Annotated in this window: 38 protein-coding genes; 16 read left to right on the top strand and 22 right to left on the bottom strand. The window is 65.5% G+C overall.

What is annotated here, in order from left to right; translation table 11 throughout:
• Nucleotides 1-190 (top strand): hypothetical protein (locus B2R83_RS06570; RefSeq protein WP_292039387.1); only part of this gene is annotated, 190 nt, incomplete at its 5' end.
• Between the two features lie 20 nt (nucleotides 191-210).
• The gene (locus B2R83_RS06575; protein WP_292039388.1) at nucleotides 211-1,203 is read left to right on the top strand and encodes a response regulator; all 993 of its coding nucleotides are present in this window, start codon (nucleotides 211-213) and stop codon (nucleotides 1,201-1,203) included.
• Between the two features lie 128 nt (nucleotides 1,204-1,331).
• Here B2R83_RS06575 and B2R83_RS06580 read toward each other — a convergent pair whose 3' ends face one another.
• The 5 genes from B2R83_RS06580 to B2R83_RS06600 all read right to left on the bottom strand — a co-directional run bounded on the left by B2R83_RS06580 (nucleotide 1,332) and on the right by B2R83_RS06600 (nucleotide 8,233).
• Nucleotides 1,332-2,501 carry a glycosyltransferase family 4 protein gene (locus B2R83_RS06580; RefSeq protein ID WP_292039390.1) on the bottom strand — a complete coding sequence of 390 codons (1,170 nt, stop codon included), beginning with the start codon at nucleotides 2,499-2,501 and terminating at the stop codon, nucleotides 1,332-1,334.
• Nucleotides 2,502-2,510: 9 nt separating this feature from the next.
• Nucleotides 2,511-3,611 carry a glycosyltransferase family 4 protein gene (locus B2R83_RS06585; RefSeq protein ID WP_292039392.1) on the bottom strand — a complete coding sequence of 367 codons (1,101 nt, stop codon included), beginning with the start codon at nucleotides 3,609-3,611 and terminating at the stop codon, nucleotides 2,511-2,513.
• Nucleotides 3,612-3,646: 35 nt separating this feature from the next.
• A complete protein-coding gene (locus B2R83_RS06590; protein WP_292039461.1) occupies nucleotides 3,647-4,579 on the bottom strand; it encodes a GDP-mannose 4,6-dehydratase in 933 nt (310 codons plus the stop codon).
• Between the two features lie 13 nt (nucleotides 4,580-4,592).
• Entirely contained in the window at nucleotides 4,593-5,636 is a 1,044-nt protein-coding gene (gene gmd / locus B2R83_RS06595; protein ID WP_292039394.1) for a GDP-mannose 4,6-dehydratase, read from the bottom strand.
• A gap of 284 nt (nucleotides 5,637-5,920) precedes the next feature.
• Nucleotides 5,921-8,233 carry an NADP-dependent malic enzyme gene (locus tag B2R83_RS06600; protein WP_292039397.1) on the bottom strand — a complete coding sequence of 771 codons (2,313 nt, stop codon included), beginning with the start codon at nucleotides 8,231-8,233 and terminating at the stop codon, nucleotides 5,921-5,923.
• Nucleotides 8,234-8,402: 169 nt separating this feature from the next.
• Between B2R83_RS06600 and thiL the strand changes: the two genes are divergently transcribed.
• A complete protein-coding gene (gene thiL, locus B2R83_RS06605; RefSeq protein ID WP_292039400.1) occupies nucleotides 8,403-9,365 on the top strand; it encodes a thiamine-phosphate kinase in 963 nt (320 codons plus the stop codon).
• On the opposite strand, the gene B2R83_RS06610 is transcribed toward thiL, so the two are convergent.
• Both B2R83_RS06610 and B2R83_RS06615 read right to left on the bottom strand, forming a co-directional pair.
• The gene (locus tag B2R83_RS06610) at nucleotides 9,358-12,009 is read right to left on the bottom strand and encodes an EAL domain-containing protein (protein WP_292039402.1); all 2,652 of its coding nucleotides are present in this window, start codon (nucleotides 12,007-12,009) and stop codon (nucleotides 9,358-9,360) included. The genes thiL and B2R83_RS06610 overlap by 8 nt on opposite strands.
• Nucleotides 12,006-14,021, bottom strand: coding sequence for an ATP-binding protein (locus B2R83_RS06615; protein WP_292039405.1), 2,016 nt, complete (start codon nucleotides 14,019-14,021; stop codon nucleotides 12,006-12,008). Before B2R83_RS06615 ends, B2R83_RS06610 begins: the two co-directional genes overlap by 4 nt.
• A gap of 291 nt (nucleotides 14,022-14,312) precedes the next feature.
• On the opposite strand from B2R83_RS06615, the gene B2R83_RS06620 reads away from it, so the two are divergent.
• From B2R83_RS06620 to B2R83_RS06630, 3 genes are read left to right on the top strand one after another with little or no spacing between them, the layout of a single operon-like run.
• Complete coding sequence (locus B2R83_RS06620) at nucleotides 14,313-14,795, top strand: CinA family protein (RefSeq protein WP_036213072.1); 483 nt, start codon at nucleotides 14,313-14,315, stop codon at nucleotides 14,793-14,795.
• A 14-nt stretch (nucleotides 14,796-14,809) separates the two neighbouring features.
• Entirely contained in the window at nucleotides 14,810-15,736 is a 927-nt protein-coding gene (locus B2R83_RS06625; protein ID WP_292039409.1) for a metallophosphoesterase family protein, read from the top strand.
• A gap of 43 nt (nucleotides 15,737-15,779) precedes the next feature.
• The gene (locus B2R83_RS06630; protein WP_292039412.1) at nucleotides 15,780-18,599 is read left to right on the top strand and encodes a M16 family metallopeptidase; all 2,820 of its coding nucleotides are present in this window, start codon (nucleotides 15,780-15,782) and stop codon (nucleotides 18,597-18,599) included.
• An 18-nt stretch (nucleotides 18,600-18,617) separates the two neighbouring features.
• Here the strand turns inward: B2R83_RS06630 and B2R83_RS06635 are convergent, their stop codons facing one another.
• The 5 genes from B2R83_RS06635 to B2R83_RS06655 all read right to left on the bottom strand — a co-directional run bounded on the left by B2R83_RS06635 (nucleotide 18,618) and on the right by B2R83_RS06655 (nucleotide 21,871).
• Complete coding sequence (locus tag B2R83_RS06635; protein ID WP_349681043.1) at nucleotides 18,618-20,258, bottom strand: phospholipase effector Tle1 domain-containing protein; 1,641 nt, start codon at nucleotides 20,256-20,258, stop codon at nucleotides 18,618-18,620.
• 214 nt (nucleotides 20,259-20,472) lie between these two features.
• A complete protein-coding gene (locus B2R83_RS06640; protein WP_292039469.1) occupies nucleotides 20,473-20,655 on the bottom strand; it encodes a hypothetical protein in 183 nt (60 codons plus the stop codon).
• Complete coding sequence (locus tag B2R83_RS06645; protein WP_292039416.1) at nucleotides 20,652-21,410, bottom strand: DUF3304 domain-containing protein; 759 nt, start codon at nucleotides 21,408-21,410, stop codon at nucleotides 20,652-20,654. Before B2R83_RS06645 ends, B2R83_RS06640 begins: the two co-directional genes overlap by 4 nt.
• A gap of 8 nt (nucleotides 21,411-21,418) precedes the next feature.
• Nucleotides 21,419-21,697 (bottom strand): phage late control D family protein, encoded by a 279-nt coding sequence (locus tag B2R83_RS06650; RefSeq protein WP_349681044.1) that lies wholly within the window; start codon nucleotides 21,695-21,697, stop codon nucleotides 21,419-21,421.
• A 6-nt stretch (nucleotides 21,698-21,703) separates the two neighbouring features.
• A complete protein-coding gene (locus B2R83_RS06655; protein WP_292039418.1) occupies nucleotides 21,704-21,871 on the bottom strand; it encodes a hypothetical protein in 168 nt (55 codons plus the stop codon).
• Nucleotides 21,872-22,057: 186 nt separating this feature from the next.
• On the opposite strand from B2R83_RS06655, the gene B2R83_RS06660 reads away from it, so the two are divergent.
• Both B2R83_RS06660 and B2R83_RS06665 read left to right on the top strand, forming a co-directional pair.
• The gene (locus tag B2R83_RS06660) at nucleotides 22,058-22,384 is read left to right on the top strand and encodes an ArsR/SmtB family transcription factor (protein WP_036213087.1); all 327 of its coding nucleotides are present in this window, start codon (nucleotides 22,058-22,060) and stop codon (nucleotides 22,382-22,384) included.
• Nucleotides 22,381-23,388 carry a cation diffusion facilitator family transporter gene (locus B2R83_RS06665; protein WP_292039421.1) on the top strand — a complete coding sequence of 336 codons (1,008 nt, stop codon included), beginning with the start codon at nucleotides 22,381-22,383 and terminating at the stop codon, nucleotides 23,386-23,388. Before B2R83_RS06660 ends, B2R83_RS06665 begins: the two co-directional genes overlap by 4 nt.
• Before the next feature lie 21 nt (nucleotides 23,389-23,409).
• On the opposite strand, the gene cysK is transcribed toward B2R83_RS06665, so the two are convergent.
• From cysK to tcdA, 3 genes are read right to left on the bottom strand one after another with little or no spacing between them, the layout of a single operon-like run.
• A complete protein-coding gene (cysK, locus tag B2R83_RS06670; RefSeq protein WP_036213091.1) occupies nucleotides 23,410-24,342 on the bottom strand; it encodes a cysteine synthase A in 933 nt (310 codons plus the stop codon).
• Nucleotides 24,343-24,373: 31 nt separating this feature from the next.
• Nucleotides 24,374-24,916, bottom strand: a complete 543-nt coding sequence (locus tag B2R83_RS06675) for an FKBP-type peptidyl-prolyl cis-trans isomerase (protein WP_027865485.1) — start codon at nucleotides 24,914-24,916, stop codon at nucleotides 24,374-24,376.
• Between the two features lie 35 nt (nucleotides 24,917-24,951).
• Nucleotides 24,952-25,842, bottom strand: coding sequence for a tRNA cyclic N6-threonylcarbamoyladenosine(37) synthase TcdA (gene tcdA / locus B2R83_RS06680; protein WP_292039428.1), 891 nt, complete (start codon nucleotides 25,840-25,842; stop codon nucleotides 24,952-24,954).
• A gap of 89 nt (nucleotides 25,843-25,931) precedes the next feature.
• On the opposite strand from tcdA, the gene pdxH reads away from it, so the two are divergent.
• Complete coding sequence (gene pdxH / locus B2R83_RS06685; RefSeq protein WP_292039432.1) at nucleotides 25,932-27,125, top strand: pyridoxamine 5'-phosphate oxidase; 1,194 nt, start codon at nucleotides 25,932-25,934, stop codon at nucleotides 27,123-27,125.
• Nucleotides 27,126-27,186: 61 nt separating this feature from the next.
• Nucleotides 27,187-28,395 (top strand): class I SAM-dependent methyltransferase, encoded by a 1,209-nt coding sequence (locus B2R83_RS06690; RefSeq protein ID WP_292039434.1) that lies wholly within the window; start codon nucleotides 27,187-27,189, stop codon nucleotides 28,393-28,395.
• Here the strand turns inward: B2R83_RS06690 and msrA are convergent.
• A complete protein-coding gene (gene msrA, locus B2R83_RS06695; RefSeq protein ID WP_036213099.1) occupies nucleotides 28,388-28,927 on the bottom strand; it encodes a peptide-methionine (S)-S-oxide reductase MsrA in 540 nt (179 codons plus the stop codon). The two genes, B2R83_RS06690 and msrA, sit on opposite strands and share 8 nt — an antisense overlap.
• Before the next feature lie 124 nt (nucleotides 28,928-29,051).
• Here msrA and B2R83_RS06700 point away from each other — a divergent pair, with 124 nt between their 5' ends.
• From B2R83_RS06700 to B2R83_RS06720, 5 genes are all read left to right on the top strand, one after another.
• Nucleotides 29,052-29,558, top strand: coding sequence for a flavin reductase family protein (locus B2R83_RS06700; RefSeq protein WP_036213102.1), 507 nt, complete (start codon nucleotides 29,052-29,054; stop codon nucleotides 29,556-29,558).
• Nucleotides 29,559-29,703: 145 nt separating this feature from the next.
• Nucleotides 29,704-30,540 carry an SDR family NAD(P)-dependent oxidoreductase gene (locus tag B2R83_RS06705; protein WP_292039442.1) on the top strand — a complete coding sequence of 279 codons (837 nt, stop codon included), beginning with the start codon at nucleotides 29,704-29,706 and terminating at the stop codon, nucleotides 30,538-30,540.
• A gap of 46 nt (nucleotides 30,541-30,586) precedes the next feature.
• Nucleotides 30,587-31,564 carry an AraC family transcriptional regulator gene (locus tag B2R83_RS06710; protein WP_292039444.1) on the top strand — a complete coding sequence of 326 codons (978 nt, stop codon included), beginning with the start codon at nucleotides 30,587-30,589 and terminating at the stop codon, nucleotides 31,562-31,564.
• A gap of 163 nt (nucleotides 31,565-31,727) precedes the next feature.
• Nucleotides 31,728-32,921, top strand: a complete 1,194-nt coding sequence (locus B2R83_RS06715) for an acyl-CoA dehydrogenase (RefSeq protein WP_209587236.1) — start codon at nucleotides 31,728-31,730, stop codon at nucleotides 32,919-32,921.
• Between the two features lie 300 nt (nucleotides 32,922-33,221).
• Nucleotides 33,222-35,198, top strand: a complete 1,977-nt coding sequence (locus B2R83_RS06720; RefSeq protein ID WP_209587235.1) for a putative bifunctional diguanylate cyclase/phosphodiesterase — start codon at nucleotides 33,222-33,224, stop codon at nucleotides 35,196-35,198.
• Here B2R83_RS06720 and B2R83_RS06725 read toward each other — a convergent pair.
• The 6 genes from B2R83_RS06725 to B2R83_RS06750 form a co-directional block, all read right to left on the bottom strand.
• On the bottom strand, nucleotides 35,170-36,090 hold the full coding sequence (locus tag B2R83_RS06725) for a cupin-like domain-containing protein (protein ID WP_292039449.1): 921 nt from the start codon (nucleotides 36,088-36,090) through the stop codon (nucleotides 35,170-35,172). The genes B2R83_RS06720 and B2R83_RS06725 overlap by 29 nt on opposite strands.
• A gap of 73 nt (nucleotides 36,091-36,163) precedes the next feature.
• Nucleotides 36,164-37,051, bottom strand: a complete 888-nt coding sequence (locus tag B2R83_RS06730) for an SMP-30/gluconolactonase/LRE family protein (RefSeq protein ID WP_292039466.1) — start codon at nucleotides 37,049-37,051, stop codon at nucleotides 36,164-36,166.
• 8 nt (nucleotides 37,052-37,059) lie between these two features.
• Complete coding sequence (locus B2R83_RS06735) at nucleotides 37,060-38,484, bottom strand: MFS transporter (RefSeq protein ID WP_209587233.1); 1,425 nt, start codon at nucleotides 38,482-38,484, stop codon at nucleotides 37,060-37,062.
• A 99-nt stretch (nucleotides 38,485-38,583) separates the two neighbouring features.
• Entirely contained in the window at nucleotides 38,584-40,164 is a 1,581-nt protein-coding gene (locus tag B2R83_RS06740; RefSeq protein ID WP_292039452.1) for an aldehyde dehydrogenase (NADP(+)), read from the bottom strand.
• Between the two features lie 3 nt (nucleotides 40,165-40,167).
• Nucleotides 40,168-41,085 carry a 5-dehydro-4-deoxyglucarate dehydratase gene (kdgD, locus tag B2R83_RS06745; protein WP_292039454.1) on the bottom strand — a complete coding sequence of 306 codons (918 nt, stop codon included), beginning with the start codon at nucleotides 41,083-41,085 and terminating at the stop codon, nucleotides 40,168-40,170.
• A 116-nt stretch (nucleotides 41,086-41,201) separates the two neighbouring features.
• A complete protein-coding gene (locus B2R83_RS06750; RefSeq protein ID WP_209587230.1) occupies nucleotides 41,202-41,930 on the bottom strand; it encodes a FadR/GntR family transcriptional regulator in 729 nt (242 codons plus the stop codon).
• A gap of 193 nt (nucleotides 41,931-42,123) precedes the next feature.
• Between B2R83_RS06750 and B2R83_RS06755 the strand changes: the two genes are divergently transcribed.
• Nucleotides 42,124-42,840 carry a rhamnogalacturonan acetylesterase gene (locus tag B2R83_RS06755; protein ID WP_292039458.1) on the top strand — a complete coding sequence of 239 codons (717 nt, stop codon included), beginning with the start codon at nucleotides 42,124-42,126 and terminating at the stop codon, nucleotides 42,838-42,840.
• Nucleotides 42,841-42,940 lie beyond the last annotated feature (100 nt).

The following is a 42,940-nucleotide window of genomic DNA, read 5'->3' on the forward strand; positions in this document are numbered from 1 at the left end:
CTCTTCCGATCTGCTGCAGGTGCTGCGCCGCGGCGCCCTCGACGATGCCGCCCTGTCCGGCCTGGCCGCGGCGCTGGCCGGCCATCCGGTGGCGCCGCGCGTGGCCCAGATCCAGGGCGCGATCGGCGACTTCGAATTCGACTCCGCCCTGGAACAGCTGGAGACCGTGATGGCCACGCTGGAAGAATAAGTTTTACAGGATTGACGAGCATGACCCAACCGAACAACCGGCCGCTGATCCTCGCGGTCGACGACGAAGCCAGCAACCTGCAGCTGCTGCGCCAGATCCTGCAGGACCACTACCGCCTGCTGTTCGCCAAGGACGGCGCGCGCGCTCTCGAGCTGGCGCGCCAGGAACGTCCCGACCTGGTGCTGCTGGATGTGATGATGCCGGGGATGTCCGGCTACGAAGTGTGCGCCTCGCTCAAGTCGAACCCGGATACCGCAGCGATTCCCGTGATCTTCGTGACCGCGCTCACCGACACCGCCGACGAGCTGGAAGGCTTCGAGGCCGGCGCGGTCGACTACATCACCAAGCCGGTGAGCCCGCCGATCGTGCGTGCGCGCGTGCGCACCCACCTGTCGCTGGTGCGCATGGAAGAGTTGCGCGCGACGCGCCTGGAAATCGTCCAGCGCCTCGGCCTGGCCGCCGAATACAAGGACAACGAGACCGGCCTGCACGTGATCCGCATGAGCCACTTCTCGCGCATCCTCGGCATCGCTGCGGGCATGAGCGAGGTGGAAGCGGACGACCTGCTGCACGCCGCGCCGATGCACGACGTGGGCAAGATCGGCATCCCGGACCGCATCCTGCAGAAACCCGGGCCGCTCGATCCGGACGAATGGAAGGTGATGCAGAGCCACGTGACGATCGGCGCCGAGATCATCGGCGAGCACGAAGGCGGCATGCTGGCGCTGGCCTCGCAGATCGCGCTGACTCACCACGAGAAATACGACGGTAGTGGCTACCCGAACGGCCTGCGCGGCGAGGACATCCCGCTGGTCGGGCGCATCGTGGCGATCGCCGACGTGTTCGACGCGCTGACCTCGAAGCGGCCATACAAGAAGGCCTGGACAGAGGATGAAGCGCTGACCTTCCTGCGCGAGCAGAAGGGGCGCCATTTCGATCCGGCGCTGGTCGACCTGTTCCTCGAACAGATGCCGGCGGTACGGGCGGTGCAGCAGCGCTGGGCTGAGGCTTAAGAACTGCCAAACACCGTAGGGTGGGCAGGGTCCCTGCCCACGCGGTGATAGTTGGCCGATGCATATCGCGCCGATATGCTGAAGTGATTTGAACGCGTGCGCGGCAAAGCCGCCCACCCTACAAAACCTTATCGCGTCGGCGGCACGCCCGCCAGTCCCACGCTCTCGCGCGCATTCGCGGTGGCCTTGCGCGCCACCAGCTCCTTGTACAGGTCGGTGTAGTTGGCCGCCATCTGCTCCGAGGTGAACAGCTCGTGGTAGCGCTGTTCCGCGCGCACGCCCATGCGGCGCGCCATCTCGGTGTCGTTCCACAGCGCCTGCAGCGCGCCGCGCAGCGCCGCGGCGTCGGAGGGCGGCACCACCAGCCCGGTCTCGCCATGCTGGTTGATGTAGGTGGTGCCGCTGCCGATCTCGCAGGAGATCATCGGCTTGCCGTACATCGCCGCTTCCAGCAGCGAGATACCGAAGGATTCCGCCCGCAGGTGCGAGGGGAAAGCCATCGCATAGCACAGGCTCAGGAGCGCCGCCTTGTCGGCGTCGTCGACGCCGCCGGTGAAGATCACGTGCTTCAGGCCGAGACGCGCCGCCTGCTCGCGCAAGGCCTGCTCTTCCGGTCCGGTGCCGACGATGACGATCGGGTAGTCCAGGCCGCGCGCCGCTTCCAGCAGGACGTGCAGGCCCTTGTAGTAGCGCAGCACGCCGACGAACAGGAAGAACTTCGGACCGAGCTTGGCGCGCCAGTGCGCCAGGCGGCACGGCTCGACGTGCGGATAAGTCGACTTGTCCAGGCCGTAGGTGATGATGCGGGTCTTGTCGTGGTAGCGCTGCAGCACGTTCGAGGAAGCCAGGTAGTTGGGCGAGGCCGCGACCACGGCATCGACACTGTCGAAGAAGCGGTACTTGAGCGGCTGGTACAGGCGCAGCAGGTGCTTCTGGCGCACGATATCGGCGTGGTAGCTCACCACGGTGGGCTTGTCCACGCGCGCCATGAAATGCGCCAGGTCCATGAACGGCCACGGGAAGTGGTAGTGGACCACGTCGGCCTCGCGCGCCATGCGCGACAGCGCGCCGATCGCCTGCAGCGAGCAGGCATTCGAGGCGATCTCGAAGTTCTGCGGCACGCGGTGCACGGTGTGCCCATCGAGCGTATAGGGCGCCAGGTCTTTCTGGCGCGACAGCGACAGCACGGTATTGTTAACGCCCAGGCGCGTCGTGCCGACGCACAGCTGGCGGATCACCTGTTCGATGCCGCCAAGGGAGTCCGGATAGTACGTCTTGTAGAAATGAAGGACACGCATGTTGGAAGCTTACTGCGAAAGTAGCGCACGGTACACCTCGGCAGTCTGCCGTGCGGTAGCGTGCCAGGTCAGTTGTTCGGCCCGCGTGCGGCCGGCGGCGATGCAGCGCGCGCGCTCGCGGGCGTCGTTGGCCAGCGTCTGCAGCGCGCTGGCCAGCAGGCCCGTGTCGAGCGGATCGACCTCGAGTGCGGCGCCTTGCGTCACTTCGGGCAGCGAGCTGGCGTTCGACGCCACCACCGGGACGCGCGAGGCGAAGGCCTCGACCACCGGGATACCGAAGCCCTCGTACAGCGAAGGAAAGGCGAACACGCCGGCGCCCGCATACAGGTGGCGCAGCTGCTGGGCGTCGGTGAGCTTGTCGAGCCAGACCACGTTCTCGCCATTGGCCTGCGCCGCCTGGAGCTGGGCGACCAGCGCTTCGCAGCGCCAGCCGCGCGCGCCGACCACCACCAGCGCGCGCTCGTCGCGCAGGGCCTTCGGCAGCGTCAGCCAGGCATCGAGCAGGCGGCCGACGTTCTTGCGCGGTTGCAGTGTGCCGACAGTGAGGAAATAGCCAGGGCGCAGTTTGTAGTGTGCAAGCGTAGCTGCCATCGCCTCCGCGTCGGGCGCCTCGAGCCATTCCTCGTCCACGCCGCAGTAGACAACCGAGACCCGGTTCGGGTTCACGCCGAAGCATTCGACCAGTTCGTCGATCGCGAAGTGCGACAGCGCGATGACGTGGTCGGCCTTGGCGGCGGCCTTGCGCTGCAGCCAGTTCTTGAGGCTGCGCAGGCGCGGGTTGCACCATTCGGGGTACTTGATCGGCAATGCGTCGTGCAGGGTCGCCACCACCGGGCAGTCCATGCGCACGATGCGGTAATCGGTGACATGGAACAGGTCGGCCGGCATGTGGACGCGGTGCGCGGCAGGCGTGGCGAGGTCGACCAGGGAAGCGGTTTCGAAGGATTGCGGCATGGGCTGGCCGATGCTGATGCCCTGCCCCTTCGAACGGATGCGCGGCCAGGAATACGGGACGACGCTGCAGCCGGTGCGCGGCAGGTGCCGCATCAGTGCGCTGGTATAGACGCCGATGCCGTCGAGGCGGCCGCCGGTCAGGCCCGGCTCGATCATGGTCGTTCCGAGCCCGACGGTGAGACCGCCGCCCCTCACGCCAGGTACATCCAGCGCAGCGTCTCGGACAGCGGCGTCGGGTCGAGTTGGCCGATGACGGCGGTGAGCTTGCTGTTGCTGCCCGACAGCGTGAGCACGTCGTTGGCGCGCACGAATGCCGGGTTAACGTGCACGTCGATGTGGTAGCCGGCGATCTCGCTCATCATGTCGATCAGGTTGGCCAGCGAGTGCGAACTGCCGGAGCAGACGTTGAAGGCTTCGCCGGCAGGCGCCACGGCCAGCAGGCGGCGGTAGGCGCGCGCCACCATGCGCACGTCGGAGAAGTCGCGCGCGATCGCCAGGTTGCCCAGCTCGATGCGCTTCTCGTTGCGGCGGAAGTGGGACACGATCTTCGGCAGCAGGAAGTTGTCGGTCTGGCCCACGCCGGTATAGTTGAACGGGCGCGCGATGGTGATCGGCAGCTTGTCCATCCACAGGCGCGCCATGTATTCCATGGCCAGCTTGCTGACGGCGTAGTCGTTGGCCGGGCTTGGGCTCACGTTCTCGTCGATGACGGGCACGCTGGCATTGCCGTAGATGTTGGCCGAGGAGGCCAGCAGCACACTGGTGGGGCGGTGCTTGCCGGCGGCCAGCGCTTCGAGCAGGTTGCGCGTGCCGACCACGTTGACGCGGTAGATCAGTTCGGCATCCGAATGGGCCACGAAGGCGATGCCGGCCAGGTGCGCGACCACGTCGGGCTGCACCTCGTCGACCATCCGCGCCACGGCGTCGCGATCGCACAGGTCGACCGCATGGATGTCCGGGCCGAGCTCCTCGCCCGGCATGACGGTGCCGTAGACACGGTAGCCGGCCGCGGTGAGCTCCTGCGCCATGTAATAGCCGGTGAAGCCGCGCAGGCCCGTGATGAGCGCGCGGCGTCCCTCGCCTTCCCTCCCGCCGATGAAGGCCGGGATGTCGTCGGTGGCCATGCGTTCCATGATCTTAGAACGAGAATCCGATTTCGTTGCGACGCAGGTCGGCGTCGACCATCATCTGGCACAGTTCTTCGAGCGTGGTCTTGGGCTCCCAGCCCAGCACGCGCCTGGCCTTGGACGGATCGCCGATGAGCAGGTCGACTTCGGCCGGGCGGTAGAACTTCGGCGACACGCGCACCAGGGCCTTGCCGGTACGGGCGCAATGACCCACTTCGTTCTCGCCTTCGCCGGCAAACTCGATGTCGATGTTGGCGCCCTTGAAGGCCATGCTGACGAAGTCGCGCACGGTCTCGGTACGGTTAGTGGCCAGCACGAAGGTATCGGGTTCGTCGGCCTGCAGGATGCGCCACATGCCTTCGACGTATTCCTTGGCGTAGCCCCAGTCGCGCTTGGCGTCGAGGTTGCCCAGTTCGAGCACGTCGAGCTTGTTCAGGACGATCTTGGCGACCGAGTCGGTGATCTTGCGGGTGACGAATTCGCGGCCGCGCAGCGGCGACTCGTGGTTGAACAGGATGCCCGAGGAACCGTAGATGCCATAGGACTCGCGGTAGTTGACGGTCATCCAGTGGGCGTACAGCTTGGCCACGCCATAGGGGCTGCGTGGATAGAAAGGCGTCTCTTCGACCTGGGGAATGGACTGCACCTTGCCGAACATCTCGGAGGTGGAGGCCTGGTAGAAGCGGATCTTCGGATTGACGATGCGGATGGCTTCGAGCAGGTTGACCGCGCCCAGGCCCGTGATCGAGGCGGTGGTGACCGGCTGCTCGAAGGACACGCCAACGAAACTCTGCGCCGCCAGGTTGTAGACCTCGTCGGGCTGGCTGCTTTCCATCAGGCGGATGCTCGAGGACAGGTCGGTCAGGTCGTATTCGACCAGCGCCAGGTTCGGATGCTTGTCGATGCCGAGCTCTTCGATGCGCCAGAAGTTGACCGAACTGGAGCGGCGGAAGGTGCCGGTCACGTGGTAACCCTTCTCCAGGAGAATCTGCGCCAAGTAGGCGCCATCCTGGCCGGTAATACCAGTGATCAGGGCTCTTTTCGTTGTTTGCATATTCTTGGGTTCTTGAAGATGGTCTTGCAGGCAGCCAGACTCAGGAAAGCCGGGATTGTATCAGAGAGGAGGAGTTGTCTACCTTGACACGGTAGAGAGTGCTGCAATAAATGCAACACTTTATCTCGACATTATGCCTTGAAAAGTATGCCACCCGGCGCCCGCTTACGGATTGTTACCGTTGTATTTGAGCGAAGACAAATAGTGAAGTCTTGAGACAAAAACGCCTGACGCAGCTCAAGGTGCTGCGCCAGGCGTGCGTTTCACGGTTTGTTGGTACTTACTTACCTCTGCGACACTGCATCCACGACACACAAGGCCGTCATATTGACAATGCGGCGCACCGTCGACGACGGCGTCAGGATGTGCACGGGACGTGCGCAGCCCAGCAGGACCGGGCCGATCGCGATGCCGTTGCCGGCAGCGCTCTTGACCAGGTTGTAGGAAATGTTGGCGGCGTCGATATTCGGCATCACCAGCAGGTTGGCGTCGCCGCTCAAGCTGGAGTTCGGCATGATCTTCATCCGCACCTTGGCTTCGATCGCGGTGTCGCCGTGCATCTCGCCGTCGATTTCCAGGCCCGGCTTGGCCTGCTGCACCAGCGGCAGCACCGCGCGCATCTTGCGGGCCGATTCGCTGTTGTAGGTGCCGAAGTTCGAATGCGACAGCAGGGCCGCGCGCGGCTGCATGCCGAAGCGTTCCATCTCCTCGGCCGCCATCACGGTGATCTCGGCCAGCTCCTCGGCGTTCGGGTTCTCGTTGACGTGGGTGTCGACGATGGCCAGCTGGCGGTCCGGGGTGATCAGGAAGTTCATCGCCGCGTACACCTTCGACGCCGGCCGCTTGCCCAGCACCTGGTCGACGTAGTGCAGGTGCATCTGGGTGGTGCCGTAGGTGCCGCAGATCAGGCCGTCCGCGTCGCCCTTGTGGACCATCATGGCGCCGATCAGGGTGTGGCGGCGGCGCATCTCGATCTTGGCCAGGTCGACGGTCACGCCCTTGCGCTTGGCCATCTCGTAGTAGGTCTGCCAGTAGTCGCGGTAGCGCTCGTCGTAGTCGGGGTTGATCACGTCCACGTTCTGGCCGAGCTTGAGGCGCAGGCCGAACTTCTCGATGCGCTTTTCCAGCACCGCCGGGCGGCCGACCAGGATCGGGCGCGCCAGCTTCTCGTCGACCACCACCTGCACCGCGCGCAGCACGCGCTCGTCCTCGCCCTCGGCGTAGACGATGCGCTTGGCTTCCATCGGCGCGGCCTTGGCCACCGAGAACAGCGGCTTCATGAAGGTGCCGCTGCGGTACACGAACTGCTGCAGGCTCTCGGCGTAGGCGGCCAGGTCCGCGATCGGCCGGGTGGCGACGCCGCCGTCCTGCGCCGCCTTGGCCACCGCCGGGGCGATGTGGGTCAGCAGGCGCGGATCGAAGGGCATCGGGATCAGGTACTCCGGGCCGAAGGACAGGTTGGCGATGCCGTAGGCCGAGGCCACGATGTCCGACTGCTCGGCGTGGGCCAGGTCGGCGATCGCGTGCACCACCGCGATTTCCATTTCGCGGGTGATGGTGGTCGCGCCGCAGTCCAGCGCGCCGCGGAACATGTAGGGGAAGCACAGGACGTTGTTGACCTGGTTCGGGTAGTCCGAACGGCCGGTGGCGATGATGGCATCGCTGCGCACCGCCTTGACGTCTTCCGGCAGGATCTCCGGGTTCGGGTTGGCCAGCGCCAGGATCAGCGGGTTCGGCGCCATCTGCGCGACCATGTCCTGCTTCAGCACGCCGCCTGCCGACAGGCCCAGGAAGATGTCGGCGCCGGGGATCACATCAAGCAGCGAGCGGTGCGGGGTATCCTGGGCGAAGCGCGCCTTGTCCTCGTCCATCAGCTCGGTGCGGCCCTTGTAGACCACGCCGGCCAGGTCGGTGACGAAGATGTTCTCGAGCGGGAAGCCGAGGTCGACGATCAGGTCGAGGCAGGCCAGCGCGGCCGCGCCGGCGCCCGAGACCACCAGCTTGCAGTTCTTGATATCCTTGCCGACCACCTTCAGGCCGTTCAGGATGGCGGCGCCGACGATGATGGCGGTGCCGTGCTGGTCATCGTGGAAGACCGGGATCTTCATGCGCTCGCGCAGCTTGCGCTCGATGTAGAAGCACTCCGGCGCCTTGATGTCTTCCAGGTTGATGCCGCCGAAGGTCGGTTCGAGCGAAGCGATGATGTCGACCAGCTTGTCCGGGTCGTTCTCGTTGATCTCGATGTCGAACACGTCGATCGCGGCGAACTTCTTGAACAGCACGCCCTTGCCTTCCATGACCGGCTTGGAGGCCAGCGGGCCGATGTTGCCCAGGCCGAGCACGGCGGTGCCGTTCGAGATCACGGCGACCAGGTTGCCGCGCGCCGTGTACTTGTACGAGTTGGCCGGGTCCTTGACGATCTCCTCGCAAGGGGCGGCGACGCCCGGCGAGTAGGCCAGCGCCAGGTCGCGCTGGTTCAGCAGGCCCTTGGTCGGGGTGACACTGATCTTGCCGGGGCGGGGAATCTGGTGATATTCGAGTGCTGCTGCGCGCAGCTGTTGACGCAATTCTTCTTTCTTGTCCGATGACGAGTCCATGCCGGGCAGCCTTCCTGAAACTAGAGGGGAACCTCCAATTTTATCAGACGAACAGTTGACAAAGGCTACGTATTTTCAACAGGCAGTCATGGATATATAAGTTTTGCTAATAATTCAAGCTCTGCCATTAGCCCAGCTTCTAGTTAAAGGGGGCGATTACAATGCGCAGATGCTTTCCGAATTCGACCTCATCAAACAATTCTTCAAGCGCGAGCGCCCCGGCCGGGCCGACCTGGGCATCGGCGACGATTGCGCCCTGCTCACGCCCTCCCCCGGCATGCAGCTGGCGATCTCGAGCGACATGCTGGTCGAGGACCGGCATTTCTTCGCCGGCGCCGATCCCGTCAATCTGGGCCATAAGAGCCTGGCGGTGAACCTGTCGGACCTGGCGGCGATGGGCGCGCGCCCGGTCGGCTTCACGCTGGCGCTCGCGCTGCCCGCCGCCGACCCGAGCTGGCTGGAGGGTTTCTCGCGCGGGCTGTTCGCGCTGGCCGACGCGCAGGGCTGCGAGCTTATCGGCGGCGATACGACCAAGGGCCCGCTGAACATCTGCATCACGGTGTTCGGCGAGCTGCCCCCCGGGCATGCGCTGCGGCGCGATGCGGCGTGCGTGGGAGACGACATCTGGATCTCGGGCACGCTGGGCGACGCGCGGCTGGCCCTGGCCGGCTACCTGGCGGAAGTGGCGCTGCCCGACGAGGATCACGCGCAGGCGGCCGAACGCATGCACACGCCGGCGCCGCGCGTGGCCCTGGGCCTGGCGCTGGCGGCGCAGCCGGTCGCGCATGCGGCCCTCGATGTGTCGGACGGGCTGGTGGGGGACCTCGGGCACATCCTGGCGGCTTCGAAGGTCGGCGCCACGCTGGAGGTGGACGCGCTGCCGGCCGGGCCGGTGCTGGCGCGGCAATCGCTCGAACTGCGGCGCCGCTTCACGCTGGCGGGCGGCGACGATTACGAGCTGTGCTTCACGGCGCCGGCAGCAAACCGGGAAGCGGTGCTGGAAGCCGGACGGGTCAGCGGCACGCCTGTCACCCGCGTTGGCCGAATCGAGGCGGCGCCAGGGCTGCGCTTCGTGGATGCTCAGGGAATGCCGCTCGATCTCAAGCTGAGCGGGTGGGATCACTTCAGCTGACCGCGCCCGTTTTCTCCACATCCTCGCGCGGCACCTTGCGGTCGTCATACGGCCCGTAGGTCAGCCAGTAGTGCCGGAACGCCAGCCGGATATTCTCCCGCAGTTGCAGGTCGTGCCAGGGCTTGGTGTAGAAGCGGTAGATCGCCCCGCGGTTGATCGAATCGAGCACCGTCTCCACGCCGGTATAGCCCGACAGGATGATGCGGATGGTCTCCGGATACATCTCCTTGACCTTGCTGAGGAACTCGGTGCCGCTCATGACCGGCATGCGCTGGTCGCACAGGATCACCTGCACCCGGTACAGCGCCAGCAATTCGAAACCCTCGGCCGGCGAGGAGGCCGTCAGCACCCGGTAGTTGTCGCGCCTGAACAGGCGGTGCAGCGCGGTCAGCACGTTGACGTCGTCGTCCACGATGAGCAGGGTCTGCACCTTGTCGTCCTGGGCCGGCGGCTGGTCGGGCTGGGCGCGGTTGTCCTGTACCAGGCGCGCCAGCTCGTCGGCGGGCAGGCCGCGCGAGAAGTGGAAGCCCTGGATCTCGTCGCAGCGGTTGCGCCGCAAATACGCCATCTGCGCGCGCGTCTCCACGCCTTCGGCGATCACCTGCATGTGCAGGCTGTGCGCCATGCTGATGATGGCCAGCGCGATCGCCGCATCGTCCGGGTTGGTCACGATGTCGCGCACGAAGGCGATGTCGATCTTCAGCTTGTCGATCGGGAAGCGCTTGAGGTAGGCCAGACTCGAGTAGCCCGTGCCGAAGTCGTCGATCGCAATGCGGATGCCGAGTTCCTTCAGCCGGCCCAGCACGGCGATGGTGTGCTCGGCATTCGACATCAGCGCGCTTTCCGTCAGTTCCAGCTCCAGCATGCCGGGCTCGACCCCGTGCTTGTCGAGCGCGGCGCGGATCACGCTTTCCAGGTCGCCTTCGACGAACTGGCGGCTCGAGACGTTCACCGCCACCCGCACGTCGCGCACCCCGCTTGCGTTCCAGGCCGCGATCTGGCGGCAAGCTTCGTCGACGATCCATTCGCCGACCCGCACCACCAGCCCGGTTTCCTCCATCAGCGGCACGAACTCGGCCGGGTAGACCAGCCCGAAGCCCGCCCGGTTCCAGCGCAGCAGCGCTTCCACGCCCGAGATGCGGCCGGTGTTCAGTTCCAGCTTGGGCTGGTAGTACAGCACGAACTGGTTACCCTCGAGCGCGCTGCGCAGCGCCAGTTCGAGGTCCAGGCGCGCCAGCACCTGCACGTTCATCCCGGCGGTGAAGAAGCGGTAGCCGTCGCGCCCCGCTTCCTTGGCGCGCACCATCGCGGTGTCGGCATACTTGATCAGGGTGCCCGGCTCGGTCGAGTCTTCCGGGTACATGGCGATGCCGATGCTGGCCGTCAGCGCGGCCTGCTGGCCGTGCAGGTCGAAGGGGGCGCGCAGCGACTCGCGGATCTCGTTGGCGACGTTCACCGCCTCCTGCTGGTCGCGCGTCATGGTCAGGATCAGGGCGAACTCGTCGCCGCCCAGGCGCCCAGCCGTGTCGCGCAGGCGCACCACGCGCACCAGGCGCGTGCTGAACTGGCGCAACAGCTCGTCGCCGAGCGAGGTGCCGAGCGAATCGTTGATGATCTTGAAGCGGTCGAGCGTGATGCACAGCACCGCCACGCGCCAGTTCTTGTCGCGCGCCAGCTCGATGGCGTCGCGCAGGTTCTGGAAGAACAGGGTGCGGTTCGGCAGGCCGGTGAGCGCATCGTAGCTGGCCATGTGGCGCAGGCGTTCCTGGGCGTGCAGGCGCTCGCTGATGTCGCGCGCCACCGCGATCAGCATGCGGCTCTTGCCCAGGTCTTGCAGCTTCCAGCTGATCTCCACCGGCACCGCGCCCTGCCCGCCGGCGCGCAGCAACTCGGTCTCGACGATGTCGCCGGGCAGCGCGCCGAATTCCGGCTTGTCTTCCTCGCCATCGACGCCGGGCGCGGCGGTGGGGGCGCCGCCATGGGCCAGCGCATCGGCCGCCAGGTGGCGCTCGAGCAGCTGGCGCGTGCCCAGGCCCAGCGCCACCGGGTCGATGCGCAGCAGCGCCTCGCGCGAGAAACCGAGCATGCGGCAGGCGCCGTCCGAGACGTCCACCATCGCCATCGAGGCGGTGTCGATCAGGAAGATCGCATCCGGCGTCGCATCCATCGCGCCGCGGAAGCGCGCCAGCTCGGCGGTGCGCTCGCGCACCTCGCGCTCCAGCTGCACCCCGTAGTCCTGCGACTCGCGGTGCAGCAGGCGCACTTCCAGCAGGTTGCGGATGCGCGTCATCACCTCCACGGTGTCGAAGGGCTTGCCGATGAAGTCGCGCGCGCCGGCTTCCAGCGCCGCCAGCTTCTTGTCCGGCTCGGCCGTCACCACCAGCACCGGCAGCCAGGAATCGCTCTCGAGCGGCTTGAGCGCCTCCATCACGTCGAAGCCGTCCATGGCCGGCATGTGCAGGTCGAGGATGATCAGGTCGAAGCGATGCTTCAGGTGCATCGACACCACCTGGCGCGGATCGCAGGTAGCCGAGACGTTCTCGTACCCGGTCGTCGTCAAGAGGTATTCCAGCAGCTGGACGTTGACAGGTTCGTCGTCCACGACGAGGATGCGCGCGCGGCGGATGTCGGACAGTGAAATCATTCGGCCTTCCTTTCGGCTGGTTTTGCTTTGGCCAGCGTACTGTTGATCGCGTCGGTGAACTTGTCGATGTCGATCGGTTTGGTCAGGTAGCGGGTGAAGCCTTCGGCCATGCCGCGCTCGATGTCGCGCTGCATGGCGTTGGCGGTCAGGGCGATGACCGGGATGCCGGCGGTGAGCGGATCGGCGCGCAGCTGCCTGAGCACCTCGATGCCGCTCATGCCCGGCAGGTTCAGGTCCATCAGGATGATCGCCGGCTGGTACGCGCGCGCCAGCGACAGGCCGACATGGCCGTCGTGCGCCGACAGCAGGCGCAGGTCGGAACGGAAGCGCACGATCTCTTCCACCAGGCGCAGGTTGGCGGGGTTGTCCTCGACGTACAGGATCAGCTGCGGTTCTCCCTCGTCCGGCACGGTATGGACTTCCTGCGCCTCGGCGGCCACGCCCTCCGCCTGCGCCGCCAGCGGCGCGGTGGTGGCCAGCTCGATCCAGAACACGCTGCCCATGCCTGGGCTGCTGGACACGCCGATCTCGCCGCCCATCAGCTCGACCAGGCGCTTGGTGACCACCAGCCCGATGCCGGTACCCTCCTGGCTGCCGCCCTCCTGGCCGAGCCGGTTGAAGGGCTGGAACAGGCTCGCCACCTGTTCGGCATCGAGGCCGGCGCCGGTGTCCCGCACCGACAGGCGCAGCCGGGTCGGGGCCACCTGTTCGCAGGTAACCACCACGGCGCCGGCCTCGCGGTTGTACTTCACCGCGTTGGAGAGCAGGTTGAGCAGGACCTGCTTCAGGCGGGTGCGGTCGGCCAGCACCACCGCCCCCGGCGTGTCCGGGAACAGCACGTGCACGCCGCGGCTTGCCGCGATCGGCTCGACCATGGCGCGGGTTTCCAGCAGCGTGTCGGAGAGCGCCACCGGCTCCATCGACAGCGTCACCGTGCCCGACTCGACCTTGGCCAGGTCGAGGATCTCGTTGATCAGGGTGAGCAGGTGGCGGCCGCTCTTGAGGATATGGCCGGCGAATTCCTTCTTCTGCTCGATCGTCGAGGGCAGCGTATCGGAAGTGAGAATCTGGGCGAAGCCCAGGATCGCGTTGAGCGGCGTGCGCAGCTCATGGCTCATCGAAGAAAGAAACGCCGACTTGGCCTGGTTGGCGCTGCGCGCCTCTTCGATCGCATTGGCCAGCTCGGCGTTGGCCAGCGCCAGCTGCAGGGTGCGCTCGTCCACGCGCTGCTCGAGCTGCTCGTTCAGGCGCATGACTTCCTGCTGCGCGCGCGAACGTTCCGCCGCTTCGCGCGCGATCTCGCTGCTCGAGGTCTCCAGTTCGCGCGTGCGCCCTTCGATCTCGGTCAGCATGGCATTGAAGGAATCGACCAGCTCCCCGGCCTCGTCGTTGCTGATGCGCGGCGCGCGGCGCGAGTAGTCGCGGGTGGCGACGACGTCGCGCGCGATCTCGGTGATGGCCACGATCGGCGCCGTCACCACCCGGCCCATGCGGCGCATCAGGAGGTAGGCCACCAACATCGCCAGCAGCGTCACCCCCGCGGCGATGCTGAGGTAGTCGACCGTGCGCGCCAGCAGCTGGTTCTCGGCGCGCAGGTAGACCGTGCCGAGCGCGTCGCCGTCCTCGACGATGCGGTGGTGGATGACCAGCTTGTCGCGATCGCTGGCGGGGGCGGCGGGCAGACGCTCGGGCAGCCCGCTCGCCTCGCCGGCCGCCTGGTAGGAAGCGAACAGCTCGCCGTTGGCGTCGTAGATGGCGGCGGCGCGCACCTGGGGGCGGGTGCGCAGCAGCGCCAGGTTCTCCTTGGCCAGGCGCGGATCGTCGAAGCTCAGCGCGGCCGAGCTCATGTGCCCGACCAGTTCCGCCTGGGTGGCGAGGTCGTTCAGCAGGCTGCGGTGGTAGCTGCGCAGGTCGTAGAAGATGATGATCGCCACCGACACCAGCAAGGCGACGAACGTGGTGGTCATCACCGCCCGCACCAGCTTGCTGCGGATCGAACGGCGATGGGTCATGCGGCCTCCAAGGTCCTACGTCAAACGAATTTGTCAATACAGATGCCACCGGCCGGACGCGGCGGCGCAAACAGCATAGCCGACGACTTCGTGTCATGTCGCACGGAACTTTTCACTATTCAACCATATGCACACCGGGTAAAACATGCATGCGGCTTGAAGTGCACGCTTTCTGTGTCAGTGCAGCACGGACCGCGCTAGAATAAACTGCGCGCCGCTCGCGTGCGCCACATCGGCCTCGGCCTGCTCATCGGTTCACCGCAGGGTCAACCGCATTCAAAGGAGCTTCACGTGACGAACGATATCCTAGATCTTGCTACGAAAGTTGGCCGGGCGCTCGAGGCCAAGCGCCTGGTGCTGGCCACCGCCGAATCCTGCACCGGGGGCGGCGTATCCCAGGCAATCACCGAAATCCCGGGTTCCACCGGCTGGTTCGATTGCGGCTTCGTCACCTATTCCAACAATTCCAAGACCGAGCTGCTGGACGTGCCGGCCGCGCTCATCGCGCAATTCGGCTCGGTGAGCGAGGAAGTGGCCGGCAAGATGGCCGAGGGGGCGCTGTCCAACAGCACGGCCGACGTCGCGGTGTCGACCACCGGCATCGCCGGGCCGACCGGCGCGGTGCCGGGCAAGCCGGTGGGCACGGTCTGTTTCGGCTGGTCGCGCGGCGACACGACCTATACCGAGCGCCTGGTGTTCCAGGGCGACCGCAAGGCGGTGCGCGAGCAGACCGTGGCGCATGCGCTGCAGGGCCTGCTGCGCTTCATCGAGTAGGCAGGCAAGCCTCGATGACTGGCATGGCGCCGCGCCTGCTGGGCGGCCTGGCGCTGCTTGCAGCCGCCGGGCCGGGATGTGCCCAGGCCGCTGCCGATACCGATACCGCCGCGTACACCGTGTATGCGGCGGGCGACATCGCGCGCTGCAAGCACCCCGACACGCGCTGGTCGGGCGCCGCCGCCACCGCCAGGCTGGTGGAACCGCTGCTGCGCGCCAATCCCAGGTCCGCCGTGCTGTCGCTGGGCGACCACACTTATCCCTACGGCAGGGCAGCCGAGTTCAAGAACTGCTACCACCCGACCTGGGGACGCTTCCGCGAGCGCACCTGGCCCACGCCCGGCAACCACGAATATGCGACGCCCGGCGCCGCGCCCTACTTCGCGTATTTCGGCGCACGGGCCAAACCGCAAGGAAAGAGCTGGTACAGCCTGCGGCTCGGCAGCTGGCTGGTGGTGTCGCTCGACAGCAACCTGGAAGGGGCGGCGCACGCCGAGCAGATCGGCTGGCTGCGCGACACGCTGGCGCGCGAGAAGGCCACCTGCACCCTCGCCTTCTGGCACCATCCGCTGTACACCTCGGGCGGCCACTTCCGCGAACAGGGACGCTTGCGCGACGCCTTCGCGCTGCTGCATGCGGCCGGCGCCGAGCTGGTCCTGTCGGGCCACGATCACGACTACGAACGCTTCGCGCCGCAGGATGCCGACGGCCGGCTCGACCGCGCCAGGGGCGTTCGCCAGTTCGTGGTCGGCACCGGCGGCGCCTATGCCACGCCCTTCCTGCAGTTCACGCCGAACAGCGAGGTGCGCGAAGCCAGCTACGACGGCGTGCTGGAGCTGCGCCTGCTGGACGGCGCCTACGCATGGCGCTTCCTGCCGGCCGATCCCAGCCGGGTGCCGGCGGGCGCCACGCCCGACCACGGACGCGGCAACTGTCACTGAGTTGCCACCGAGTCGCCACTGAGCGCCACAGAAGGAGCACCACATGAGATACTGCCGGCTGCTCGCCCTGATATTGATGATGACCACATTCGCTCCACCCACTGGCGCCCAGTCCGCGCCGCCGCCTCTGCCCACCGTCGCTTTCGAAAAAACCACCCTGCCCAACGGCCTGCAAGTGATCCTGGTCGAAGACCGGCGCCTGCCGATCGTGGCAGTGAACATCTGGTACCACGTCGGCCCGGCCAACGAAGCGCCCGGCCTGACCGGCTTCGCCCACCTGTTCGAGCACATGATGTTCGCGCAGACGCGCCACATCCCGCGCGGCATGGCCGACCGCCTGCTGGAAGGCGCCGGCGCCACCGACAGCAACGGCGGCACCGGCTATGATCAGACCAGCTACTACGACACCGTGCCCTCCAACCAGCTGGAGCTGGCCTTGTGGGTGCACGCCGACCGCATGGGCTACCTGCTCGACGTGCTCGACCAGAAGGCGCTCACCAACCAGCAGGACGTGGTGCGCAACGAACGCCGCGAAACCGTCGAGGACGAACCCTACGGCCTGGTGCAGGAAGCCCTGGCGCATGCGCTGTTCCCGAAGGGCCATCCGTATTACGCCTCGATCATCGGCTCGCACGCCGACATCCAGAACGCGAAACTCGACGACGTGCGCCAGTTCTTCCAGCGCTACTACGGGCCGAACAACGCCAGCATCGTGATCGCCGGCGACATCGACAAGGCCATGACGCGCGCCCTGGTCGAGCGCTACTTCGGCAGTTTCAAGCGCAGCCCTCCGGTGGCGCGCCCCAGCGTGACGACGCCGCCGATCACCAGCGAGCGCCGCGTGGTCGTGCGCGACCGCGTGGAGCTGCCGCGCGTCTATATGGGCTGGCTGACGCCGCCGGCCTACCAGCCGGGCGACACCGAGCTGGCGGTGGCGGCCGAGATCCTCGGCGGCGGCAAGTCGAGCCGGCTGTACAAGAAGCTGGTGTACGAGCGCCAGATCGCCCAGGACGTGGACGCCAGCCAGAACTCCCAGGGCCTGGTCTCGACCTTCGTCATCGACGTCACCGCACGTCCCGGCGTCGAAGCGCGCGCACTGGAAGCGGCGATCGACGCCGAGCTGGCCCAGCTGCGCGATCACGGCCCCTCGCAGCGCGAAGTCGAGCGCGCCCGCAACAGCCTCGAGACCGCGCTCCTGAGCACCGTCGAGAAGCTGGGCGGCGACGGACTGGCGGACCAGCTCAACCACTACAACCAGTACACCGGGGACCCGGGCTACCTGGCAAAAGACGTGGCGCAGCTGCGCAGCATCACGCCCGCCGACGTGCAGCGCGCCGTGCGTGCCTACCTGCGCCAGCAGGCGCGCGCGGTGGTCACCGGCCTGCCCGGCAAGCCGGTCATCGACGACCCGCGGGTTCCGCCTGCGCCGAAAGCCGGCAAGGCCGCCAAGCCGGCCACCGTGGCCGCGCACGATGCGATCAACGTGCCGGAACCCTGGCGCGCGCAGCAGCCGAAGGCGGGGCCGGCCCCGCGCTTCACGCTGCCGCAGGGCGAGTCCTTCAAGCTCGCCAACGGCCTCACCGTGATCCACCACTACAAGCCGGGCCTGCCGCTGGTGGCGGCCCAGCTGGTGGTGCGTAGCGGCAGCGCCGAGAATCCCGCCGACGTGCCGGGCCTGGCCGGGTTCACGGCGCAGATGCTGGAAGAAGGCACGGCCACGCGCAGCGCTCCTGGAATAGCCGACGAGATCGCGCAGCTCGGCGCCTTCCTGGACACCGGCACCGGTCTTGATGCCTCCATGGTGTCGCTGCTGTCGCTGCGCGCGAACTTCGCGCCGGCGCTCGACATCATGGCCGACATCGTGCTGCGCCCGGCCTTCCCCAACGCGGAAGTCGAGCGCCAGCGCGCCGACCGGATCGGGGAACTGATCCAGCAGCGCGACGATCCGGAATCCGTGGCGGCGGTGGCCGCGGCCGGCACCTTGTACGGCAGCGGGCACCCGAAGGGCTATGGCCAGCTCGGCGCCGAACCGGCGATCCGCGCCGTCACGCGCGACGACCTGGTGGACTTCTGGCGCCGCCACTACGTGCCCGGGAATGCCGCGCTGGTGGTGTCGGGCGACATCGCGCGCGGCGAACTGAAGGCGCTGGTGGAATCGCGCTTCGCGGCCTGGGCGCGTGCCGACGTCCCCGACGGCGGTGCGGAAGAGCCCGCCGGCACGCCCGCGCGCCTGGTGCTGGTCGACCAGCCGGGCGCGGTGCAGACCGCGCTGCGCGTCACTAGCATCGGGGTGGCGCGCACGACGCCGGACTTCCCGGCGCTGCAGGTCCTGAACGGCGCGCTGGGGGGAATGTTCTCCAGCCGCCTCAACGACAACCTGCGCGAGACCAAGGGCTACACCTACGGCATCTCCTCCTGGTTCCGCTACGACCGCACGCCCGGCCCCTTCGTCATCGCCAGCAGCGTGCGGCGCGACGCCACCGGCGCCTCGGTGCGCGAGATCTTCAGCGAGCTGAACGCGATGCGCGATGCGCCGTTGCCGGCCGCCGAACTCGACACCGCCCGCGACGCCCAGGTGCTGTCGCTGCCCGGGGCTTTCGAGACCAATGCCGACATCGGCGCCAGCATGGCCGACATCTTCATCTACGGCCTGCCGCTCGACTACTACGCGCGCCTGCCCGGCCAGCTCTCGGCCGTCACGGCGGCGCAAGTGCAGGCCGCGGCGCGCAAGTACCTGGCGCCGGAACGGATGAAGGTGGTCGCCGTGGGCGACCGCAAGCGCATCCTGCCGCAGCTGCAGACGCTCGGGCTGGGAACGGTGGAGGTGCGGGATAGCGATGGGCAGTTGCCGCGCGTCCGATGAATTTGCTCCGGTTGCAAATCAGGAGACAAGATCGGAATCCGAGCCTGCGTAGATTTTCCGAAATCTCAGATAGCCTGCGCAGGCGATCAAATCGGAAGCAGACCCCCAGGGCTCCCGTCCTTCAGTAACAAGGCGGGGAATCTTGCCGTGCTTCTGGTATTCCTCCACGGCACCTCGCTGCTCTTCAGTCAGTCCATCGTCTGCGCGCATCCGATAAACAGAGTTTCCCCGGCCACGCATCCTGGATCGAACTTCATTATGGCTTGCCACCGCCTTGCGTCGCTTCACCCATTTATCGAGCATGGCAAGCATGTCTTTTTCGTTGTCCGGGTTACCGGGTATGAGCTTGAACCAGGCCCTGGAGTCATGGACATAGTTGTCGAAGAACTCCAGTACAGCTGGATTCAGGCTTTTTTCCTTTTCCCACCAGGTCGCAATTTCTTCCCACTCGGCCGCATGGCTGTTGCCGAATCCGGCTTTCTGAACTGAGGGAATGAACTGCCTGCCCTTCTCCTTGAGCCAGGTAGTAAATGCCTTGATTTCTTCTTCGAATTCATGGGCCGCGCTGTGGAGATCGTTTTGGTCGAACACGGATGAACGGAGGAAGCTCGGGCTCTTATGCAATGGGGTCGTTCCGGTGACCCGTCGGGCCAGCCGCCACTCGATCTGCTTGCGCGCCTGCTCGCGCATGATCCGATGGATTGGGCCTTTCGTTTCCTTGCACGTCGCGATGTAGGCGTTGAAGGCGGCGATCGCCTCGGGCTTCAAGGCGAACCTTTGCTTCGCAACCGGGCTCGCCAGCTCAAGCTTCAAGGGAACACCGTTCAGGCGAGCGGCCTTGTACATCATCAAGAGCGGAATTCTCGTCAGCATGTCCGCTCCCGCCGGATCGGTTCCGCGCCCCTGTTCGCCGGGACAGTAGCCGCAGCCGACGTCCGAATGTACCCCGGGCACGACGATTTCCGTGCAGCCTTCGGCGAGGACGCCGTTGACCGAGATCGAATCGACCGGAAAGCTGCGGCGCAGCTCGTGCGCCGCAACGAGATGCAGGCAGCTCATGCCTGCTGGGACACGCATGCTGTCTTCGGCATCTGCCCAAAGTCCATGCCCATCGAAGAACCCGAACGAGTTTGCGGATCCAACGGAGGCGACGGTATCGAACAGGCCCAGGAAGTCGAAGTGCACCGGAAAGCCACCCAGCGACATCGCTCCCGTTTTCCCTCTAAGCCTGGCGTCCAGCTTGCAAAGGGATTGCAGCCAGTTTACGAACACACGGGCTTCGGTGGCGCCGCGCGAAAAACCGAACACCGACATATAGATCGTCTTGACGATACCCGGGTCAATCTTGGCCGGCTTGCCTGTTTTCTCGTTCGGCCAATGCCTGGAGATTGCCTCATGCAATCTGAGCAGCATTTCCTTGAATTTTTGTGGCACCTGCTTTTCGCGACTGTTCAAGCCGAGTTCGCCTCCCCTGCCATCAAGGAGTGCGCGTGTGCTTTTATTCAGGATGAGGGTCCGGCACAGCTCTTTTTCTTCCGTTGCCGATATCAGCGGCGTCTTCAGAAAAAACCGGTGAAGGTTGTTCACGGCCTGGATCAATGCCCACACTATCCTGAAGTCGCCGAATCCGCCTGCTGCGGCGCCAGAGGTAGCTTGCATGCCGGTTCCATTATCGCCTACTTGCGGGAAAGGAGATGCGACGCCCGGGACATAGACTCGGAAGAAATGCTTATATCTGGGCAGTTCGTGTACCCAGTCAGTCGAAGTGGGAAGGACTCCAGGGACGCTCAGGCCGGGGTAACAATCGTAGAGGCGGGCGACGTTCGAATGGTTCTTCGTGGTCTCAGCTTGTTCGTAGTTATTCTTGGTACCGTCAAAAAAAAAAGCCAAAGAACAAGTTTGTATTGCACGATTTCTCCGGAACTCCAATTGGCGGACGCTCCCGTATATCATAGCGTTCCGACATGTCCCTTATTTCCTTCTTTGAAAAAAATATGCTCGGATCGACCACAGAGGAAAAGTTTTCGCCTACTAATGGAGCAAGCATCATTGTCATGGCTTCTCCTCCATAACTTGATTTACTCTGTTCTTGCTGTTCTCAAAGAATTTTTCGTAGTCTTTTTTAAGTTGCACAAGATATCGTGGGTCTTCCGGACCAGTAAACGCTTTAATACTGTCACGATCATATTGTTTTGCATGTTCCCACGCTTCTATACACCCCTTCTTCGGATCCTCTTCCAAATCATGAAGTAGGGATAGCGCAGCATCCACGCTGGCAAGGTGATAATTTAGAAAAATTTTCCACCGTTCTAGGCGATACTCATGAGAGGGAACCGGCCAGCCTTTTATTTTCCCTGGCCAATTCGGATGGTCGGGCTGAAAGTCACTTGATACGATAGCGACCGTACCGTCCGGGGTACGCAGCACCCACAGCTCACCAGGCTTGCCGTCGGGGTATTGCGGGACCTCGACGAGGTGTGTCTCCTTAACTTCAAGCAGCCCATTCTCCAGCCCCCTGTCTACCCAGTGGGTTGCGTTCACCTGCAGTTTGATACCGGGACGCCAGGTCTTGGGCAGCGTCGCACAGCAGGTTGTCCCCCCAACCCCATACGGATCGATCAGTTCTCCGCCGGCACCGGGCTGGTCCTTGAGGGCCGGATTCTTGACGGAATAACTGAAGGTATCCACGGTGTGGTTGACGCCATGAAGATTGACGTCCACGTTTGTTGACTCACTACACGCGGTGAGAGCGGGTTGAATCAACAGGCAGACCAGCACCGGTACAGCATATTTCCAGATCGGCTTGAGCATGTTCGTCCTCATGATGATGTCCTTCGCCAGTCAAACACCGAGTCGACCATCCCGATCACGGTCTTGTCCTGCCACACGCGGCTGTTGCGTACCTGGCCAAGACGCCATAGCCATGGCGAGATGCGCACCCGATAGCGGGCAAGGCCACCGTCGCTCCCAAGCATTGCTACTTCGCTGATCTCTCCAGTAAAGCTGGTGCGGCTACCGTTGGCCAAGGCGATCTGCAGTTTTGCCGACTGTCCCAGCAGTTTTTCCAGCTCTATATGGGCATTGGTCGACAGGACAATGAGGTCTCAGACATCGAGCTCGTTCAAGGCCTCATCGGCCAGGAAAGCCTCGACCAACAGCTCTTTCGTACTGAGGCCAGCGCTGCTGTCGTCGACGCTCAGCTCATAGAGCCTTGTCGTGCTTGAAAAACGGGCAAGCTCGACGGCAATTTGTTCCGCCAGTATCGTGGTCATGAGGGAAAGCTATTCTTCGGTAAGTCCGCGATCCTCGGCGGACGGTCTGAAAATAAAAGTACATCGGCCAACATACCGGACTGATCCGACAAGTCATTGCGCAATCGCATCAATTTTCAGCGGCCGTACTGCTTGCCGGTCACGAGCATTTCGCCTAACATATGAACAAATCTTCACATGTTAAACATGACTACACCTACCGAATTCGAACACGCGGCCGGCGCCGTCGAAGAACTGGCCGACCTGTTCCACCTGCTCGGCGACGCCACCCGCCTGCGCATCGTGCTGGCCTGCCTGGCGCAGCCGACCGCGGTGGGCGACATCGCCGCCTCGCTCGATTTGTCCAGTTCGCTGGTCAGCCACCACCTGCGCCTGCTGCGCGCGGCCCGCATCGTCAAGGCCGAGCGCCAGGGCAAGCAGGTCTTCTACTCGGCTGCCGATGCCCACATCAGCAGCCTGCTCGCCAACATGTTCGAACACATCGCTGAACCAATCAACGGAATGGACGCATGAGCACCACCCACACGCACGACCACCATGATCACGACCACGATCATGGCCACCACCATGGTTTTGGCCACCACCATCACCACATGCCCGATCCGGCCGGGCACGAGCGCGCCTTTGCGCTGGCCATCGGCCTCAACGCGCTGTTCGTGGCCATCGAGTTCACCTACGGCTTCATCGCCCACTCCACCGCGCTGATGGCGGACGCCGGCCACAACCTGTCCGACGTGCTCGGCCTGGTGCTGGCCTGGGGCGCGGCGGCGCTGGCAAAGCGCGCGCCGACGCACCGCTACACCTACGGCCTGCGCGGCTCCTCGATCCTGGCGGCGCTGGGCAATGGCCTGCTCCTGATGGCGGCCTGCGGCGCCATCGCCCTGGAAGCGGTGCAGCGCTTCACCGAACCGGCGCCGGTACAGGGCATGACGGTGTCGATCGTCGCGGGGATCGGCGTTCTGATCAACGGCTTCTCGGCCTGGCTGTTCATGGCCGGCAGCAAGAGCGACCTGAACCTGCGCGGCGCCTACCTGCACATGGCGGCCGACGCCGCGCTGTCGCTGGGCGTGGTGATTTCGGGCCTGCTCATCATGGGCACCGGCTGGACCTGGGTCGACCCGGCGGTGAGCCTGGCGATCGTGGTCGTGATCGTGATCGGCACCTGGTCGCTGCTGCGCGAATCGGTGCTGCTGTCGATGGCGGCGGTGCCGCCCGGCGTGGATGCGAACGCGGTGCGCGACTTCCTCTGCAACCAGCCGGGCGTGAAGGAAGTGCACGACCTGCACATCTGGGCGATCAGCACGACCGAGAACGCGCTGACGGCGCACGTGGTAATGCCGGGCGGATATCCGGGGGACCGTGTGCTGGACGAGATGGTGGACAAGCTGCGCAGCGACTTCGGGATCCACCACTGCACGCTGCAGGTGGAGGAAGGAACGACGCATCATGGGTGTGCGCTGGGCGACCATCATGGTCATGACCACGAACATGATCATGACCATGCCCATGCGCACTGAGTGCAGCCGGGCCGGTGAGTCCTAGCCGGCCAGGTTGGCGTACAGCGCCGTACTCAGGTAGCGCTCGCCGAACGAGGGAATGATGGTCACGATCAGCTTCCCGGCATTCTCCGGCCGCTGCGCCACCTGCACCGCCGCCCACAAGGCGGCGCCCGACGAAATCCCCACCAGCAGTCCCTCTTCGCGCGCCGCGGCGCGCGCCGTCTCGAAGGCATCCTCGTTCTTCACGGTGATCACTTCGTCGTAGACGCCGGTGTTGAGCACCGCCGGCACGAAGCCGGCGCCGATGCCCTGGATCGGGTGCGGTCCCTTGGTCCCTTTCGACAGCATGGGCGAGGCTTCCGGCTCCACGGCGATGGCCTGGAAGCCGGGTTTACGCGCCTTGATGACTTCGCTCACGCCGGTGATGGTGCCGCCGGTGCCGACGCCGGCCACCAGGATGTCGACCCGGCCGTCGGTGTCGCGCCAGATTTCCTCGGCGGTGGTATTGCGGTGGATTTCCGGATTGGCCGGATTGTTGAACTGCTGCGGCATGAAGCAGTTCGGATCGGCGGCCACCAGTTCCTCGGCGCGGCGGATCGCGCCCAGCATGCCTTCGCTGCCCGGCGTGAGCACCAGCTCGGCACCATAGGCGCGCAGCAGCATGCGCCGCTCGTTGCTCATGGTCTCGGGCATCACCAGCTTGCAGCGGTAGCCGCGCGCGGCGCACACCATCGCGAGCGCGATGCCGGTGTTGCCGCTGGTGGGTTCGACGATGACGGTGTCGGGCTTGATCATGCCGGCCCGCTCGGCGGCCTCGATCATGGCCAGGCCGATGCGGTCCTTCACGCTGTGCGCCGGGTTGTGGTATTCCAGCTTGCCGAGGATCTCGGCGCCGCCATTCGGGGCCAGCCTGCGGATTCGTACGAGGGGGGTGTTGCCGATCAGTTCAGTAACGTCGTTCGCAATGCGCATGCCGGTCTCCCGTTTATCGTTGGATTTGACTTTACTTGACGTTCACCAGTTCCACATCAAAGATCAGATCGGCATCGGGCGGAATCATGCCGCCGGCGCCGCGCTTGCCGTAGGCCAGTGCGCTCGGGATGACCAGGGTGCGCTTGCCGCCCACCTTCATGCCCTGCACGCCCTGCTCCCAACCCTTGATGACCATGCCGGCGCCGAGCTGGAACTCGAGCGGGTCGCCACGGTCGAGCGAGGAGTCGAACTTCTTGCCGCGCTGCTTGGGCGCGAGCGGCTTGTGCAGCCAGCCGGTGTAGTGGACCAGGACCTTGCTGCCGACACTGGCTTCCTTGCCCTTGCCGACCACGCGGTCGATGATCTCGACCTGCGGGGTGGGCGCGGCCGGCACGACCGGCTCGGCCTGCGGCTGGACCGTCTGCGGCTGGGTCGCCTGCGGGACGTTCTGCTGCTCCGGCGCAGGCTGGGTGGTGGGCTTGGACGCGTCCTGTTGCTGGGTGGCGCTGTCCTGGGCGGTGGCGCCGGCAGCGGCGGCCAGCAGCAGTGCTGCGAATGCGGTACGACGGATCATGTGGGTTCTTCCATCAAAGTGATCAATAACTGATCCTATGATAGCAAGGCCGCTTCGGCTTGCACAGTTTGCGCTTGAGCAACAACATCGAGCGCGTCCACCGGCTCGGCGTTCGCCGCATCGGCCAGCTTGCGCAGCAGGTGGCCCGCCGCGACCATGCCGAAGGTGGCCGTGACCACCATGCTGGAGCCGAAGCCGGCGCAGTTCAGGCCGGTGACGCTGTTTGCATCGATCGCGCAGGCATCGCCGGCATCCGGGTAGCGCAGCGGCTCCATCGAGAACACGGCATCGATGTGGTACTTGTTCTTTTCACCCTTGGCGAAGCCGTACTGCGCGCGCAGGATCTTGCGCACTTTCTTCAGCAGCGGTTCCTGCTCCGTGCGGGCCAGGTCGCGCACTTCGATCTTGGTCGGATCTAGCTGGCCGCCGGCGCCGCCAATGACGATGAGGGGCAGCTTCCTGGCGCTGCAGTAAGCGATCAGGGCCGCCTTCGACTTGACGCCGTCGATGGCATCGACCACGTAGTCGAAACCTTTGCCGGCGATCATCGTCTCGATGTTCTCCGGATCGATGAAGTCCTCGACCAGGGTGACGCGGCAAGACGGGTTGATCTGCGCGATGCGTTCCTTGAGCGCCTCGATCTTCGGCATCCCGATGGTCGAGCTGAGCGCCTGGAGCTGGCGGTTGATGTTCGATTCGGCCACGTTATCGAGGTCGATCAGGGTCAGGTGGCCGACGGCGCTGCGTGCCAGCGCCTCGACGATCCAGGAACCGACGCCGCCGACACCGATCACGCAAACGTGCGCCGCACGGAAGCGTTCGAGGGCACGCTCGCCATAGAGGCGCGCGATCCCGCCGAAGCGGCGCGCAAAGTCGACTTCGTCGTCCAGGGTAGCTGCAAGAGTAGGGGTATCGGTCAGGTTCATCCCGCCATTTTAACGGACCTCGATTGCGCATCTGCACTAAAATAGCTTCTAGTCAACCAAATTCTTCTCGTGTGTCAACAAAACGCCCCATGACTCTCAACCTCCACGACACCGCCCCCGATTTCGACCAGCCGATCGCCGTCCTCAAGCACTGCCATGACCGCATCCGCAAGCAGCTGGCGACCCTCGACAAGCTGCTCGCCCACCTGCCGGAATTCGGCGCCGACGAACAGGCGCGCCAGGCCGCGGCAGCGGTGCTGAAATACTTCGAGAAGGCGGCCCACCTGCACCACGACGACGAGGAACAGGACCTGATCCCGATGCTGCGCGCCGTGGCGCAAGGCGAGGACGCCGCCACCCTGCAGGCGCTGGCGCCGGTGATCCTGCAGGACCACAAGGACATGGACGCGCTCTGGCAGGATTTGCACGAGCAACTGACCGCGATCGCCGAAGGCCAGTCCGCGGTGCTGTCGGCCAGCGCGGTGCAGCGTTTCAGCCAGCGCTATCTTTCCCACATGGAACGCGAAGAAGGCACGATGGCGCCGATGGCCCTGCGTCTGTTCAGCCCGGAACAGATGGCCCAGCTGGGCAAGGCGATGCAGGCGCGCCGCGGCATCGGAGAAACCTCCCCTGCCCCGGCCATCGGCCAGGCCGTCGCCGACCTGCGCAAGGATTACGGCCAGGCCAGCCTGAACGAGAACGAGGTGATGGACGACCCGATGCTCCAGTTCACGCAATGGTTCGAGCAGGCGCTGAAGGCCGAGGTGAACGAGCCGAACGCCATGTCGGTGGCCACGGTGGCCGCCAACGGCCGTCCGAGTTCGCGCATCGTGCTGGTGAAGCAGTTCGACGAACGCGGTTTCACCTGGTACACCAACTACGACAGCCGCAAAGGCCAGGAGTTGGAGGATAATCAATACGCCGCTTTGTTGTTCTTTTGGAGCGAACTCGAACGCCAGGTGCGCATCGAAGGACGTGTGGAGCGCACCTCAAACGAAGAAAGCGACCGGTATTTCCGCAGCCGGCCGCTGAAAAGCCGTTTGTCGGCCATCGCCTCTCGTCAAAGCGCTCCAATCGGCAGCCGCGCTGAGCTGGAACAGAACTACGAAGCCGTAGCACGGCAAGCTGGAGATGATCCGGCGCGTCCGGGCAACTGGGGCGGTTTCCGCCTCGTGCCCGAGCGCCTGGAATTCTGGCAGGGGCGCCGCTCCCGCTTCCACGACCGCATCGTCTACGAGCGTCAGGAAGACGGCAGCTGGACCCGCCTGCGTTTGCAACCCTAGGCCGGCCGCAGCGCGAGCTCGCATCTGCGCGGCACGCCGGCCACCTATGCCGGAGGTGAGCGTGTTCGAGCAAATGGTATTGTCGGCCTGGAGTGCAGGCCTGCGTGACAAGCTGTCCCTGCCCTTGCGGGTGGAACTGTGGGATGGCCGCCAACTCGAGTTTTCCTCCGAGCCGGCACGGGTCACCATCCGCGTGCCCGACCGCTCCGCCCTGCGCTACCTGCGCTCGCCCTCGCTGTACAACCTGGGGCGGGCCTACGTCGAGGGAGCGATCGACATCAAGGGACGGGCGGCCGACATCATCAACGTCGGCAACGCGCTGGCGGCCAGCCTGGACAAGGGACGCGGCCGCCTCGGCGACATGCTGCGCCGCGCGGTCCCGCACACGCGCGAGAGCGATGCCGAAGCGATCCGCTACCACTACGACGTTTCCAACGATTTCTACGCGGCCTGGCTCGACCCGGCCATGGTGTATTCCTGCGCCTACTTCGAGAACGGCGACGAAGACCTGGCCACGGCCCAGCAAAAGAAGATCGACCACATCCTGCGCAAGATCGACCTGCGGCCCGGACAGACCTTGCTCGACATCGGCTGCGGCTGGGGTGCGCTGGTGCTGCGCGCGGCCCAGGCCTTCGGCGCGCGCTGCGTCGGCGTGACGCTGTCCGAGAACCAGGCCCGGCTTGCGCGCGAGCGCGTCGAACGGGCCGGATTGCAGGGACAGGTCGAGATTCGCCTGCAGGACTACCGCGACGTCGACGGCAGCTTCGAGCGCATCACCAGCGTCGGCATGTTCGAACACGTCGGCGTGCAGCACCTGCCGGAATATTTTTCACGCGTGAACCGGCTGCTGGCCCCGGGGGGCATAGTGATGAACCACGGCATCACGACCACCAATGTCGACAACAGCGCCACGCCCTACGGCGGCGGCGAATTCATCGACCAGTACGTGTTCCCGCACGGCGAGCTGGCCCACCTGGCCACGGTGGTGCGGGCGATGCAGGAAGGCGGACTGGAGGTGCGCGACGTGGAAAACCTGCGGCGCCACTACGCGAAGACCTGCGCGATCTGGACCGACAATTTCGAAGGCAATGCCGAGCATATCCGGACGCTGACGGACGAGAAGCGCTTCCGCATCTGGCACGTCTACCTGGCGGGCTGCGCCTACGCCTTCGCGCACGGGAGGATCAGCCTGTACCAGATCGTGTGCGGCAAGGCGGATGGAGAGGTCGAGCAATTGCCGTGGTCGCGCAAGTACATGTACGCTACTTGAGCCGCTCGCTGAAGGTCTTGCGGAACTTCGCCACCTTCGGCGCCACCACGAAGGCGCAGTAGCCCTGCAGCGGATGCTGCGCAAAATAATTCTGGTGATAGTCCTCGGCCTTGTACCAGGTCTCCTGGGGCAACAGCTGGGTCACGATCGGCGCATCCCATACCGCCGCCATCTCGGCCATCACTTTGCGCGCCGTCGCCTCCTGCTCCGGCGAGGTGGTGAAGATCACCGAACGGTATTGCGGGCCGACATCGTTGCCCTGGCGGTCAGGCGTGGTCGGATCATGGATCGTGAAGAAGATCTCGAGGATGTCGCGGTAGCTGATCACCGTTGGGTCGAACTCGAGCCGCACCACCTCGGCGTGGCCGGTCGTGCCCGCGCACACTTGTTCGTAGCTCGGATTGGCGACGTGGCCGCCCATGTAGCCCGATTCCACGCGCGTCACGCCGCGCGCTTCCAGGTAGACCGCTTCCAGGCACCAGAAGCATCCGCCACCCAGGATGGCTACCTCCCTCCCGCTTTGTTCGCTCATTGCACGCACCTTTGCTATTTCGTCAGATTCGATAGTTCTTAATGTAACGCAAAGCGCACTTTCATGCAGTGCGCTCGGGATCAATACCCGGCCGGCCGCCCGACAGTGGCATAATGGCGATCCAATGAATACACGCTCTCCCCGTGCCACGACGCGCGGTTTCGACTCGGCGCATTTTCGCCACGCCCTGTCGCAATTCGCCACCGGTGTCACCATCATCACCACGCGCCTTGCCGACGGCTCTTTCCGCGGCCTGACCGCCAGTTCCTTCAACTCGGTCTCGCTCGAGCCCCCGCTCGTCCTGTGGAGCCTGGGCGCCGGCGCCAACAGCCTGCCCATCTTCAGCGGCAACTCGCATTACGTCATCAACGTGCTGGGCGCGGGCCAGCAGGACCTGGCGCTGCGCTTTTCGCGCCGCAGCATCGACGATCCCTTCACCGGCGTCGAATACGAACTGTCGCGCACCGGCCTGCCGATCCTGAAGGGCGTCTCGGCCTGGTTCGAATGCCACAACCGCAGCCGCTATCCGGAAGGCGACCACGTCATCTTCGTGGGCGAAGTCGAGGAATGCGCCGTGCATCCGCAATCGGCGCTGCTGTTCCATGGCGGGCGATTCGGTGCAACCGGATAGAGCGGCCGTTTAAGAACGTTTCCCGTGCAGCTGGCGAGGATCACGCCAGCTCTCCGGATTTCTAGGCAAATCCCGTCGGGTCCCGCGCCCTACCATTCTCTTCACCTTAACGCCGCGTCAAGCGGCATATCATGGAGAAGAGATCATGTCCAAAGTCTGGTTCATTACGGGCGCCGGCCGCGGCATCGGCGCGGAAATTGCTCATGCAGCTATCGCAAATGGCGACCGCGTTGTTGCGGCGGCTCGCAGCCTTGCACAGCTGACATCCACCTTCGCCTCGGTCGATTCGGAGCAGGTCGAACTGGTCGAACTCGACGTCGCCAAGGAAACGCAAGCCATGGCCGCCATCGAGGCCGCCGTCGCTCGCTTCGGCCGCATCGACGTGCTCGTCAACAACGCCGCCTATGGGCTGCTGGGCAACTTCGAGGAGCTGTCCCCGGCCGACATCGAACAGCAGTTCACGGTCAATGTATTCGGCGTGATGCACGTGCTGCGTGCCGCCCTGCCGGTGTTGCGCCGCCAGCGCGCGGGCCACGTCGTCAACATCAGCTCGATCGCCGGCGTCACCGGCTTCGACGGCGCCTCGGTCTACTGCGCCACCAAGTATGCGATCGAAGGCCTGTCTTCTTCGCTCGGGCTGGAGTTGGCCAAGTTCGGCATCAAGGTGAGCACAGTCGAGCCGGGCTTCTTCCGTACCGACTTCCTCGACCAGAGCTCGGTGCGCTACGGCCAGAAGGTGATCGACGATTATGCGGGCCACGGCTCGGTCGCGAACGCGTATGGTGCCTACCACGGCAAGCAGCTGGGCGATCCGGCCAAGCTCGCCAAGCTGGTGGTGCACCTGGCCGGGATGGACAATCCGCCGAAACATTTTCTTGCCGGAAGCGATGCACTCGCCATGGCACAATCCGAGATCGACGCCCGCTTGACCGAGCTGAACGCCCTGGCTGGACTGTCGCGCTCGACCGACCACGATGCCTGAGCACCGGGAACTGATGGTATCCTGCGACCGATAGCGCCATGAAGCCATGAACTCGCCCGACCAGCTCCCCATCCTTGCCGGTGTCCGGACAAGCGAGCCGCCCCAGCAGCCGGCCATGCCCGCGCTTGCGCGCTTGGCGCGGAGCCTGCTTGCCAATGCGCCGCAGGACGGTTCTTTCGAGACCTGCATTCCGGGCGTACATGCCATCCGCGCTTCGACCACCAGCGCGGAACTGGTGCATGGCCTGCACCGCCCTGCCCTGTGCATCGTTGCGCAGGGCGCCAAGACGGTCATGCTGGGCGAAGAGTCCTACGAATACGATCCCTCGCGCATGATGATCTTTTCGCTGGACCTGCCGATCGCCGCCATGATCAGGCAAGCCAGCGTGGCCGCGCCCTACCTGTCCTTCCGGCTCGATTTCGACCAGCAACGGCTGGCGGAACTGATCCTGAAGGCCTATCCGGAAGGTGTACCGGCCGTTCGCGACAGGCGTGCCGTGTACGTGGCGCAGGCGGGCGAGGCCATCGTCGACGCCGCGGCGCGTTTGATGGCGCTGGCCGGCCAGCCCGAGGATGCCGCCCTGCTGGCGCCGCTGGCCATCGACGAGATCATGCTGCGCCTCTTGCGCGGCCCCTTTGGCGCACGCCTGGCCCAGCTCGGCCGCGTCGAGTCGCACCGTATCGGCAAGGTAGTGGACTGGATCCGCCGGCATTACGACCGGCCTGTCCGCATCGACGACATGGCCGAGCTGGCGCACATGAGTCCCTCCTCCCTGCATGAGCACTTCAAGTCGCTGACCTCGATGAGCCCGCTGCAGTTCCAGAAGACCCTGCGCCTGCAGGAAGCACGCCGCCTGATGTTGTCGACCGGCATGGATGCCGGACTTGCTTGCCAGCGTGTCGGCTATGCCAGCCCCTCGCAGTTCAGCCGTGAATATGCGCGCCATTTCGGCTCGGCGCCGACACGCGACATGCTGCGCCTGCGCAATGCCGGCCTGGTGCAAGCAGTATCGTTTACGCAATAATCCGCCATCGTCGGCGCGCGAATTTCCGACCGAGCAAAAATGAAAATGCTTGTCGCAGATTCAAAAGATACGGCGGCGCACCATTCTTATAATGGTCAAGCTATGGCGCGGCCTCCAGACTGGCGTGCGCCTCGTACAAGAACCTATCGAGACAGGAAGATCCATGAGCCATTCCGATTCGCCCCGCAAAGCCGCCTTCCACTGGGACGACCCCCTGCTGCTGAACAGCCAGCTCACCGATGAAGAACGCATGGTGCGCGAGGCTGCGGCGAGCTACTGCCAGGACAAGCTCAAGCCGCGCATCCTCGAGGCTTTCCGCCACGAGCGCATGGACAACGCGATCTTCCGCGAAATGGGCGAACTCGGCCTGCTCGGCCCGACCATCCCGGAACAATACGGCGGCCCGGGCCTGAACTACGTCTCGTACGGCCTGATCGCACGCGAGGTCGAGCGCGTCGACTCCGGCTACCGCTCGATGATGAGCGTGCAGTCCTCGCTGGTGATGGTGCCGATCTTTGAATTCGGCAATGAGGAAACCAAGCAGAAATACCTGCCGAAACTGGCCACCGGCGAATGGATCGGCTGCTTCGGCCTGACCGAGCCGAACCACGGCTCCGACCCGGCCTCGATGGTCACCCGCGCCCGCAAGGTCGAGGGCGGCTATTCGCTGAGCGGTTCCAAGATGTGGATCACCAACTCGCCGGTCGCCGATGTGTTCGTGGTCTGGGCCAAGGACGACGAAGGCGCGATCCGCGGCTTCGTGCTGGAAAAGGGCTGGAAGGGCCTGAGCGCTCCCGCCATTCACGGCAAGTTCGGCCTGCGCGCCTCGGTCACCGGCGAGATCGTCATGGACGAGGTGTTCTGCCCGGAAGAAAACGCCTTCCCGGACGTGCGCGGCCTGAAGGGCCCGTTCACCTGCCTGAACTCGGCGCGCTACGGCATCGCCTGGGGCGCGCTCGGCGCTGCCGAAGACTGCTGGCACACGGCGCGCCAGTATGTGCTGGACCGCAAGCAGTTCGGCAAGCCGCTCGCCGCCAACCAGCTGGTGCAGAAGAAGCTGGCCGACATGCAGACCGAAATCACCCTCGGCCTGCAGGGCTGCCTGCGCCTGGGCCGCATGAAGGACGAAGGCACCGCCGCCGTCGAGATCACCTCGATCATGAAGCGCAACTCCTGCGGCAAGTCACTGGATATTGCCCGCACGGCACGTGACATGCTCGGCGGTAACGGCATCTCGGACGAGTTCGGCATCGTGCGCCACATGGTCAACCTCGAAGTGGTCAATACCTACGAAGGCACCCACGACATCCACGCGCTGATCCTCGGCCGCGCACAGACCGGCATCGCCGCGTTCTGATCCTCCAGGCGCGCCGCCGGCCGGTGGCGCGCTTTCCCATGCAACACTGATTTCGTTACAACAGACTTTTCTAATTTCAATCGTGCCGCGTCAATACAACGTGATTTTGCGCTAGGATAGTTACTCAACTCTTATAACTAAAAATAGCGGTTATCTCAGACCATTTCGCGAGGTTGGATGAGCGCCCTTGACGGACCGCAATTGCCTGCTCTTGGCGACGCACACGCGTTGTCGCTCGAGCTGTTGCTCCAGAACTTGCCTGGAGTCGCTTATCGCTGTCGCTACGATGCCGACTGGACGATGGAATTCATCAGCGCCGGTGTGGAGAAGTTGACTGGTTATCCGGCAGCCGCATTCCTGGCGCGTCCAGGCATGAATTTCGCCAGCCTGATCCATCCGGACGACCGCGCCGGCGCCGAACGCAGCGTCGCCCTGGCACTGCAGCAGGGACGCGCCTTCAAGCTGACCTACCGCATCCGCTGCGCCACCGGCGAAACACGATGGGTCTATGAACAGGGAGCAGCACCGCCTCAGGGACGGGGCAAGATCCTTGAAGGCTTCATGTTCGACTACACGGAACTGCGCAATGCCAACCTGCTGGTGCAGGAACAGGCTTCCTACCTGCAGCAGGCGCGCGATGCGATCATCGCGATGGACCTGAATTCGCGCATCACTTACTGGAATCACGGCGCAGAGCGGCTCTACGGCTGGAGCGCTTCCGAAGCACGTGGCAAGAAATTCTCCGATTTACTTTGCGAGAACCTGCCAGCCTACCACGCAGCCTACGAGAACACACTCGCCAACGGCGGGTGGATGGGCGAGTTGTCGCACCTGCGCCGCGACGGCGTTTGCATCGAGACCGATACCCGCTGGACGCTGATGGCCAACGACCGCGAGTCGGGCGCGCCGCAGAAGATTCTGGTGATCAGCACCGACATCAGCGAACGCAAGCACAATGAAGCGAAGATCTACCGACTTGCCTTCTTCGACCCATTGACCGACCTGCCGAACCGCGCCAGTCTGCTCGACCATCTGCGCCGCGCCCTGCTGGGCAGTGCGCGCACGCGCAAGTGCGGCGCCCTGATGTTCTGCGACCTCGACAATTTCAAATACCTGAACGACTCGCAGGGGCACGCCGCCGGCGACCTGCTGCTGCAGGCGGTGGCACGCCGCCTCGAGCACTGCGTGCGCGAGGCCGACATGGTAGCGCGCCTGGGCGGTGACGAGTTCGTGATCCTGATCCAGCCTGTGGAAGACACGCGCGAGGGCGCGGCGGCCCAGGCCGAGACGGTGGCCAGCAAGGTGGTGGCCGCAATGGCGGCGCCCTTCCAATTGGCCGACATGATGTATTCGGTCTCGGTCAGCGTCGGCGTGACCACCTTGTGCGGTACCGTGGACACGGTCGAGTCGACGCTGCGCCAGGCCGACGCCGCGATGTACCAGTCCAAGGCCTGCGGGCGCAACACCTACCGCTTCCACGACCCCGCGGTGCAGGCGGCGTGGTCGGCTCGGGCCGAGCTGGAAGGCGCGATGCGGCGTGCGCTGCGCGACAACGAGTTCGTACTGCATTACCAGCCGCAGCTCGACCGCAGCAGCCGTGTGATCGGCGCCGAAGCGCTGTTACGCTGGCGCCTGCCGGACGGTCGGCTGCTGTACCCGGCCGAGTTCATCCAGGCTGCTGAAGAGAGCGGCCTGATCATCGACATCGGACGCTGGGTGCTGCGCACCGCCTGCGCCGAGCTGGCGCGCTGGCAGCACTATCCGGACACCGCCGGGCTGACGATGTCGGTCAATGTCAGCGCCGGCCAGTTCATCGAGCCCGACTTCGTGCCGATGCTGCAACAGGTGTTCGAAGAAACCGGGGTGCAGCCGTCCAGCCTCAAGCTCGAGCTGACCGAAAGCCTGGTGGTGCGCGATTTCAGCCACACCGCGCATACCATGGCCACCCTGAAGCAGCGCGGCATCAGCTTTTCGCTGGACGACTTCGGCACCGGCTACTCGTCGCTGGCCTACCTGCGCAAGCTGCCGCTCGACCAGCTCAAGATCGACCAGTCCTTCATGCGCGACGTGCTGACCGACCAGAACGACGCGTCCATCGTGCGCTCGATCATCGCGCTGGGCGAGAGCCTGGGCCTGCAGGTGATCGCGGAAGGCGTCGAGACGCCGGGCCAGCGCCAGTTCCTGTCGGACGCCGGCTGCTACATCTACCAGGGCTTTCTGTACCAGCACGCGCTCAGCGCCGAGCATTTCACGCAGTACGCGCGCACGGTGCATTAGCCCCGAGCGCCAGCGGTATGCCTCGCGCCCAGCGGTTCGAGGAGAGCGAGAATTCGAGCGCCCGCACCTGGTGGAACCAGCCGGCCGGCACGTACAGCAGGTCGCCCGGCGCGACGATGCACTCGACCGTGGCCGCCTGGAGCGCCAGCGGATACGCGTCGAAGTCCGGCGCCTCCGGGTCGACGGGTGAACCGAACAGGACCGGATTGGCTTCGTTCGCATACAGGAAGGCGTCGTGGTGAGGCGGCGCCAGAAAGATGCGTTTGGTGCCCCAGATTTGCGCGAAGATGTTGTCGTCGAAGTCGCAATGCAGGGGCGTCATCGTGCCCACCGGGCCGAGCCAGAAACGGGGCGGCCCCATCTTGCGAAAATAGGCCGGCCAGTGGCACAGGCGGTTCAGCTCGCGCAGTTCCAGGTTGCCGACATAGGGCGGCGGCTCGCCGGCGCCGTGGATGCGTTCGGGCTCGAGGTCGAGGTAGGCGCGCAAGGACATGTCGCGCATCGGGCGGTCAGCCCGGAAGGGTTGCCGGATGTAGTCGCCGACGCGGGCGCGCACCGGCAGATCGCCGTAGCGTTCGCGCAGCTCGAGCGGGGTAAGGCTGCACAGGGGCCAGCGATCGACCAGGCCGGTCATGATGAAGGGGAGTCCTTGCGCGGCGCGCGCCGCGAAGGCTGCCGCGTCCAGCCGCTTGAGGCGCGGCACCTCGGAGGGGATCGGCAGGCCGCGCGCATGGTCCTTGACGGCCTGGCGCATCGCGGCGATCGAGACGACGCCGCGCACCGCGGCGTCGCGCTCTTCCTGCGCCAGCTTCCTGGCTGCCGCGTCTTCCGGCGTCGTCGCCGGCGTCGGCAGCGGTGGCAGGATGCCTTTCGCTTCCCTCTTGTCCTGCATATGTTTTCAGCACTCCACACGAAACCGTACAGGTTAGCGCGTGGAGGCCAGGATGTCGACAAATGCGGTCGAATCAGGCGCGGCTTGCGCCGAAGGGCGTTTCCGCCACGCCCTGCACACCCGGGCGCAGCAGCACCACCGAACCCGCCTCGCCGCCCGAGCCCGAGTCGATCGAGGTCACCAGCAGGGTATCGAGCTGCGGCCCGCCGAAGGCGCACATCGAAGGCTTGGCCATCGGCAGCGCGATCTCGCGGTCCAGCTTCCCGCCCGGCGTGAAGCGCTGTACCAGGCCGCCGTCGTTGGCGCAGGTCCAGTAGCAGCCGTCGACATCGACCGCGGCGCCGTCCGGGCGGCCCTTCTGCCCGCTCAGGTCGAGGAAGACGCGCTTGTTGTGCGGGATGCCCTGCTCGACGTCGTAGTCGAAGGCCCACACGGTGCGGCGCTGCGGATGCGAATCCGACAGGTACATGGTGCGCCCGTCGGGCGACCAGGCCAGGCCGTTCTGCGTCAGCAGGCCGCTCACGACCGGACCGTGCAGCCCTTCGCCCGCGCTGTAGCGGTACAGGCCGCCGACCGCGCGCGCCGCGCCCATGTCCATGAACATGGTGCCGCTCCAGAAACGGCCCTGGCGGTCGCAGCGCCCGTCGTTGAAGCGCATGCCTTCGCCCAGCTCAAGCGCGGACGGCGCGGCCAGGCGCGTGGCCTCGGCCTTGCCGTCCTCGCCCAGGACCAGGCGATGGATGCCGGTTTCCATGCCGGCCACCAGGCTGCCGTCGACGGCGCCTGCGATGCAGGCCACCATCTCGGGCGCTTCCCAGTGGCGCAGCGCGCTGGTGGCGTGGTCCATGCGCCAGACGCGGCGCGCCGGGATGTCCACCCAGTACCACGCAGCTTCTGCCGCGTTCCAGGTGGGACTTTCGCCGGTGGCGCAATGCACGCCTTCGATACGGTCGATCTCCATGCCTGCCATTACAGGTCGGTGATCTCGCGGTGTGCCGGCACCAGGGCCTTCATCACCAGCCAGGCCGTCAGGTAGGCCAGCGCGCAGATCGAGAACATGATCAGGTAGCCGGTTTCCAGGTGACCCAGGGCGCCGTAGTAGTCAAACAGCCAGCCGCCCAGCTTGGTGAGCAGCACGCCGCCCAGGCCGCCGGCCATGCCGCCAATGCCGACCACCGAACCGACGCTGTGCTTGGGGAACATGTCCGACACGGTGGTGAACAGGTTGGCCGACCAGGCCTGGTGCGCCGAGGCGCCGATGCCGATCAGGATCACCGGGATCCAGAAGCCCAGGTAGCCGAGCGGCTGGGCCAGCAGCACCACCAGCGGGAACAGGGCGATGGTGAACATGGCGCGCATGCGGCCCTGGTAGATGCTGTGGCCGCGGTCGATGAACCAGGTCGGCAGCCAGCCGCCACCGATACTGCCCACCATCGTCATGCTGTACAGGACAGCCAGCGGCAGGACCATCTCCGGGCCGGTGAGGCCGTACTGCGCCGACATGTACTTCGGCAGCCAGAACAGGAAGAACCACCACACGCCGTCGGTCATGAACTTGCCGAAGGCGAACGCCCAGGTCTGGCGGTAGCCCAGCAGCTTGAACCACGATGCCTTCGGCTTGGCCGCTGCGGCGGTCGGGTTCGCGTCCGCAGGCGCGCTGTCGCTGTTGATGTAGGCCAGTTCGCCTGCGCTGAGGCGCTTCTGGCGATCCGGGGTGTCGTACAGCCAGATCCAGATGCCCATCCAGATGAAGCCGATGGCGCCGACCGCGATGAAGGCGGCCTGCCAGCCCCAGTACTCGGCGATCAGGGGCACGGTCAGCGGCGCCAGGATCGCGCCGACGTTGGCGCCGGAGTTGAAGATGCCGGTGGCGAAGGAACGCTCGCGCTTGGGGAAGTACTCGGCGGTGGCCTTGATCGCGGCCGGGAAGTTGCCCGCCTCGCCGATCGCCAGCACCGCGCGGCCCACCATGAAGCCGACGATCGAGACCGGCACCGCGGCCAGGCCGAGCGTGGTGAACACGCTGTTGACCGCATTGCCGATGCCGATGGCGTAGGCGTGCGCAACGGCGCCGATCGACCAGACCACGATGGCGAGGACGAAGGCGCGCTTGGTGCCGAGGCGGTCGATCACGCGGCCGGCGAACAGCATCGAGATGGCGTAGACGAACTGGAAGACTGCCGTGATGTTGGCGTAGTCGGTGTTCGACCAGCCGAATTCCTTGGTAAGCAGCGGCGCCAGCAGGCTCAGGACCTGGCGGTCGAGGTAGTTGATGGTGGTGGCGAAGAACAGGAGGGCGCAGATGGTCCAGCGATACTTGCCCACCGTCGAGGTGAGACCCGGGGCCTGCTCCGCGCGTTGCTTCGCATTTGCGCTCATGACTTGCTGATTCATGGGATCAGTTCTTTTCAAACGAAACAGCCGGCGTCTCCTCCGGCTGGTGCTTCAATCGGTGAAAAGGGGGCGCAAAGTCGAACCTTGCGCCCCCTCACATTACTCTGCGACTTTCAGGTCTCCATCCAGCACGCGCGCAAGGCGCAGTGGATTGTCGTCGCGAAGCGCCTCCGGCAGCAAGCCTTCCGGCACGTTCTGGTAGCACACCGGCCGCAGGAAGCGGTCGATCGCGCTCGCGCCCACCGAGGTGGTGCGGCTGTCGCTGGTGGCCGGGAACGGACCGCCGTGGACCATCGCGTGCGACACTTCGACGCCGGTCGGGAAGCCGTTGAACAGCACCCGGCCCGCCTTGCGTTCCAGGACCGGCAGCAGCTTTGCGGCCAGCGCATGGTCGGCCGGCTTGGCGTGCACGGTCGCGGTCAGCTGGCCATGCAGCTGTTCAGCCGCCTGCAGCATCTGCTCTTCGCTATCGAAACGCACCACCAGCGCGGCCGGGCCGAAGATCTCGTCCTGCAGCTCCGGGTTGCCGATGAAGTCCGCAGCATCGACCTCGTACAGCGCAGCCTGCGCAGCGCAGCCGATGCCTTCGGTACCGCCCTGGGCGACCAGGCGCAGGCCCTTGGCGGCGCCGAAGCGTGCGATACCGCTGTTGTAGGCGTCATGGATGCCGGCGGTCAGCATGGTGCCCGCGCCCTTGGCTGCCAGCGCCGTGGTGGCCGCCGCAGTGAAGGCGCCAAGGGCCGCGCCCTTGACCGCGAACACCAGGCCAGGGTTGGTGCAGAACTGGCCCACGCCCAGGGTCAGCGAGTCGACGAAGCCGTTCGCAAGAAGCGAGCCGCCCTCTTCCAGCGCTGCTGGCAGGAGGAACACCGGGTTCACGCTGCTCATCTCGGCGTAGACCGGGATCGGTTCCGGACGTGCGGCCGCGGTGCGCATCAGCGCGGTGCCGCCGCCACGCGAGCCGGTGAAGCCGACCGCCTTGATGGCCGGGTGGCTGACCAGCTGCTGGCCGACGGTGCGGCCGTCGCCGAAGATCATCGAGAACACGCCTTCCGGCAGGCCGCACTCCTGCACCGCGCGCTGGACGGCGCGGCCGACCAGTTCCGAGGTGCCGAGGTGGGCGCCGTGGGCTTTCACGATGACCGGGCAGCCTGCTGCCAGTGCCGATGCGGTATCGCCGCCCGCGACCGAGAAGGCCAGCGGGAAGTTACTGGCGCCGAAGACCACGACCGGGCCGAGGCCGATCTTGGCCAGGCGCAGGTCGGGACGCGGCGGGGTGCGTTCCGGCAGCGCGCTGTCGATCGTCGCGCCCAGGAAGCGGCCGTCGCGCACCACTTTCGCGAACAGGCGCAGCTGGGTCACGGTGCGCATGCGCTCGCCTTCCAGGCGGGCTTGCGGCAGGCCGGTTTCCTGCTGGGCGCGTTCGATCAGGCTTGATCCGATGGCCAGGATCTGTTCCGCCACCGCTTCCAGGAAGCGGGCGCGCTGGGCCAAAGGCAGCGAACGGTACGGATCGAACGCTTGGGCTGCGAGTTCGCAGGCACGTTCCACGTCGGCGCCGGTCGCCTGGCCGAAGGCGGGCTCGAACTCGCCGCGGGTGGACGGGTTGTAGGCTTTCACCTCGCCCGCGCTACCGCGGACGAGCTGGCTGCCGATGATCATTTCACCAGTGATCTGCATGGCTTACACCGGGTTCTTTTGTTTCTTGATCAGTTCCAGCAGCATTTCGTCTTCTGCCGGGGTCAGGTCGGTCAGCGGCGGACGCACCGGACCTGCGCCGTGGCCGACCAGGCGGGCGCCGGCCTTGACGATGCTGACAGCGTAGCCGCCCTTGCGGTTGCGGATCTCCAGGTACGGCAGGAAGAACTCGTCCAGCAGGCGGTTGGTGGTGGCGGTGTCGCCGCTGGCGGTGGCGTGGTAGAAGTCCATTGCCAGCTGCGGCACGAAGTTGAACACGGCCGACGAGTACACCGGGGTGCCCAGGGCCTTGTAGGCGCCGGCATACACTTCCGCGGTCGGCAGGCCGCCCAGGTAGCTGAAACGGTCGCCCAGCTTGCGGTAGATCGAGACCATCAGTTCGATGTCGCCGATGCCGTCCTTGAAGCCGATCAGGTTCGGGCAACGGTCGGCCAGCTTGGCCAGCGAGTCCGCGCTCAGGCGGCAGGCGGCGCGGTTGTACACCACGACACCGATCTTCACGGAGCGGCACACCGCTTCGACGTGGGCGATCAGGCCATCCTGGTTGGATTCGGTCAGGTAGTGCGGCAGCAGCAGCAGGCCCTGGGCGCCCTGGCGCTCGGCTTCCTGTGCGTGGGCGATGGCGGCGCGGGTCGGGCCGCCGCAGCCTGCCAGGATCGCGACGCCGGTACCGGCGCAGGTGTCGACCGCGGTCTTGACGATCTGGCTGTACTCTTCGCCATGCAGCGAGAAGTATTCGCCGGTGCCGCCGGCGGCGAACAGCGCGGTCGCGCCGTACGGCGCCAGCCATTCCAGGCGCTTCTGGTAGCCGGCTCGGTCGAATTCGAGTTCGGCGGTGAAGTCGGTGATCGGGAAGGACAGCAGGCCGTGCGACAGGACTTTTTGTAGTTCGAGTGCTTGCATTACAGAGTCTCCAGGACAGATGTGTGAAATACGGGTGAAGAAAGGATTACCGCGCTAAGTTGTATGTCATCGTACAACCTAAGCGATGAGCTCGCAAGCAGAATGTGCGACTTTTTTTAATTGATCATGGATTCGATCCGGCGCTGCGCCTGCACCAGCCGTTCGCGGCTGTTGGACAGGTGGGTGCGCATGGCCGCGCGTGCGGCCTCCGGATCGCGGCGCTCGATGGCGCGGAAGATGTCGTCGTGTTCGCGGCCGACGCGCTCGTTGAAGTTGGCCGGCTTGTCCTGCTCCAGCTCCACCGTGTTCAGGCGCGCGCGCGGGATGATCGCGTTGCCGAGCTGGGTGAGGATGTCTTCGAAATAGCGGTTGCCGGTGGCCTGCGCGATGAGCAGGTGGAAGCGCTTGTCGGCATCCACCGCCGACCTGCCGACCGCCATCGCTTCATGCATCTCGGCCAGGGCCACGCCCAGGTCCCGCACCTGCTCGTCGGTGCGGCGCACCGCGGCCAGGCCGGCCGTTTCGGTCTCGACGCCGATGCGCAGCTCCAGGATCGACAGCACGTCGCGCAGGGTCAGGATGCTTTCGGCATCGATGCCCAGGCCGGACTGCGGGCGTTCCAGCACGAAGGTCCCGATGCCGTGGCGCGTCTGCACCAGCCCGGAGGCCTGCAGGTGCGAAATCGCCTCGCGCACCACGGTGCGGCTCACGCCGTGCTGCGCCATCATCGAGGATTCGGTCGGCAGTTTTTCGCCCGGCTTGAGGATGCCCTGGCGGATGCTGCTGCTGATCTGTTCGACGACGCCCTGTGCGAGGTTACGGGGCTTGCGCTGGGTGGGGAGCATGTGGTGAATAAAGCTTGGAATGAGAGATAAGACAATTATATATCAAGACAAGTTGTATGACGTCTTATGACAAGACATCTCAAATGCGCTGTGTCGGCGGCGCCACAACGGGTATCCTCCACAACCCGGCCTGACCGCTTGATAAATTGGTCAGGCCAAAATAGAATCTGGCGAACCTTTAGGAGTCCGCCCCATGTTACGTCCTGCCCGTTCCCTCGCCTGCCTGCTTCCCCTGCTGTTCGCCGGCTGCGCCAATGCCGCCGCCCTGCCCGACCGTGTGATCCTGGTCGGCGACTCCACCATGGCCAGCACCACCGGCTACGGCGACGCCCTGTGCGCGCGCCTGACGCCGGAGACGGCCTGCCACAACCTGGCGCGCGGCGGGCGCAGCTCGGGCAGCTTCCGGGCCGAGAAACGCTGGGACGAGGTCATGGAACTGCTGCGCAAGGGCGCGGGCTTCCGCAAGACCTATGTGCTGATCCAGTTCGGCCATAACGACCAGCCGGGCAAGCCGGGGCGCTCCACCGACTACGTCACCGAATTCCCCGCCAACATGCAGCGCTACGTGGAAGAAGCCCGTTCGCTCGGCGGCGAACCGGTGCTGGTGACACCGCTGACGCGCCGCATCTTCAAGGACGGCTACGTGCACAATGACCTGGCGCCCTGGGCCGCCACCGTGCGCACGATCGCGCGCGCCACGCATACGCCGCTGGTCGACCTGAACGCGCTGTCGCTGGCGGCGGTGCAGGAGATGGGATCGCAGGAAGCGGACAAGCTGGCACGCCTAGGGGCCAACTTCGACCACACCCACCTCGGCCCGCTCGGCGCGGAACGCTTCTCCGGCATCGTGGCCAGGGAGCTGGTGCGCAAGGTGCCGGCGCTGTCCGCATCGATGTGGGGCGCACAGTGAAGGCGCCGCTCGCATTGATGGCGCTGGCCGCGGCCGGCGCCGTGGCGGCGCCGCTCACGCCCCCCCCGTTCCGGCCAGCCACCGCGGCCGTGCCGGACCC

It is taken from the genome of Massilia sp. UBA6681, assembly GCF_002454935.1.
Classification (GTDB): domain Bacteria; phylum Pseudomonadota; class Gammaproteobacteria; order Burkholderiales; family Burkholderiaceae_D; genus Telluria; species Telluria varians.

Excerpts from the sequence above, each read along its gene's own strand:
- B2R83_RS06575 (WP_292039388.1), top strand. The coding sequence starts at position 211 with ATGACCCAACCGAACAACCGGCCGCTGATCCTCGCGGTCGACGACGAA.
- B2R83_RS06580 (WP_292039390.1), bottom strand. The coding sequence starts at position 2,501 with ATGCGTGTCCTTCATTTCTACAAGACGTACTATCCGGACTCCCTTGGC.
- B2R83_RS06585 (WP_292039392.1), bottom strand. The coding sequence starts at position 3,611 with ATGATCGAGCCGGGCCTGACCGGCGGCCGCCTCGACGGCATCGGCGTC.
- B2R83_RS06590 (WP_292039461.1), bottom strand. The coding sequence starts at position 4,579 with ATGGCCACCGACGACATCCCGGCCTTCATCGGCGGGAGGGAAGGCGAG.
- gmd (WP_292039394.1), bottom strand. The coding sequence starts at position 5,636 with ATGCAAACAACGAAAAGAGCCCTGATCACTGGTATTACCGGCCAGGAT.
- B2R83_RS06600 (WP_292039397.1), bottom strand. The coding sequence starts at position 8,233 with ATGGACTCGTCATCGGACAAGAAAGAAGAATTGCGTCAACAGCTGCGC.
- thiL (WP_292039400.1), top strand. The coding sequence starts at position 8,403 with ATGCTTTCCGAATTCGACCTCATCAAACAATTCTTCAAGCGCGAGCGC.
- B2R83_RS06610 (WP_292039402.1), bottom strand. The coding sequence starts at position 12,009 with ATGATTTCACTGTCCGACATCCGCCGCGCGCGCATCCTCGTCGTGGAC.
- B2R83_RS06615 (WP_292039405.1), bottom strand. The coding sequence starts at position 14,021 with ATGACCCATCGCCGTTCGATCCGCAGCAAGCTGGTGCGGGCGGTGATG.
- B2R83_RS06625 (WP_292039409.1), top strand. The coding sequence starts at position 14,810 with ATGACTGGCATGGCGCCGCGCCTGCTGGGCGGCCTGGCGCTGCTTGCA.
- B2R83_RS06630 (WP_292039412.1), top strand. The coding sequence starts at position 15,780 with ATGAGATACTGCCGGCTGCTCGCCCTGATATTGATGATGACCACATTC.
- B2R83_RS06635 (WP_349681043.1), bottom strand. The coding sequence starts at position 20,258 with ATGCAAGCTACCTCTGGCGCCGCAGCAGGCGGATTCGGCGACTTCAGG.
- B2R83_RS06640 (WP_292039469.1), bottom strand. The coding sequence starts at position 20,655 with ATGACAATGATGCTTGCTCCATTAGTAGGCGAAAACTTTTCCTCTGTG.
- B2R83_RS06645 (WP_292039416.1), bottom strand. The coding sequence starts at position 21,410 with ATGCTCAAGCCGATCTGGAAATATGCTGTACCGGTGCTGGTCTGCCTG.
- B2R83_RS06655 (WP_292039418.1), bottom strand. The coding sequence starts at position 21,871 with ATGACCACGATACTGGCGGAACAAATTGCCGTCGAGCTTGCCCGTTTT.
- B2R83_RS06660 (WP_036213087.1), top strand. The coding sequence starts at position 22,058 with ATGACTACACCTACCGAATTCGAACACGCGGCCGGCGCCGTCGAAGAA.
- B2R83_RS06665 (WP_292039421.1), top strand. The coding sequence starts at position 22,381 with ATGAGCACCACCCACACGCACGACCACCATGATCACGACCACGATCAT.
- cysK (WP_036213091.1), bottom strand. The coding sequence starts at position 24,342 with ATGCGCATTGCGAACGACGTTACTGAACTGATCGGCAACACCCCCCTC.
- B2R83_RS06675 (WP_027865485.1), bottom strand. The coding sequence starts at position 24,916 with ATGATCCGTCGTACCGCATTCGCAGCACTGCTGCTGGCCGCCGCTGCC.
- tcdA (WP_292039428.1), bottom strand. The coding sequence starts at position 25,842 with ATGAACCTGACCGATACCCCTACTCTTGCAGCTACCCTGGACGACGAA.
- pdxH (WP_292039432.1), top strand. The coding sequence starts at position 25,932 with ATGACTCTCAACCTCCACGACACCGCCCCCGATTTCGACCAGCCGATC.
- msrA (WP_036213099.1), bottom strand. The coding sequence starts at position 28,927 with ATGAGCGAACAAAGCGGGAGGGAGGTAGCCATCCTGGGTGGCGGATGC.
- B2R83_RS06700 (WP_036213102.1), top strand. The coding sequence starts at position 29,052 with ATGAATACACGCTCTCCCCGTGCCACGACGCGCGGTTTCGACTCGGCG.
- B2R83_RS06705 (WP_292039442.1), top strand. The coding sequence starts at position 29,704 with ATGTCCAAAGTCTGGTTCATTACGGGCGCCGGCCGCGGCATCGGCGCG.
- B2R83_RS06710 (WP_292039444.1), top strand. The coding sequence starts at position 30,587 with ATGAACTCGCCCGACCAGCTCCCCATCCTTGCCGGTGTCCGGACAAGC.
- B2R83_RS06715 (WP_209587236.1), top strand. The coding sequence starts at position 31,728 with ATGAGCCATTCCGATTCGCCCCGCAAAGCCGCCTTCCACTGGGACGAC.
- B2R83_RS06720 (WP_209587235.1), top strand. The coding sequence starts at position 33,222 with ATGGAATTCATCAGCGCCGGTGTGGAGAAGTTGACTGGTTATCCGGCA.
- B2R83_RS06725 (WP_292039449.1), bottom strand. The coding sequence starts at position 36,090 with ATGCAGGACAAGAGGGAAGCGAAAGGCATCCTGCCACCGCTGCCGACG.
- B2R83_RS06730 (WP_292039466.1), bottom strand. The coding sequence starts at position 37,051 with ATGGAGATCGACCGTATCGAAGGCGTGCATTGCGCCACCGGCGAAAGT.
- B2R83_RS06735 (WP_209587233.1), bottom strand. The coding sequence starts at position 38,484 with ATGAATCAGCAAGTCATGAGCGCAAATGCGAAGCAACGCGCGGAGCAG.
- B2R83_RS06740 (WP_292039452.1), bottom strand. The coding sequence starts at position 40,164 with ATGCAGATCACTGGTGAAATGATCATCGGCAGCCAGCTCGTCCGCGGT.
- kdgD (WP_292039454.1), bottom strand. The coding sequence starts at position 41,085 with ATGCAAGCACTCGAACTACAAAAAGTCCTGTCGCACGGCCTGCTGTCC.
- B2R83_RS06750 (WP_209587230.1), bottom strand. The coding sequence starts at position 41,930 with ATGCTCCCCACCCAGCGCAAGCCCCGTAACCTCGCACAGGGCGTCGTC.
- B2R83_RS06755 (WP_292039458.1), top strand. The coding sequence starts at position 42,124 with ATGTTACGTCCTGCCCGTTCCCTCGCCTGCCTGCTTCCCCTGCTGTTC.